Genomic DNA, 44,625 nt, shown 5'->3' on the forward strand with positions numbered 1-44,625 from the left:
GGGTGAAACGGTGGTGTAAGAGACCACCAGAGGCCAGGGTGACCTGGTCGGCTAGGTAAACCTCGTCCGGAGCAAGGTCAGACAGGAAACGCCAAGGCGGCTCGCCGAGTTTCCGGGTAGACCGCTGGAGGGCTGCGGCAACGTAGTCCCGAGATAGATGGCCGTCCAAGGTGCTTCGCGCACCGGGACAGAACCCGGCGTAACAGCCGGCCCATTCCTTCACTCACGACGGTTCGCGACGGTCAGGTGGCCATTGGTCCGTCCGGACCGGGCGGTTCTCCGCCGCGGCCGCGACCGCCTCCTCGACTCGTCTGGCACGCGTCGCCGGCCGTTTGGCGCTGGCAACCCAGTACAAGATCTGCTTGCGCGTCGGCGGAGCAAGAGCAGCGAGCGAGCTGCTGGCCTCCTCATTCGCGGCAAGTGCCTGTGCGAGGTCGGGCGGTACGATGAGCGCCTCCACCTCGTATAGGAGGGTCCACGACCCGTCTGCCTGCGCGGCCTCAACGGCTGCACGGCCGGCCGGGGCGACCCGTCCCTGCGCCACCAGGCGGCCCCACCGTTCCCTGTTGCTGGGCGCCCAGGCGCTTCCCCGCTTGCGGGGCGTCATTAGCTGTTTGTACCGGTCGCCACCGAGGCGATTGACCACACTGTCAATCCAGCCGAAGCACAGGGCCTCTTCCACCGCAGCCTCGTAGGAGAGCTCGGTGACGGAGTTTCCCTTCTTCCCGATGGCCAGCCACACGCCGCGGCTCTCTGCATGGTGGGTCTGGAGCCAGGCCCGCCATTCCTGGCGGTCGGCCGGCTCAAGGACCGGGAGGTCAGTGAGTGGCGGCGCCATGTGGACGGGTCAGTTCAGGTTCTTGACGGCGAGGGCAGCTGCCCCCAGGATTCCGGCATTGTTGCGGTGGACGGCCGGGATGATCGGGGTCTTCAGCTTCAGAAGCGGCAGGAAGTCCTGATGGTGCTTGGACACGCCGCCGCCGACGATGAACAGGTCGGGGGAGAACAGGGCCTCCAGGGTCGAGTAGTACTTCTGCAGGCGGGAGGCCCACTTATCCCAGCTCAGGTGTTCGCGCTCCTTGGCAGAGAATGCCGCGCGCGTCTCGTGGTCGACGCCGTCGATCTGGAGGTGACCGAGCTCGGTGTTCGGCACGAGCACGCCGTCGTTGATCAGGGCCGTTCCGATCCCGGTGCCGAGGGTGGTCATCAGGACCACTCCCCGCACGCCCTTGGCCGCGCCGAACTCGGATTCCGCGTACCCCGCGGCATCGGCGTCGTTGACGAAGTGGATCGGCTGCCCCAGGCTCTTCTGGAACAGCTTCTCGGCGGCGAGGCCGATCCACTTGTCCGAGACATTGGCGGCGGACATGGTGTGCCCGTTCTTCACGATGGCGGGGAAGCAGATCCCGACCGGCAGTGCGGAGGCGCCCGCCACGGAGGAGACCGTGGCGAGGAGGGCGCGCGTGGACTCGACGATGTCCACCGGGCGTCCCCCCTTGGGGGTGGGGAGTTTCACCCGATCGGACAGAAATTGACCGGTGACCAGGTCGACCACCGCTCCCTTGATTCCGGTGCCGCCAATATCAATGCCGATGGCCGTGGTTGAACTCATAGTCAAAACCTACCGTTTACGGGAGGGTGAGAATTTCGGCGCCGTGCTCGGTCACGACGAGGGTGTGTTCGAACTGGGCCGTGATGCTCTTGTCTTTCGTCGTCACGGTCCAGTCGTCGGCCCACATGTCCCAGTCGGATCCGCCGAGGGTGAGCATCGGTTCGATCGTGAAGACCATGCCGACCTCCATCACGGTGTCGTAAACGGGGGCGGAGTCGTAGTGCGGGATGATCAGCCCGGAGTGGAAGGACTCTCCGACCCCGTGGCCGGTGAAGTCGCGCACCACGCCATAGTTGAAACGCTTCGCATAGGACTCGATCGTGCGACCGATGACGTTGACCTGCCTGCCCGGTGCGACGGCCTTGATGCCCCGGGCGAGGGCCTCCCGGGTACGCTCGACCAGCAGCCTCACCTCGTCGCCGGCCTCGCCGACGATGAACGTGACGTTCGTGTCGCCGTGCACCCCGTTCTTGAAGGCAGTGATGTCGATGTTTACGATGTCCCCGTTCTCGAGAACGGTGTCGTCGGGGATGCCATGGCAGATCACCTCGTTCACCGAACTGCACAGCGACTTGGGGTAGCCGCGGTAGCCCAGGGTCGACGGGTAGGCGTCGTGTTGGATGATGAAGTCGTGGCCGATCCGGTCGAGTTCGTCCGTCGTGACGCCCGGGCGGACGGCCCGTCCCACGGCTTCGATCGCCTGCGCCGCGATCCGGCCCGATTCGCGGATCAGCTCGATCTTGTCCGGAGAGTACACGTCCGATCCGGTGAACGGCGCCGGCATCTCACGGCCGACGTACTCCGGTCGTGGGATGTGGCGCGGAACGGGGCGGAACGGGGAGACCGTTCCCGGCAACAGGTGACCGGCAGAATCCTTAGGCATAGGATCAGCTTATGTCCGAAGACACTGAACACCAGTTCTGGTACAACATGCGCACGGGAGCGGTCGAGGAGGGTATGCAGTCCACCTCCAAGGAGCGCGTCGGGCCGTTCGCAACACGTGACGAGGCCGCTCACGCGCTGGAGAAACTGCGCGCGAACAGCGCCAAATGGGCCGAGGAAGAAGCGGCAAACGACCGCTAGGACCGCTGACCGGCCCTACTCGTAGCTGTGCTCGGGGCCGGGATAGGCGCCGGAGTCGACGTCTTCCTTGAACTGGTGCACAGCATCCGTCAGCACGCTGCGCATGTTCGCGTACTGGCGCACGAACCGGGGCACGCGGCCCTCGGTAAGGCCCGCGAAATCAGTCCAGACCATCAATTGTCCGTCGACGTCCGGGCCCGCGCCGACCCCGATGGTGGGGATCTCGAGCCGGGCGGTCACCAGTGCGGCCACCGTAGCCGGCACCATTTCGAGCACAACGGCGAAGGCGCCGGCATCCTGCACCGCGAGAGCGTCCTCGATCAGCTGGTCGGCGGCCGCGCCCCGCCCCTGAATGATGTGGCCGCCCAGCCCGTGCTCGCTCTGCGGGGTGAAGCCGATGTGACCCATCACGGGAATCCCCGACGTCACGATGCGTTTGATCTGCTTGCGACTGCGCACGCCGCCCTCGAGCTTGACCGCATGGGCCTGCGCCTCTTTCATGAAGCGCACGGCCGTGTGCAGAGCCTCGGATTGGCCGGTCTCATACGATCCGAATGGCATGTCGGCGATGACGAGGGCTCGGGTGACCGCCCGCGAGACGGCCCGGGTGAGGGGGATCAGCTCGTCGACGGTGACGGGCAGGGTGCTCTCGTAGCCGAACACGTTGTTGCCGGCCGAGTCCCCGACGAGCAGGAAGTCGATCCCGGCCTGGTCGAAGATCTGGGCGGTGAGCATGTCATAGCTGGTCAGCCCGGTGATCGGGATGCCCTGCTGTTTGGCATTGTGAAAATGGCGGGTGCGCACCCGCTTGGGCCCGGGCGGCACGGGCGCGAACGGGTTCAGCTCGCGGGCGGCGGCGGGCACTTCGGGAACGGTCGACTCTGGCATGGGTCCAGTGTAGTCAGGGTGTAATCCGCCGACTGGCGCCCAGTTTCGCCCGAGTTTCGGCGCCAGCCAGTAGCCTAGGTAACAACAAGAAAGGGCGTGAATGGACAAGCAGCGCGACTTCGTTCTCCGGACCATCGAGGAGCGGGGCATCAAGTTCATCCGACTCTGGTTCACGGACGTTGTCGGCACACTCAAATCGGTGGCCATCGCGCCTGCCGAGGTGGAGGGTGCCTTCGCTGAGGGCCTCGGTTTTGACGGCTCCGCCATCGAAGGCCTCACCCGCTCGTTCGAGGCGGACGTGCTCGCTCATCCCGACCCCACCACCTTCCAGATCCTGCCCTGGCGTGGTGAGATCGATCCCACCGCCCGCATGTTCTGCGACATCATGACTCCCGACGGTCAGCCGGCGGTCGCCGACCCGCGAAACGTGCTCAAGCGGACCCTGGCGAAGGCCGCCGATCGCGGATTCACCTTCTACACGCATCCCGAGATCGAGTTCTACCTGCTCAAGTCGTCGAAGTACGGCAAGAACGGACCGGTCCCGGTGGATTCGGCCGGCTACTTCGACAACGTCCCCGGCGGCACAGCCCACGACTTCCGTCGCCGGTCGGTGCGGATGCTCGAAGACCTCGGCATCTCGGTGGAGTTCAGCCACCACGAGGCGGGTCCCGGTCAGAACGAGATCGACCTGCGCTACGCGGATGCCCTCACGACGGCCGACAACATCATGACCTTCCGCACCGTGATCAAGGAAGTCGCCATCGAGCAGGGCGTGTACGCCACGTTCATGCCCAAGCCCATGTCGGAGCACCCCGGATCGGGTATGCACACGCACCTGTCCCTGTTCGAGGGCGACACCAACGCGTTCTACGAGGCCGGTGCGCAGTACCAGCTCTCCAAGACCGGCCGTCAGTTCATTGCCGGACTGCTCAAGCACGCCCCGGAGATCACCGCGGTGACGAACCAGTTCGTCAATTCCTACAAACGGCTGTGGGGCGGCGACGAAGCTCCCAGTTTCGTCTGCTGGGGGCACAACAACCGTTCCGCCCTGATCAGGGTTCCGTTGTACAAGCCCAACAAGGGCCAGAGCGCCCGCGTCGAGTACCGCGCCATCGACTCGGCCGCGAACCCGTACCTGGCGTATTCGCTGATGCTGGCCGCCGGCCTCAAGGGTATCGAGGAGGGCTACGAGTTGCCTCCCGAGGCCGAGGACAACGTCTGGGGGCTCAGCGACACCGAGCGTCGCGCGCTGGGTTATCGTCAATTGCCCGCCAGCCTTGACCACGCGATCCAGTTCATGGAGGAGTCCGAGCTCGTCGCCGAAACGCTCGGAGAGCACGTCTTCAACTACGTGTTGCTCAACAAGCGCCAGGAGTGGAAGGAATACCGCTCCCAGGTGACCCCGTTCGAGCTCGACAAGAACCTCGAGATGCTCTAGCCGCCCCGGGAACGGAACTCATGGCGCGGGAAATACTCACTCTCACCGAGCTTGCTCGGGTGGGTTTCGTCGAGCTGAGCGAGGTGCGCCTGCGGCTCATGGAGGTAGGCGAACTGGGCGGTCCGGAGCCGACAGTGCTGCTGCCCCTTCTGACCAGGACAGCGAACCCGGACGCCGCCCTCGGTTCCCTGGTCGAGCTCCTGCGCCAGTCGCCGGACGAGTCGCATGCCATCCTCGGCCACGCCGACTCGGCGTTGAGGCTGGTGCGCGTCCTCGGGGCCTCGAGCGGCCTGGCTGAGTTCTTCCTGCGACGCCCGGAGGAGCTCGCGGTCCTCGCCAGGCCCCTGGCGAGGTTGCCGGGTGCGTCCGAACTGACCGCCGACCTGCTGGACTCCGTCGGCAGCCATGATGGCTTCGCCACCCTCGTCGACGACGACGGGTGGGTGGCGCTGCGGGTTCGCTACCGCCGCCGGCTGGCCGAGTTGGCCGCCTTCGACCTGGAGCAGGCCGATCCCGTCGCGGGGCTCGACGGGATCGCACGCACCCTCGCCGACCTCGCGGCTGCCGCCCTGGAAGCGTCCCTGGCCGTCGCGCGCAGCATGTCCAGCGGTCTCGCCCCCGCCCGCGGCGTGTTCCCGGCGGACGAGGTTCGGGCCACCCGGCTGGCCATCATCGGCATGGGCAAGGCCGGAGCCGGCGAACTGAACTACGTGAGCGATGTGGACGTGATCTTCGTCGCTGAGGGTGACCCCGAGGCGGGGCTGGAGTCGCCGCGGGCCGTCGACATCGCCACCCGGCTCGCCATCCTCGTGATGCGGGGCCTGAACCAGCCGTCGCTCGAGCCCGAACTCTGGGAGGTAGACCCGAACCTCCGTCCGGAAGGAAAATCCGGAGCACTCGTCCGCTCCCTCGAGTCTCACCTGGCGTACTACGACCGGTGGGCCAAGAGCTGGGAATTCCAGGCGCTGCTCAAGGCTCGCCCGCTGGCGGGCGATCTCGGCCTCGGCGGCCGTTACGTCGAGGCGGTGGCCCCGAAGGTGTGGACCAGCGCCAGCCGGGAGAACTTCGTCGATTCCGTGCAGCGGATGCGTGAACGGGTGACAAAGAACATCCCGGACGACGAAGTTGCCGTGCAACTCAAGCTCGGCCCCGGAGGACTGCGCGATATTGAGTTCACCGTGCAGTTGCTGCAGCTGGTGCACGGGCAGACCGACCCGGACGTGCGTCAGGCCGGAACCCTCCCCGCTCTGACGGCGCTGGTGGACAGCGGCTACGTGGGACGGGCTGAGGCGGCCGAGTTCGCGCAGGACTACCGGATCCTGCGCCTGATGGAACATCGGCTGCAGCTGGAGAAGTTGCGCCGCACCCATCTCGTGCCCCGCGATGAGGCGAGTCTGCGCGTGCTGGCCCGGGCCACGGGTCTCGCACCGAACGCCGCACAGCTCACCGACCGGTGGGCCCAGGTCAAGCATCGAGTCCGGGGACTGCACGAACGACTGTTCTACCGCCCATTGCTCTCCGCCGTGGCCGCGCTCCCGGCCGACGGTCTCAACCTGACCAGTGCGCAGGCTGAAGCCCGGCTGGCGGCCATCGGCTTCCGCAACACCGCGGGCGCCCTGGCCCACATCGCCGCTCTCACCGGCGGTGTGTCCCGCCGGGCGGCGATCCAGCGGCATCTGCTGCCCGTTCTGCTGCAGTGGTTCTCGGAGGGCGCCGACCCGGATTACGGTCTGCTGGCCTTCCGCCGCTTGAGCGACAGCCTCGGCACGACCTACTGGTTCCTGCGTATGCTGCGCGACTCGTCCGGGGCGGCCGAACGCCTGACCCGGGTGTTGTCCTCGTCACGGTTCGTCGGGGAGCTGCTCGAGACGATCCCCGAGTCGGTGGCCTGGCTGGAGGACGAAGACGACCTGCGCCCCCGTAGTGTGGCGACCCTCCACGAGGAGGCGCGCGCCGTGCTGGCCCGGCATGAGAGCCCCGATGCCGCCGCGTCCATCCTGCGCACGGCCCGGCGCCGGGAGATGTTGCGACTGGCTTCCTCGGCCGTCCTGGGCCAGATCAGTATCGAGGCCCTCGCGACCGGACTCACCGACGTGACCGCCACCATCATCCAGGGGGTTCTCGCCGCCATCCGGGGCACGCCCCTGGGGGGCGCGCCGGAGGGGTCGGCCGCTGACGGGATCGAATTCGCCGTGATCGGGATGGGACGATTCGGCGGGGCCGAACTGGGCTTCGGATCGGACGCCGACGTGATGTACGTCTTCCGGCCCGGGACCCTGACCGGCGAGGCCGCGCACGACCGGGCGAAGTTCATCGTGCGCGAATTGGCCCGGCTGACCGACGACAACCGGCTGCCCCTCGATCTCGACCTCGGGCTGCGCCCGGAGGGCAAGAACGGCTCCGTGGCCCGCTCCCTCGAATCCTACGAGGCGTACTACCGCCGTTGGTCGCTCACCTGGGAGGCGCAGGCTCTGCTCCGGGGCAGGGGAGTGGCGGGCGATTCGCGGCTGCTCGCCGACTTCGAGACGGTGGCCGACTCGGTCCGGTATCCCGCCGCGATCAGCGAACAGGCTGTCCGGGAAGTCAAGCGAATCAAGGCGCGGGTGGAGAGCGAGAGGCTGCCCCAGGGGGCGGACCCCAACCGGCACCTGAAACTCGGACGCGGCTCACTGAGCGACGTGGAGTGGTTCGTGCAGCTGCTGCAGCTGCAGCATGCGGCGGCCATCCCGGCGTTGCGCACGACATCGACGCTGGGTGCCCTTCGCGCCGCGGCCGACGCCGACCTGGTCAGCGACGCGGATGCCGAGACATTGACGGTGGCGTGGAAGTTCGCGTCCCGATGCAGGTCCGCCATCACCCTGTGGACCAACAAGACGTCCGATGTGCTGCCGACTGACCGGGCTCAGCTCGAGGGGGTCGCCCGGGTGATGCAGTACCCGCCGGGCTCCGCCAACCAGCTCGAAGAGGAGTATCTGTCCCTGACGCGGCGGGCCCGCGCCGTATTCGAGCGCAGGTTCTACGGGCCCGCGGAGCGGGCCGGCCCCTTCGGCGGCTGAGCGCCGGGCCCGGAACCTGAAAGGACCGCATCCCCGAGGGGGTGCGGTCCTTTCAGGTTGCGGGCGGTTCTGCGTTTTAGACGCCGTAGTAGAGCTCGAACTCGAACGGGTGCGGGCGCTGGGCGAGCGGCTTGATTTCCATCTCCCGCTTGTAGCCGATCCAGGTTTCAATCAGTTCGGGAGTGAACACGTTTCCGGCGAGCAGGAAGTCGTGGTCGTTCTCGAGGGCCACGAGGGCCTCTTCGAGGGAAGCGGGAACCTGCGGGATGTTCTTCGCTTCTTCGGGCGGCAGCTCGTAGAGGTCCTTGTCGACCGGCTCGTGCGGTTCGATCCGGTTCTTGATCCCGTCCAGGCCGGCCATCAGCTGGGCGGCGAAGGCGAGGTACGGGTTGCCCGAGGCATCCGGAGCGCGGAATTCGATGCGCTTGGCCTTCGGGTTGGTGCCGGTGATCGGGATCCGGATCGACGCGGAGCGGTTTCCGGCCGAGTAGACCAGGTTGACCGGAGCTTCGAAGCCCGGGACCAGGCGGTGGTAGGAATTCACGCTCGGGTTCGTGAAGGCGAGCACTGCCGGGGCGTGCTTGAGCAGGCCGCCGATGTACCAGCGGGCCACGTCGGACAGCCCGCCGTAGCCGGCCTCGTCGTAGAAGAGCGGCTTGCCGTCGGCCCAGAGGGACTGGTGGGTGTGCATGCCGGATCCGTTGTCGCCGAACAGCGGCTTCGGCATGAAGGTGGCGGTCTTGCCCCACTCGGCCGAGGTGTTCTTGACGATGTACTTGAACTTGAGCAAATCGTCGGCCGCGTGCACCATGGTGTCGAAGCGGTAGTTGATCTCGCCCTGGCCGCCGGTGCCCACCTCGTGGTGGCTGCGCTCGAGGATGAGGCCGGCGTCGATCAGCTTGAGGCAGATGTCGTCGCGGAGGTCGGCGTGCTGGTCGACGGGGCTGACCGGGAAATAGCCGCCCTTGAACGGCGTCTTGTTGGCGAGGTTTCCGCCCACTTCTTTCTTGCCCGAGTTCCAGGCGCCTTCACTGGAGTCGACGGAGTAGAAGCTGGAGTGCTGGTTCACTTCGTAACGCACGTCGTCGAAGATGTAGAACTCGGCTTCGGGAGCGAAGAAGGCGGTGTCGGCGATGCCGGTCGAGGCGAGGTACTTCTCGGCTTTCTTGGCGACCTGGCGGGGGTCCTTGGAGTAGATCTCACCGTTGCGCGGGTTGTAGATGTCGAACAGCATGATGAGCGTGCGCTCGGTGCGGAACGCGTCGATGTAGGCGGTGGTGACGTCGGGGATCAGCTGCATGTCGGATTCGTGGATCGACGCGAAACCGCGGATCGAGGAACCATCGAACATCTGGCCGACCGTGAAGAACTCCTCATCGACGGTCGACGCGGGGATGTTGAAGTGCTGCTGCACACCCGGCAAATCGGTGAAACGAATGTCAAGGAACTTGACGTCGGTATCCTTGATGAATTTGAGCACTTCTGACGAATCGCGGAACATGCGGTTTTACTCCAAACGACGTGGGCGTTGATCTCTGAACAGTTGATCTCTGAAAAAGTCGCGCACTGCGGCTCAATTGAGGCTAGTGGGATGGGATTACCCGGCAGTGACGCTTATGTTTCACACATGTTACAGCCGAGGCTGGTCGGTAGACTCATCGCGTGTCTGCAGCCTCCTCGAAATCGATCCCTTTCGGACAGCTTCCTCCCAGCAAATGGCCGGGGGAGCGCCTGGGCTTGCCCGACCAGGGCAGCCAGTCGGTCGGCCGGGTGGGACGAAGGATCGCAGCCCTCGCGATCGACCAGGTCCTGGCCATGGCCGCCGCGTTCGCGCTCTTCGACTACACGTTCCTGGACTACAACGGATTCGTCGTCACCGGAGTCTTCGTGGCCTTGCAGATCGTATTCATCCCGACCCTCGGCGGAAGCATCGGACACCGTCTCGTGGGGCTCCGGGTGGTTTCGCTGCGCGGAGGCTGGGTCGGGCTCTGGCGCCCGGTCGTTCGTGCCGTGCTGCTCGGCCTCGCCTTTCCTGCGCTGGTCTGGGACTCCGACCAACGCGGGTTTCACGACAAGGTGGCAGGCACCGTACTGATTCGCAGCTAGTTTCCGCGCTGCGGACGCGCCTTCATCGGGTCGACACCCTTGGGGATCGGCAGCTTCTTCGTCATCGAAGTGAGGCGGTTGTTCACGGCGAGGACTTCGGCCTTGGTCAGGGTCGGCTTGATTTTGGTCAGGCGACGGGCGAGCTTGTGCAGCGGCACGGCGTCGGCGTCAGGTCCAACCGAGATCACGGTGACGGCGATGCTGCCGCCCAGTCGCGTGACCATGCGGCGTTCTTCTTCGAGCATCCGGGCCGTGCGGGTGCGCGGTCCTTCGCTGATCAGGACGACTCCACCACGCCCGACGGCCCGGTAGACGGCATCCTGGGTCTTCCCGTTGACGGCGACGGGCATCTCGCTGCCCACCCAGCCGCGCTTCAGCGAGGAGCGCAGGACAGCGCCGACCGCGCCGGGCTGACCCTCGATCTGCGAGTACGCCGCCTTCTCGGCCCGGCGTCCCAGGATGATGAGCATTGCCAGGACTCCGGCCAGGATCCCCGCGATCACCCAGAGGATGATCGTCAGCACGTTGCCGGGCGACAGGAGGAATCCCAGGACGAGGCTGATCGCGACCGGGATCACGAACGAGGCGATCATGAGGAGCACGATTTTCGAGTCGTACCGTCGCGTCATCTGGAACACCTGCCACATTTGCTTCAAGCGGCCAGGCTGTTTGGGGGGTTTGGGAGTCTTGTCCTTGCTGCGTGCCATGGGTCAAGACTACCGAGTCACTCGCTCGGATCGTGACCGTTTCCAGGTCATGAGACGGCCTGCGCGAAGCCCAGGGACGCATCCGCCAGCTGACGAAGCTGCGGGGGGACTTCGCGCCCGGTCGCCACCATCGACTGGGCCCAGAGCCGTCCGGCGCGGTAGGAGGATCGGACCAGGGGGCCGGACAGAACTCCGAGAAAGCCGATGGCCTCCGCCTCCTGTTTCAGCTCAACGAATTCCTCCGGCTTCACCCAGCGCGCCACGGGGAGGTGGCGGGAAGTCGGCCGCAGGTACTGCGTGATCGTGACGATGTCTGTGCCTGCATCGTGCAGGTCCTGTAGTGCCTGGCTGATCTCCTGACGTTCCTCGCCCATGCCGAGGATGAGGTTGGATTTGGTGATCAGACCGGCGTTCCGGCCCTGGCTGAGAACGTCGAGCGACCGGTCGTAGCGGAAGGCCGGGCGGATGCGCTTGAAGATCCGGGGGACCGTTTCCACGTTGTGCCCGAAGACTTCGGGCCGGGCGGAGAAGACCTCACCGAGGAATTCGGGGTTCCCCGAGAAATCCGGGACGAGGATTTCCACCCCCGTGCCCGGGCTTTGGGCATGGATCTTCCGGATGGTCTCGGCGTAGAGCCAGGAGCCCTCGTCGGCAAGGTCGTCCCGGGCGACGCCGGTGACGGTCGCGTACCGGAGGTTCATCTTGACGACGGATTCCGCCACCCGGCGAGGCTCGTCGGTGTCGTAGTCCGCGGGTTTTCCGGTGTCGATCTGGCAGAAGTCGCAGCGCCGCGTGCACTGCGATCCGCCGATCAGGAACGTGGCCTCACGGTCTTCCCAGCACTCGAAGATGTTCGGGCAGCCCGCCTCCTGGCAGACGGTGTGCAGGTTCTCGCCTTTGACCAGGTCCTGGAGTTTGCGGTACTCGGGTCCCATCTTGGCGACCGTCTTGATCCAGGCGGGCTTGCGCTCGATCGGCGTTTCCATGTTACGGATCTCGAGGCGGAGCATCTTCCGCCCCTCAGGTGCCGCGGTCATGATGCCGCCGCCAGCTCCGCCTGGAACCGGGCAGTGAGGGGGGCGACCAGTTGCGAGGTCGACACCTCGCGGCCGAGGACTCGTGACATGGTGGTGATGCCGGCATCTTTGATGCCGCAGGCGATGATGCGGCTGTACGGCTCGAGCGAGTTGCTGCAGTTGAGGGCGAAGCCGTGCATGGTCACTCCTTCCGCGACTCGGATTCCGATGGCTGCGATCTTGTCTTCCTGCCCATCGGGGCCGACCCAGACGCCGGACCGTCCCGCCACCCGGCGGCCGTCGACGCCGAAGTCGGAGAGGACGTCGATCAGAATTCCCTCGAGTCGGCGCACGTAGCCGACGACGTCGACCGGCTCCGCAAGACGCATGATCGGATAGCCCACGAGTTGCCCGGGGCCGTGCCAGGTGATCTTCCCGCCGCGGTCAGCATCGATGACGGGGGTTCCGTTCGTGGGCCGTTCCTCCGGAGCGGTGCGTTTGCCGGCGGTGTACACGGAGGGATGTTCGAGGAAGATGACGGTGTCCGGCCTCACCCCGGAGACGACGGAACGATGGACTGCGCGTTGGAGCTCTAGGCCCTCAACATACGGCACGGAGTTGGCGCTTAGCCCCGCGACGACAAAGTCGAGCATGCGACCAGTCTAGGCCAGCTTGTCCTCCCCACACCGGCCGGGACCTGGTTGCGCTCCGGGGTCCGCCCGGTGCGCCGCCGGTGCCCGTTCGGGTGCAGCATTCGGCCATGACGAGCCATGAGGAACCGATTCGGGCGAACCCCCTGACCGCCGCCGGCAGCCGCCCAGACTCGAGCGACCGCCTCACCCTGATCGCCGGTTACCGGGTGCTCCGTCGCCTTGCCTCCAGCGAGCGAGCTGACATCTACGCCGGCGTTGCCCCCTCCTGGGCGGCTTCGGGGGAGCCGCCGGAGGGCGAGATGGCCGCCCCGACCAGGACTGTCGCGTTGAAAGTCTTTCGGCCGGAAGCGGACGACGCGTCGATCGAACGGGAGATCCGAGCCCTGACCGAGACCAGCCCGGGGCGCCTCGCGGGGCTCCTGGACGTGGCGACTCTCCCGGGCGGCCGAATGTGCCTCGTACTCGAATTACTGACCGGCGGCAGCCTCGGCCGTCACCTCGCCGACGGGCGCTGGGTGGAGCCGGGAGAGGCGGTCACGATCCTGGCTCCCGTCGTGGTCGCGCTGGCGGAGCTCCAGGCGATCGGCCTCGTGCATCTCGGGCTGACCCCGGCCGTGATCCTCTTCGACTCCCGCGGTCGCCCCGTGCTGGCGGGACTCGGCGGGCTTCGGGCGTTTCCGGAACCGGGTCCTGCCCGTAGAGCGCTGACCGAGGATGCCGCGGGCTGTCTCTCCCACCTGGTGCGAATCGTGCTGGACCGGGTGGGCCCTGACCCGGAGCAGACCCATGCTGCGCGGGAACTGGCCGAATGGTTCGCCGCCGCAGCTCCGCGGGTTCCGGGCGCGACCAGGCTGGCTGACCTGGAGCGGCGCCTCTTCGCGTGGAGCGACGCCGGACCGGTGTGTCTGGGGTCAGGGGCGGAACCCGGCCACGACCCGGACAGCGCGGTCACCGTCCTGCGCCTTCGAAGCGTCGCTCCGGTCACGGGGGCGTCGCCCGCCACGGCCGGTGGCGGTGGAACCGACCGGTCTTCGAGCGCGGGCTGGGGCGGTCCGTGGTTCGCCGGGCCCGTATCAGCGGTGCGGGCGGCAGCCGGCGTCGTTCTGGCGGTCCTGGGCAGGGGCGCCGGCCGTGACAACGGCGCAGGCGTCCGGCTCTGGGCCTGGCTGCGGCCCGCGCTTCGCGCCCGGCGGGGCCCGGCACTCGCCGGGGTGGTCGTCGCGGTTCTCGTGGCCGGAGTCGCCGTTTCCGGTCTCCGGCCCGCCACGGGTGCCCGTCCGGGCGAGTCGGCCCCGGGGCCCCCGGTCGTGCCCGCTGCGAGTGTGCCGGCTTCGGCGGCCGCTCTGACGCCCTCGGACCGGGTCGCGGTGAACGGAGACGACCCGGTGACCGCCGTCCAGGCGCTGCTGGGGCTGCGCGACCGGTGTCTCTCTGCGGCATCCGTTGCGTGCCTGGACGGCGCCGAACAGGCCCAGTCTTCGGCGCTGGCCGCCGACTCTCACACGGTTCACCTTGCGCAGCAGGGAGGGGCCGCGGCCGCGGCGATCGGTTTGGCATCGTGGACGCCAGTGCTCGCCTACCGAACCGGAGACGTCGCGCTGGTGACGCTGACAGCAACCGACGCACAACGAAAGCCGGCCTCGGTCCTTGTGGTCAAGGGCGAGGCCGGCTGGCGGATCAGGGAGATCTTCGACGACTAGTCAGAACCGTCGATGGGGACTAGATCCCGAGGTTGGCTTCGAAGGCTCCCGCTTCGAGACGCTGCTTCATGGTGACGAGGAAGCGTGACGCGTCAGCGCCGTCGATGATGCGGTGATCGTAGGACAGGGCCAGGAACACGGTGGAGCGGATCGCGATGGCGTCGAGCCCGTCGGTGGTGACGACGAGCGGCTTCTTGTAGACGACGCCGGTGCCCAGGATGGCGCTCTGCGGCAGGAAGACCACCGGAGTGTCGAAGAGGGCGCCGCGCGAACCGGTGTTGGTCAGGGTGAACGTACCGCCCGAGAGTTCGTCCGGCTTCAGCTTGTTGTCGCGGGTGCGCTGCGCCAGGTCGGCGATCTGGGCGGCGAATCCGGCGAGGTCCAGTTCGCCGGCGTTCCGAACGACCGGGGTAAGCAGGCCGCGCTCGGTGTCGACGGCGATGCTGATGTTCTCCTGGCTCGGGTACACAATCGTGTCGCCGTCGATCGTGGCGTTGATGATCGGGTTGGCCTGCAGCGCCTCGGCAGCAGCGAGAGCGAAGAACGGCAGGAAGGACAGCTTGTTGCCGGTCTTGGCGTGGAACTCGCCCTTGACCTTGTCCCGCAGAATCGCCACGCGGGTGACGTCGACCTCGACGACGGTGGTCAGCTGTGCCGACGACTGCATGGAGATGACGGCGCGCTCGGCGACGACCTTCCGCAGGCGGGACATCGGCTGCGTCGTGCCGCGCAGGGCGGATACTTCGACGGCCGGTGCGGCAGCGGGGACGGCGCCCGTGGTGGCACTGGCCTGAGCCAGAACGATGTCTTCCTTGCGGATGCGGCCGCCGACACCGGTGCCCTGAACGCTGGAGAGGTCGACGCCGGCCTCGTTCGCGAGCTTGCGGACGATGGGGGTGACGTAACCGGACGTTCCCGCGTGGGATCCGCGGGACGTGACGGGCTCAGCTGCCGGCGCGGCCGTCGGCGGAGCGGCAGGGGCCGCTGCCGGGGCGGCGACGGGCGACGGCGCGAACACGGGGGTCGGTGCGAACACCGGCGCTGCTGCGGGCGCTGGTACTGCTGCGGGTGCCGGTGCTTCCACGGGGGCTGGCGCTTCCACGGGTGCAGATGCTTCCACCGGTGCCGGGGCTTCGACCGGAGCAGGCTCTGCCGCGGGAGCCGGTTCTTCGACCAGGGCCGGCGCTTCGGCGACGGGGACCGCGGCAGGAGCAGCGGCGGCTGAGCCGTCTCCGATGGTGACCAGGGGCGTTCCGACCTCGACGGTCTCGTCTTCCTGGACCAGGATCGCTTCGATCACTCCGGCGATGGGGGACGGAATTTCCGTGTCCACCTTGTCGGTCGAAACTTCCAGCAGCGGCTCGTCGACTTCGACGCGGTCTCCCACGCTCTTCAGCCAGCGGGTGACCGTACCCTCTGTGACACTCTCACCGAGTGCCGGGAGGTTAACGGATTCGCTCATGCGATTGTCTCCTTCAAAGCCATTTGTCTGTAATTAGAGTTTGAGAGTCTGAATGCCGAGATTCGGCTGCTACGCGTGCAGTGGCTTGCCGGCCAGGGCCAGGAAGGCCTCGCCGAGTGCCTCGTTCTGGGTGGGGTGCGCGTGCAGGAACGGGGCGATGTCCTCCGGGTAAGCCTCCCAGTTCACTACCAGCTGACCCTCGCCGATGAGTTCGCCGACCCGGGCGCCGATCATGTGGACACCGATGATGGGGCCGTCCTTGGCCCGGACGAGCTTGATCGAACCGGCAGTGCCCAGAATCGAGCTCTTGCCGTTTCCACCCAGGTTGTACTCAACGGTGGAGATCTGGTCGGCGCCGAACTTCTCGGCCGCCTTGGCTTCCGAGTAGCCGATGGATGCAATCTCGGGGTCGCAGTAGGTGACCTTCGGGATGTTCAGGTCGTCGACGACGATCGGATTCAGTCCGGCGATTTCTTCCGCGACGAAGATGCCCTGCTGGAATCCACGGTGCGCGAGCTGCAGTCCGGGGACGATGTCGCCCACGGCGAAGACACCCGGGATGTTGGTTGCGAGGCGCTCATCGGTGAGGACGAAGCCACGATCCATGGCAACGCCGACCTCTTCGAAGCCGAGTCCGGCAGTCGCCGCGCCACGTCCGACGGCGACGAGGAGGATCTCCGCTTCGATGACGGTCCCGTTTTCCAGGGTGATGACGACGCCGTTCTCGTGCTGGGTGACGCTCTGGAACCGGACCCCGAGGGAGTACTCGATGCCGCGCTTGCGGAACGCGCGCTCCAACTGCTTGGAGATGGACTCTTCCTCGTTGGGAACCAGGTGGGGCAGCGCCTCGATGACCGTGACGTCCGCTCCGAAGGACTTCCACACACTGGCGAATTCGACGCCGATGACCCCGCCGCCGAGAATGGCGACCTTCTGGGGAACGAAGTCGAGTTCGAGCGCCTGCTCGCTGGTCATGACGCGGCCGCCGATGGCGAGTCCCGGCAGAGAGCGCGAGTAGGAGCCCGTTGCCAGGATGACGTTCTTGCCCACGATGGTGTCTGCGCCGACCTGCACGGTGTTCGGTGAGACCAGGCGGCCCTCGCCCTCGATCATGGTGATGCCGCGCGACTTGATCAGTCCCTGCAGCCCCTTGTACTTGGACGCCACGATGCCTTTGCGGAACGCGTTCACCGCGGGCATGTCGATGCCCTCGAACTGCGTCTTGACGCCGTATTTGGCGGCCTCGCGGCTGACGTCGGCCACCTCGGCCGAGTGCAGCAGCGCCTTCGTCGGGATGCAACCGACGTGCAGGCAGGTGCCCCCAAGCTTGTCCTTTTCGATCAGACCAACCGTGAGGCCCAGCTGAACGGCGCGCAATGCAGCCGCGTAACCGCCGCTTCCGCCGCCGAGAACGACAAGGTCAAAATTCTGTTCCGACACCCAGATACTCCCTTATGCATCACAACCCGATCCGCCCGACGCGAGATGACGCATCCGGGCAGGCGAAGAGTGGGCGAGCTTTCTCGCCCACTCGACTGTACTACGGGCGCGAAAAGTCCTCGGCCAGGCGCAGCAGTGTCCTGACCGAGATTCCGGTCGGGCCGGCATTCGTGAAGCCCCACGCGCTGCCGGTGTTGTGTGCCGGTCCCGCGATGTCCAGGTGCGCCCACGGGATCGTCTCCGCGGATTCGCCCACTCCGCGGGTGCCGATGAATTCCTGGAGGAAGACTCCGGCCAGGAGCATTCCGCCGTGGCTGCTGCCGATCTTGGCGTTGGCGATGTCTGCGACGTCGGAATTCAGAGTGGCGCGCAGCTCCTCGGGGAGCGGCATCGGCCATATCAGTTCGCCGACCGACTTGCCGGCGGCGAGCACGCGCTCGACGAGCGCGTCCTGCCCCATGGCGGCGTAGTACCGCGTGCCGAGGGCGACGAGGGCGGCGCCGGTCAGGGTCGCGACGTCCACGATCGCGTCCGGGCCTTCTTCTCCGGCCGCGACGAGGCCGTCGGCGAGGACCAGGCGGCCCTCGGCATCCGTGTTCAGTACCTCGACCGTGCGTCCACCGCGGATGCGCAGAACGTCGTTGGGGCGAATGGCCGACCCGGAAGGCATGTTCTCGGCGATGCAGAGCCAGGCGGTGATGCGCAGGCCCAGGCCGAGCCGGGCCGCAGCCAGAGTCACGGCGAGCACTGTGGCCGCGCCCGTCATGTCGTACTTCATGCCCACCATCGACGCCGGCGGCTTCAGGGAGAGTCCGCCGGTGTCGAACGTGATGCCCTTGCCGACGAGCGCCAGGTGCTGCGTGGCGCCTTCCGGTGAGTAGCTGACCTTGACGAGCCGGGGCGGTCGGGTTGATCCCTGGCCGACGCCGGCGATCCCGCCGAAACCGTCGGCGGCCAGTTGTTCCTCGTCCCACACGCGCACGGTGACCGGGAGGCCCGTTGCCGCCTCGACCGCGAGGCGAGCGAGCGAGTCCGGATACAGGTCTGACGGGGGCATGTTGACCAGGTCCTTGACCAGGCCGACGGCCTCGGTGATCGCGTCCACGCGGTCGACCGCGCCGTCCGCGCCGACGCCGGTGTGCACCGTGATCTCCTGAGCCGGCAGCTTCGTGGCCGCCAGCGAATTCTGACGGTAGGCGGTGAACGAATACGAACCGAGCGCTGCGCCCTCGAGTACAGCCTCGGCCCCCTCCGCCGTCAGGGTCGGGAAGGCGAATGCGACGGAGGCAACGCCGGTGAGCTGGCGAACCGCGGATCCCGCGGCATGGCGCAGGGCGTCCGCGGTGGCTTCCGTGCCGATGCCGACAATGGCGATGCTGCGGGCTTTGCCGATCGATGCAGGCAGGCGGACAACCTGGTCGCGGGCGCCGGTGATGTCGAGGCTGGAAAGAATCTCCGCGAGGCCGGCGAAGGCCGGGTCGGCGTAGAGCGTTGCGGTGTCGCCCGATTGGAGCGCCCCGACGATGAGGACGTCGGCATCCGACTCGATGGCGGGTGCTGGGGACAGGGTAAGACGGGGAGCAGTCATCTTCCGATGGTACGCGGATCGTCCGCCGCGGCCGTGTTCGCTCTGGGCATCACGGCCCGAGCGTCGATTCCTCCCCGCCTCCGTTTCTGACGTTTAGAGTTAACGACATGCGTGATCCTGGTGACCTCTACGAGCTGACCGCGGACGCCGAGAACGTCCCGGAGGGGCTCCACCTCGTCGCGGGTCTGACGGGGTTCGCGGATGCCGGGGGAGCGGTGTCCCAGTTCACGGAGTACCTGCTCGGAACGCTAGAGCACACCGTCATCGCCACCTTCCACCCTGACCTCCTTCTGGACTACCGGGCCCGCCGCCCGATCATCTACTTCGATCAGGACCACCTCACCGGCTACCAGCCGCCGGCTCTCCGGCTCTACCTGGCCCGCGACGAGATCGGCCAGCCCTTCCTGCTCCTTGCCGGGTACGAACCCGACTTCCGCTGGGACCAGTTCACCGCCGCGGTACTTAAGCTGGTGCGTCGATTCACGGTGGCCTCGACCACCTGGGTGCACGCCATCCCGATGCCCGTGCCGCACACGCGTCCGATCGGAGTCACGGTCAGCGGCAACCGCTCCGACCTGATCGAGAGCATGTCGGTGTGGCGCCCGCACACGCAGGTCCCCGCGAACGCCCTGCACCTGGTCGAGTTCCGGCTCCAGGAAAGTGGCACGACCGTCGTCGGTTTCGTTCTCCTGGTGCCCCACTATCTCGCGGACACCGAGTTCCCCGCGGCCGCACTGTCCGCACTCGAGAGCACGAGCGCGTCGACGGGTTTGATCTTCCCGACCGATCAGGTGCGCGAGCAGAATCGCGATTTCGTGGCCCGGATCGACGAGCAGGTTCACGACAACCCCGAGCTGGCCAAGCTGGTCGGCACACTCGAAGAACGCTATGACGCTTATATGGAGGGCAGCACGCTGCGTTCGCCCCTGACGGACGAGTCCGGCGAGCTCCCGAGCGCCGACGAAATCGCGGCGGAATTGGAGAATTTCCTCGCTACCCGCCGCGGCAGGGACGACGGCACACTCGCCTGACCCGACGGCGTAGGCTTCTGTCCGTCGGAGCTCGAGGAGGCCGGACCGTGCGGGAGCAGCCCCGAGCGCGGGTAAGTTAGGGGCAATGAACTCGCGTCGGTCTTGGTTGGTCTTCTCCGTCGGATCGTTCGCCTATCTCTCAGCTGTCCTCCAGCGATCGTCTCTCGGGATTGCCGGCGTCGCGGCGACCGACCGTTTCGGCGGTTCGGCTGCGCTCCTGTCCAGCCTCGCCGTGGTCCAGCTCGTGGTCTACGCGGCCGCCCAGATTCCGGTGGGTGTCCTGATCGACCGCTACGGGCCGCGGGTGCTCGTGCTGACGGGGACCTCTCTGATGGCCGCCGGACAGGTCACGCTCGCGCTCGCCCCGAGCATCTCGATCGCCGTGGTCGGCCGCATCCTTGTCGGCGCTGGGGACGCCATGATCTTCATCTCCATGATCCGGCTGATCTCATCCTGGTTCACCGGTCGCAGCGTTCCGCAGCTTTCCCAGTGGCTGGGAAACATCGGTCAGCTCGGACAGGTGCTCTCGGCAGTCCCGCTCGCCTGGGTGCTGCACACCTGGGGGTGGACACCCGCATTCCTCTCGGCCGCTTCCGTCGCTCTGGTTGCCCTGGTCGTCGGCATCGTGGTGATTCGGGACCAGCCGGCCGGCACGTCCGACCGGTTGAGGCCCACCAGCCTCGGTGAGGCACTGGCCCAGCTCAAACACAGCTTCAAGCGGCCGGGAACCCAACTGGGTTTCTGGTCGCACTACGTCACCCAGTCCGCCGGCACGGTCTTCACACTGCTCTGGGGCTTCCCATTCATGGTCTACGGGCTCGGTTACGACCCGTCCCTCGCCGCCGCGATGCTGATGGTCCTGGTCGGTACGGGAATGGTGTTCGGTCCGGTCCTCGGAATCCTCACGGCGCGGTACCCGCTGCGCCGTAGCAACATCGTGCTCGGCATCGTCACGGTCATGGCGGTTGCCTGGGCTGCCGTGCTGCTTTGGCCGGGGCAGCCGCCATTCTGGCTGATCGTGCTGTTGCTGGTGGCCCTGGGCGTCGGAGGGCCGGGTTCGCTGATCGGCTTCGACTTCGCCCGGACCTTCAATCCCCAGCGCAGCCACGGCTCGGCGAACGGGGTGGTCAACGTGGGCGGGTTCACGGCCAGCTTCGTCATGGTCTACCTGGTCGGGCTGCTGCTGGACCTTCAGGACTCCTGGCGCGTTTCCGGGGGAGCGGCGAGTGATCTCTACTCACTCGATTCCTTCCGTCTCGCTTTTTCCGTGCAGTTTCTGGTCGTGGGGATCGGGGTTGTCTTCCTCCTGCGGACCAGGACACGCACCCGTAGCCAGCTGTCGCGCGAAGAGGGGATCGAGGTGGCTCCGCTCTGGGTTGGACTGGCTCGTGCATGGCGCCGACGACGGCGACCTGAATAGGCGCGGCTGGCTTGCCGCATACACAAAGCATGCAATAATTGTCAATAGGGCCCTTTCTGGTCCGGGGAACAGCGACATGAGTGTCAATGTGAATCTCCCGGGACTTGACATGGGTCCAAGTACTGCCCAAAATCCACACTGCCCCCGGTGCCCGTTCTGCCCGATCGACCCGGCTGAACCAGACCAGGCAGCGCCGCAGGTGTCCGCGCCACGGCATGAGAGGTGTTCGAATGGCAATCCGCAAGAAAAACGAGCCAGGCGACGAGTCCCCCGTGAGCACGCCGGCAGAGGCCCAGGCTGAAGTCGGCCAGACCCCGGAAACCGGTGCCGCACAGGCTGTTGCGAAGAAGCCGCTGACCAAGGCTGCCGCCGCCAAGCTGGCAAAAGCTGAAGCAGCAGCGGCCGCCGGAGAAGAAAAGCCAGCTCCGCGCAAGCGGGCCGCCAGCACGAAGGCCAAGGCAAAGCCGGCGGCCGACGAGCACGACGAGCACGCCCCCGGCGATGACACGGATGCCGACGACGATTCAGACGACGCCGCGAAGAAGCGTGCCGCATCCGCCGAGGCCCTGCCCAGCGGCGCCCTCGTCCTTTCCCTCGTGGATGATGACGATGAGGTCCCGGTTTACTCCAGCGCGATCACCGGAGCCACCGCCGACCCCGTCAAGGACTACCTGAAGCAGATCGGCAAGGTCGCGCTCCTGAACGCGGCCGAGGAAGTCGAACTGGCCATGCGGATCGAAGCCGGCCTCTTCGCCGAGGACAAGATGGCGCAGATGACCGACGCGGAGAAGAAGAGTGCCCTCGGGCGTGAGCTGCTCTGGGTGGCCAAAGACGGTGCCCGGGCCAAGAGCCACCTGCTGGGCGCCAACCTCCGCCTCGTCGTGTCGCTGGCCAAGCGGTACACCGGTCGCGGTATGCAGTTCCTGGACCTGATCCAGGAGGGCAACCTGGGCCTCATCCGCGCGGTCGAGAAGTTCGACTACACCAAGGGCTTCAAGTTCTCCACCTACGCCACCTGGTGGATCCGCCAGGCGATCACTCGCGCCATGGCCGACCAGGCCCGTACCATCCGCATTCCCGTGCACATGGTCGAAGTCATCAACAAGCTCGCCCGGGTCCAGCGCCAGATGCTTCAGGACCTCGGTCGGGAGCCCACGCCGGAAGAGCTCAGCCGCGAGCTCGATATGACGCCGGAAAAGGTCGTCGAGGTGCAGAAGTACGGTCGCGAGCCGATCTCACTGCATACCCCGCTCGGCGAGGATGGCGACAGCGAATTCGGCGACCTGATCGAGGACACCGAAGCGGTCGTTCCGGCGGACGCCGTCGGGTTCACCATGCTGCAGAAGCAACTGGAAAGCCTGCTCGATTCCCTCTCCGAGCGTGAAGCCGGCGTCATCCGGATGCGCTTCGGGCTCGGCGACGGGATGCCGAAGACGCTCGACCAGATCGGCGACACGTTCGGCGTGACGCGTGAGCGCATCCGCCAGATCGAGTCCAAGACGATGGCGAAACTGCGCCACCCCTCGCGGTCCCAGTCGCTACGCGACTACCTCGAATAGGAACCCCGGTGCTCTATGCACCGGCGATCCTGCTCGGGCGGGTCGTGCGGATACTCGCCCGTTGGCGTAAACCCGGCGGGGGATCAGCGGTCCCCGGCCTCGTGGTCAACCGGGTCGCCCCCGGGTTCCTGCCGCGGACGCTGAACAGCTTTCCCGGTGGGCTGATCATCGTCACCGGGTCGAGTGGCAAGTCGACCACGACGAAAATGCTGGTCGCGGCCCTGCGCGCGCACGGCACCGACGTCTTCACGAACCAGTCCACCGCCAATATCAGCCAGGGGCTCACGTCCGCTCTCCTCGAGCGGGTGAATCTGAACGGTAGGATCGCCGCGGACATGGCCGTGCTCGAAATGGATGAGGGCCACGGCGCCCTGATCTCCGGGTCTCTCGCTCCGCGCGTGGTCGCCCTGACCAACGTGATGGTGGACCAGATCGACCGCTTCCACGATTCCGACATGGTCGCGGCGATGCTCGCGAAAATCGCGGCCCGCGCCACCGGGACGGTCGTTGTCAACGCCGACGACGGGTACCTCGCCGATCTCGCCGCGGGACTCGGCGCCGGAGTGTCGGTTGCCCGGTACGGAGTGTCCGCAGAGGTGCTGGCGGCCAACCCGCGCGGGCTTGGCTACAGCGCCACCGCTCACGACCGGCTCCCCGCGGAGTCCGGAATGCTCCTGACCCACATCGACGGCCGCAACGCCACCATCGCGATCGCCGGGCAGGACTACCCCGTCGGATTGCCCTCACGGGGGACGCACTACGCCGTGGATGCCCTGACTGCTCTCGCCACCGCCCGGGCAGCCCTGGGCGATCGATTCGACCCCCGGGTGGCCGCCGAGGCAATCTCGACGATTCCGCCCGTCTTCGGCCGCGGCGAGATTGTCACCGTTCGCGGCCAACAGGTGGAATTCGTCCTCGTGCAGAATCCGGCCAGCTTCCAGCTCAACGTGGACAGCCTGGAACCCGGGACAGAGCAGATCCTGATCGCCATCGGCTCCGACGTGCGCGATCCGTCCTACTTCTGGCCCGTGAACACATCGGTACTCGGCCGCGTCCTCATCGCCTCCGGATCCAAAGCGCCGGACATCGCACTGCAGCTCGCCTATGACGACGTGATCGTCGAGCGGGTCGAGCCGGACCTGGGCCAGGCGCTCGATGACTTCCTGGCGCTGCCGAAACCGGCTGCCGGACTGAAAACGATCATCTTCTCCGCGGACTCGATGCGCCGAACCCGGGCCCACCTCGGGCTCGCCAGCAACAAGGAGGGCCAGGAGTGACGACGGCACTGACGATCGTGTCCCTGTTGCCCGAGCTACTGGGCACGAACGGCGACGCGGCCAACGCCCGCGTTCTTGCCCAGCGCAGCCGGTGGGCCGGCATCGATGCGCACGTCGTGGACGTACGCACGGTCGACGACCTGCCCGAGCGGGCCGATGCCGTGGTGATCGGCTCCGGTTCGGATTCCGACCTCGTCACCGCCCGAGACATCCTGGCGACGATGACCGGGCACCTGCGCACCTGGACGACCGAGGGCGTTCCGGTTCTGGCTGTCGGCACCGGGTGGGAACTGCTGAGCTGGGGAATCGAGCTCGCGGACGGCTCAGTGATCGAAGGACTGGGCATCGTGGCCGGGCGCGCCGTGCCGTTGGCCGCCCGGGCCACGGATGACGTCATCGTCGCCACGAAGCACGGTCGGCTGGTGGGGTTCGAGAATCACGCTCGCGGGTATGTCGGCGCGGAGGCGTCGCCTCTGGGCCGGGTCGAGTCGGGCACCGGAAACGGTGGAGGACTCGAGGGGCTCGTCATGGGCAACCTGGTCGGGACCCACCTGCACGGTCCCGTGCTTGCACGCAATCCCGGCCTGGCCGATCACCTGCTGCGCTCCGCGCTGGCCCGCCTCGGCCGCGCCTATACGCCCGGCGCGCACACGGTGGCGGTAGACGAGATAGCGCGGGCCGCGCGCAACCCGATCGCGGTGCGCCTGGGGCTCACGGCGGAGTAAAAAGCTACGGCGCAGGAGCAACCGTGATGCTCCTGCGCCGTAGCTTTGTTTCGTCGTGCGTTCGCTCTAGGAGCGTTGGTCCTCTAGGAGCCGACTCGACTCGTCGTGCCAACTCTCGGCAATGGCTGCGAGCTTCTCCTGGTGCTTACGGCCGTGGTGAGCGCAGAACAACAATTCGCTGTTGTTGACTACGACCCGGATGTAGGCCTGGGCTCCACAAGCGTCGCAGCGGTCCGCTGCGGTGAGCTGGTGGGGAGCCTTCTCTTGGCCGACTGCACCATTTTCGGTGGCGATCTGAGACATGGTTTCCTCCTCCAGACTGATACCAAGCGATACCAATGTTTGCTGTTCTTAATGTAAACACGCTCCTGCCCGGTAATCGAGCCCGGAGGACGCTATTTCGCTCACCGCGTAGCCCGCCTCCGAGGAGTGTTGATGAAAGGCCGAGGGGCCACAGTCGGTATTCTTGGAAGTTGTGAGCTCTTCTGACTATTCCGCGCGCCATCTGTCTGTCCTCGAGGGGCTGGAAGCGGTCCGCAAGCGTCCCGGCATGTACATCGGTTCCACCGACTCGCGGGGGCTCATGCACTGCCTCTGGGAGATCATCGACAACTCCGTCGATGAGGCCCTCGGCGGCTACGGCAGCGGGATCGACATCGTTCTGCACGCCGACGAGAGCGTGGAGGTCCGCGACACGGCACGAGGAATCCCCGTGGACATCGAACCCAAAACGGGTCTGACCGGGGTCGAGGTCGTTTTCACGAAATTGCATGCCGGTGGCAAATTCGGCAGCGGATCCTACGCCGCGTCCGGCGGGTTGCACGGCGTGGGCGCATCCGTTGTGAACGCCCTGTCGGAGCGCCTCGACGTCGAGGTCGACCGTGACGGGAAGACATGGGCCATGTCCTTCCACCGCGGCGAACCGGGCATCTTCGCCGACACGGGGGAGAAGAGTCCGGATGCTCCGTTCACCCCATTCGAGAACCAGAGCGAACTCCGAGTCATCGGCAAGGTCAAACGCGGCGTGACCGGCACCCGGGTCCGGTACTGGGCCGACCGGCAGATCTTCACGAAGGGTGCGGCCTTCCAAACCGAGGAGCTGCTCGAACGGGCCAGGCAGACGGCGTTCCTCGTGCCCGGGCTGGGCATCGACATCGCCGACCAGCGCACCGCAGACCACGTGTTCGAATCATTCAAATTCGACGGCGGCATTTCCGAGTTCGTCGACCACCTCGCGACGGATTCCCCGATCACCGACACCTGGCGCCTGACCGGACAGGGCAGCTTCTCCGAGACCGTCCCCGTTCTGACGGACAAGGGAGCGATGGTTCCCACGGAGCTGGTGCGGGACTGCACCGTGGACATCGCCCTCCGGTGGGGGACCGGGTACGACACCGTCGTGCGCAGTTTCGTGAACATCATCGCCACCCCGAAGGGTGGGACGCACCTGGCCGGCTTCGACGCCGGCCTGCTAAAGTTCCTGCGCGCCCAGGTCGAATTGAATGCGCGCCGCCTCAAGATGGGCTCGGACAAGCTCGAGAAAGACGACGTGATGGCCGGCCTCACCGCGGTTCTGACGGTGCGACTGCCGGAGCCGCAGTTCGAAGGCCAGACGAAAGAAGTGCTCGGCACCCCAGCCGTGCGGGCCATCGTGGCGAACGTCGTCGCCAAGGCAATGAACGAGCGTTTCGTGTCCACCAAACGCGACGACAAGACCCAGGCTGCGGTCGTGCTCGACAAGATCGTGGCCGAGATGAAGTCACGCATCTCCGCGCGGGCGCACAAGGAGACCCAGCGGCGCAAGAACGCGCTGGAGAGTTCTTCGCTTCCGGCGAAGCTGGTTGATTGTCGCAGCAACGACGTGTCCACCAGCGAACTGTTCATCGTTGAAGGTGATTCCGCGCTGGGCACGGCGAAGCTGGCCAGGGACAGTGAGCACCAGGCCCTCCTGCCCATCCGCGGCAAAATCCTGAACGTGCAAAAGGCCTCCGTGTCCGACATGCTCTCCAACGTGGAGTGCGCATCCATCATCCAGGTGATCGGAGCCGGCTCCGGCCGGAGCTTCGACCTGTCTGCTGCCCGGTACGGCAAGGTCATCATCATGAGCGATGCGGATGTCGATGGCGCTCACATTCGAACGCTGCTGCTCACCCTGTTCTTCCGCTACATGCGGCCCATGATCACCGAGGGTCGGGTGTTCGCGGCGGTTCCTCCGCTGCACCGGGTCGTGGTCATGAACCCGGGCACCAAGCCCAACGAGACCATCTACACCTACTCGGAGCAGGAGCTCCAGGGTGTCCTTGCCGGCCTGAAGAAGAGCGGCAAGCGGTATCAGGACCCGATCCAGCGCTATAAGGGACTGGGCGAGATGGACGCCGACCAGCTTGCCACGACGACCATGGAGCGCTCGCACCGCACGCTGCGCCGGGTGAGGGTCGCGGATGCCGAAATGGCCGGGAACGTCTTCGAGCTGCTGATGGGCAACGACGTGGCCCCACGCAAGGAGTTCATCATTGAGAGCTCCGACAAGCTCAGTCGCGACCGCATCGACGTCTGACCCGGTCGGCTGACGGCTGGCGGGCAACGCCGAGCGGGGGGTCAGGCGTCCTTCAGCTGGAAGGCCGTGCTCGGCAGATCTCGTTCGCCGCCGATGATGGCGTCGACCAGACGCTGCGCGACGGCGGCCGGCGGGTAGCCGGAGGGAAGGCGGGGTGCCGTCCCGGAAATCGGGTGCGTGGACAGGGCCGTCTCGGTATGGCCCGGTCGGGCATCAACGATCCGGATGCCGCTGCGCCGCAGTTCCCGGGCGGCGGCCTGGCCGAAGGCGGCCAAGCCGGCCTTCGAGGCGGAGTACGCGGCCAGGTTGGCGGTCGGGCTCTCGCTCACGACCCCGCTGAGGGTGAGCACGAACGGTTCGCGGCCCTGCTCGGCCGAATCGGTCAACGCCGCGCGCGCCGCTCGAAGCAGGCGGATCGGCGCCAGGGTGTTGACGGCGAACAGCTCCGCCAGCGTTTCATCGCTCACCTCCGTGGCCGGGCCGAACGCGACCACGCCGGACGCGTTCACGATACCGTCAAGGCGACCGTGCACGCCGACGGCGTCGGCGACGAGGCCGACGATCGCCGCCGGATCGGAGAGATCGGCCTCGAGCACGGTTCCGTGGATGCCGAGCGCCGCCAGTTTCGTGCGGTCGCGACCGGTCAGGATGAGACGGGCTCCGCCCGCGTTGAGCAGCCGGGCGATCTCCCGGCCGAGTCCGCCGGAGGCACCGACAACGAGAATGGCCGAATCCGAGATGAGAGTCATTCCGTCACCCTAACCCAGCATCTTCTGCGCCAGAACGGCGCGGGAGAGACCGGGGCAGGGCCGGCGCCGACAACGACCACGGCGACGACGACTCTCAGGCGATCCGGGCCCCGATCGCGCCGATCACCGAATCGAGCATGGCCCCCGACGCGTCGCGTCGTGATCCGGAATCGGGGAGGACGCGCGGAGAACCGTCGGGCCCGACCGCCCGGGCCGGGAGCGGCCCGACCCAGGCGACGGAGATCGTGTCTTCGCCCTTCAGGAACCTTTGGGAGCGCACCCCGCTCGTCGCACGCCCCTTAGCGGGGTACTCGGAGAAGTCCGAGACCTTGGCGCTTCCGGGATCCGTGCCCGGGAGAGTGTGGCTTCCGGTGGCGACCGTGGCGACGACGGCCGTGGCAATGGTCTGCGGGGACAGGCTGGTGAAGAAGACAACGTGGACATCCGCGGCCAGTTTGATGCCGGCCATTCCGCCCGCGGTTCGTCCCTGGGGCCGCACGGTGCTTGCAGGGAAGCGCAGTAGCTGTGAATCGGAGGCGATGAAGACCAGTTCGTCATCCTCCGAGCCCTGCACGGCGCCGACGACCACGTCTGTGGGCTTCAGGGCGATGATCTCGAAGTCGGGCTTGTTCGCCCAGTCATTCACCGTGACCCGCTTGACGGTTCCGAGCCGGGTTCCGAGGGCGATAGATCGATCGGAGTCGAGGGAGACCAGCGCCAGAACCGACTCGCCGCGGTTGGGCAGGGCCAGGTAGTCGCTGACCTTGACCCCGGCCGCGAGCTGGATGGACGACGCGGGCATGACGGGCAGGTCGACGGGGGAGAAGCGGATCAGCCGCCCACGACTGGTGACCGCGCCGATCTCGGTTCTGCTGGTTGTGTCCAACGTGGACAGCACGGCATCGTGTTTGCTGCGGCGCTGGGCGGGCGTGATCCGATCCGGCAGCGCTGCGTCGTCGAGCGGACGATCCACCCGGGCAATCCGGCCGGTGGCGCTCAGGTACACGCGGGTCGGGCTGTCCGTGACCTCGAGGATGGCGGCCTGGCGCTTGGCGGCGGCCCCGGCGATGCTCGGTTTCGCCTCCGTGAGCAGCGTGCGGCGCGGGGTGCCGAACCGCTCCGCCACCGAGGCCAGTTCGTCGGAGACCAGTGAGCGGATGGCCGGTTTGCTGCCCAGCAGTTTCTCCAGGGCCGTGATCTCGGCCAGCAACTGGTCGCGCTCGGCTTCCAGTTCGATCAACGAGAACCGGGTCAGCCGCCGCAGGCGCAGCTCGAGGATGTACTCGGCCTGCACCTGGCTCAGATCGAAGACGTCGATCAGCCGGGTGCGAGCCTGTTCACTGTCCTCGCTGGCGCGGATGACCTGAATGACCTCGTCGATGTCGAGAATGGCGACGAGGAGCCCCTCCACGAGGTGCAAGCGCTCTTTCCTCCGCGCCAGCCGGTAGGCGGAGCGCCGGGTGACGACCTCGATCCGGTGCCCGATGTAGACGAGCAGCAGTTCACGCAGGCCCAGGGTCTGCGGCCCGCCGTCGACGAGCGCCACGGCGTTGATGTTGAAGGAGTCCTCGAGCGGGGTGACCCGGTACAGCTGCTCGAGCACAGCCTCGGGGCTGAACCCGGTCTTGATCCCGATCACCAGGCGCAGGCCCTTGGTGCGGTCGGTGAGGTCCGTGACATCGGAGATGCCGCTCAGCTTCTTGGAGTTGACCCCGTCTTTGATCTTCTCGATCACTCGCTCGGGACCGACCAGGTAGGGGAGCTCCGTGACGACGAGCCCAGCCTTCCGTGCCGTGATGGCTTCAACGGATACGCGCGCCCGGGTCTTGAAGCTGCCGCGGCCGGTCGCGTAGGCATCCTTGATGCCGGCGAGGCCGACAATGGTTCCGCCGGTGGGGAGGTCGGGGCCGGGGACGAACTCCATCAGGTCCTCGAGGGTGGCATTGGGGTGGGCCAGCAGGTGGCGGGCGGCTCCGACGACCTCGATCAGGTTGTGCGGGGCCATGTTCGTGGCCATGCCCACGGCGATGCCGCTCGCACCGTTCACCAGCAAGTTCGGGTACGCCGCCGGCAGCACATCGGGCTGGGTGAGCTGGTTGTCGTAGTTGGGCACGAAGTCAACGACGTCCTCGTCGAGGTTCTCAGTCATGGCCAGCGCCGGCGCGGCGAGGCGGGCTTCCGTGTAGCGGGGCGCGGCCGGGCCGTCGTCCAGGGAGCCGAAGTTGCCGTGGCCGTCGATGAGCGGAACCCGCAGGGTGAATGCCTGCGCCATCCGCACCAGGGCGTCATAGATGGCCGTGTCGCCGTGCGGGTGAAGCTTTCCCATCACCTCGCCGACGACGCGGGCGGATTTGACGTGTCCGCGGTCGGGACGCAGCCCCATCTCGCTCATCTGGTACAGGATGCGGCGCTGGACGGGCTTCAGTCCGTCCCTGGCATCGGGGAGCGCCCGCGAATAGATGACCGAGTACGCGTACTCGAGGAAGGATCCCTGCATCTCGGTGGAGACATCGACGTCCTCGATGCGCTCGGTGAAGGCGGCGGGTGTGGTGCTGTCTGAGCGGCTCATTCGTGGATTCTGCTGAGGCGCGCGTTGCGGGACACGCGCTGGCGGGTAGGCGCTGGATCGATCCGGCCACGTCTATGTCAGACTTGGCGCGATGCCATCCATGCTACCGGCCCGCCAATTCAGCCCTCTGCGCCTTGCCGACGTTCTCGCAAGTTCGCTGTCATCCGTTCTGGGCCGGCCGAACCCGCTGGGCCTCGGCCCGGCCTCGAAAGCGGTCGTGGTGCTCGCTGACGGGCTCGGTGTCAGCTCGCTGCGCGCCCGGGCCGGCCATGCCCGGTTCCTGAACTCGCTGCTGACGAAGACCAGCGTGGTCGACGGTGTCTTCCCGTCGACCACCGCCGCGGGGATTGCGACCCTCACCACCGGGGTTCCGCCCGGTCAGCACGGCCTCGTGGGCTACCGGGTGTTCGACGCCGAGCGCGACCGCGTCGTCAATCAGCTCACGGGCTGGGACGCGGGAATGCAGCCCGAAATCTGGCAACGTCAACGAACCGTCTTCCAGCAGGCCACGGATGCCGGCGTGCCCGGCTTCGCAATCGGCCCCAGGCGCTACGCCGCATCGGGGTTCACCCAGGCCGTGCTGCGCGGGGCCCGCTACGTCTCCGCGGAGAGCCTTGCTGACCGATTCGCAGCGGCCCGGCACCTGCTCGACACGGAGCCGCGCGCCCTGGTCTACCTGTATGTTCCCGAGCTCGATGTGGCGGCCCATGCCCAGGGCTGGGAGTCGGCCAGGTGGCTGGCCGAGCTCGAAACGCTCGATGGCGCCCTCGCGCGCTTCGCCGGGGGGCTCCGCGCCGACGAAGGCCTTCTGGTCACGGCCGACCACGGCATCGTCGACGTCCCCTCCACCCGGCAGGTGCTCTTCGACACCGTGCCGGAGCTGGTCGCGAACGTTCGTCATATCGGGGGCGACCCGCGCTGTGTCCAGCTCTATCTCGAACCGGGGCTCGGCGGCGATTCCGCGCAGGCTCTCGCCGACGCCTGGTCCGACGTGGAGGGGGCGCGAGCGTGGGTGTTCACGAGAGAGGACGCCATCCGGGCCGGACTGTTCGGGGAGATCGCGGCGGAGGTGCGCCCCCGCATCGGGGATGTGATCGTGGCCGCGCGCAAACTCGTGGCCTACTACGATTCCCGCGAATCGAATCAGTCCGCGCGCTCGATGGTCGGCCAGCACGGATCGCTGACCGACGAGGAACTCCGCGTGCCCCTGATCAGGTCAGGGGCCTTCTCGAACTGACCGAGCGGTCAGGACGGGTACTGGCCGCGCTTGACCTGGGGCTTGGGCAGACGCATGGGGCGCAGCTGCAACGCCCGCATCGCGGCATACCAGCGGATGCGCTCCGCCTTGGCTTCGCCGAACTTGGCCTTCACCTTGCGGGTGAGTGTGAAGCCGAGGATGACCGAGTCGACCACGGCGACCAGGAAGAAGGCCCAGAGCGCGAGAATGCCATAGGTCTGCACCGACGGGTCAGGGAAGAAGGTCAGGAGGATCACGAGGAACATCACCGGGATCATGAATTCGCCCACGTTGAAGCGGGCGTCAACATAATCGCGCGCGAAGCGCTTCTGCGGGCCGCGTTCGCGAACCGGGAGGTACTTCTCGTCGCCGGCAGCCATGCCGACCCTGGCCCGGTCCCGTGTCTCGGCCGCCTTGCCCCTGGCCTGCTTGGCGGCGAGCTTACGGTCGTCCGGAACCAGCGGGCGTCGGTTCAACGCCTCTTGCTGCTTCCGGCTGGGCGTCGCCTGCCCCTTGCCGGCGGACTGGCCGGCAGCGAGGCGGGCTCGCGTCTCGTCCGGGGTCTCCATGGATGGTTGTGCGTCTGGGTTCACAGGCTTAGCCACATCAGTTCCTTGCAATCGATTGGCTTAAGATTACCTGATGACCGATATTCGAGAAACAGAGCCCGCGGCAACCTCCCCGGGCGCCTCGGCGCTTCGCACCGCCGTTGAGCGTGGCCTGCCCACGACCATCGCTGACCTGTGTGCCCTCGTCCGGATCCCCTCGGTATCCTGGGACGCTTTCGACGCCGCGCAGGTTACTGCCAGCGCGAACGCCGTCGCCGCCCTCGTCCGTGACACCGGGGTCTTCGAGTCGGTCCAGGTCAAGAGGGCCGGCATCCCCGGGGGATCCGGCCTGGGACATCCGGCTGTTCTGGCCACCCGCGCAGCCCGCAACGGGCGCCCGACCGTTCTTCTGTATGCCCACCACGACGTGCAGCCTCCCGGGCAGGACGCCGACTGGGAGTCGAACCCGTTCGAGCCGACGGTGCGCGGGGACCGCCTGTACGGCCGCGGCGCCGCGGACGACAAGGCGGGCGTGCTGGCACACATCGCCGCGATTCGCGCGCTGGTTGAAGCAGAGGGGTCGGAGTTCGATCTCGGACTCGCTGTCTTCATCGAGGGCGAGGAGGAGTTCGGCAGCCGTTCGTTCGCCACCTTCCTCGAGGAGAATCGCGACTCCCTGCGCGCGGACGCGATCGTCGTCGCCGACTCGAGCAACTGGGACATCAACACGCCGGCGCTGACCACCGCGCTGCGCGGCAACGTCACCTTCCGGCTGACCGTGCGCACCCTCGACCACGCCTCCCATTCCGGCATGTTCGGGGGAGCGGTGCCGGATGCCATGATGGCCACCGTCCGCCTTCTCTCCACCCTCTACGCCGACGACGGGTCCGTGGCTGTCGCCGGACTCACCAGCCACGATGCACCCACCCCGGACTACCCGGTCGAGCAATTGCGACGGGAAACCGGTCTCAGCGCGGGCGTCGAGCCGATCGGCCACGGATCCGTGCTCAGCCGGATCTGGTCGCAGCCGGCGATCACCATCACCGGGATCGATGCTCCCTCGGTGGCCAACGCCTCAAATACGCTCTCTCCCGCCGTCTCCGTCCGGATCAGCACCCGGGTCGCCCCCGGACAGCCGGCCCAGGAGGCCCTGGTGGCGTTGGAAGCGCACCTCAGAGCCCACGCGCCGTTCGGTGCCCGTGTCGACATCGATGATGTCGACACGGGGGAGGCCTTCCTGGTCGACACCGGCGGCTGGGCCGTCACCGAGACCCGGAGCGCCATGGCCGAAGCCTGGGGAGTCGAACCGGTGGACATCGGAGTGGGCGGATCCATCCCGTTCATCGCCGATCTCGTGCGAGTCTTCCCCGAGGCCCAAATTCTCGTGACCGGCGTCGAGGACCCCGATTCACGGGCGCACAGCCCGAACGAGTCCCTTCATCTGGGCGTGCTCAAGCGGGCGATCCTCAGTGAGGCCTTCCTGCTCGGACGGCTGAATGACCGTTCAGTCGACTGAACCTGCCCGGCCGCGGAAATTTCGGGAATGCCGGGGAAGACTTATCGGTTTCCCTCGGTAGAATCTCGGTGAGAAACAACGGGAATCTGGCCCGCTGACCAGCAGCGAGAAAGCAACGAGGAGCACCATGACCGACACACTCAGCACCAGTACGGCGGCCCACGGCGTGGGTCTCAGCGCGACCGCGGCCGCGAAGGTGAGGAGCCTCCTGGCCCAGGAAGGCCGTGAGGATCTACGCCTGCGCGTTGCGGTGCAGCCCGGCGGCTGCTCGGGACTCATCTACCAGCTCTACTTCGACGAACGGGTCCTCGAAGGCGACGCCCTCGTCGACTTCGACGGCGTCGAGGTCGTCGTCGACAAGATGAGCGTGCCGTACCTGGATGGCGCGTCCATCGATTTCGAGGACACGATTCAGAAACAGGGTTTCACGATCGACAACCCGAACGCCGGTGGAAGCTGCGCCTGCGGGGACTCCTTCAGCTGATCCCCGGCCGCGGGACGGGCTCGCAAATCGTGTGACTAGAGGCGAATTTGTTACCTCTGCGGGCGCGTTCCTGCACAACCCACGCCCTCCCTCCCAGTAGGCTGGGAACCTATAAAACACTTCCAATGGAGTGTCGTCGAGTCCCACCGAAAGGTAACTGGTGCGCAAAAACCATCGTCTCCGATGGGCTGCAATTCCGATCGCAGCGTCGTTGGCCGTAGTTCTCGCGGGGTGCACTCAAGCCCAGCTTCACGGCTTCCTCCCCGGCTTCGAAGAAGGTCAGCCGGCGGTGACAAACCAGACCGAACGGATCAGTGGCCTGTGGACCACGTCCTGGATTGTGCTCATGATCGTCGGCCTCATCACCTGGGGCTTGACCATCTGGGCAGTGGTCGTCTACCGCCGCCGCAAGGGCCAGACCGGTCTCCCCGTGCAGCTGCGCTACAACATGCCGATCGAGATCTTCTACACGGTCGTTCCCTTGATCCTGGTGGTCGGTTTCTTCGCCTTCACCGCGCGGGACCAGGCTGCGATCGAGGCTCGCTTCGATGCCCCGGACATCAAGGTTGAGGTCATCGGTAAGCAGTGGGCATGGGACTTCAACTACGTGAATGAAGACGTCTTCACGACCGGTGTGCAGGGACAGCCTGACCTCGAGGGGGCCAAGGGGGCCCTGGTCGAATCGGAGATCCCCACGCTCGTCCTTCCCGTCGGCCAGAAGATCGAACTCGCGCTCGAATCCCGCGACGTCATCCACTCCTTCTGGGTCGTTGACTTCCTGTACAAGAAGGACATGATCCCAGGCAAGACCAACTACATGTCGGTCATCCCGGAACGAATCGGTACCTACTCGGGCAAGTGCGCCGAACTCTGCGGAGAGTACCACTCGTTGATGCTGTTCAAGGTCGAAGTCGTCTCCAAGGCCGACTACGCCACCTACATCGACTCTCTCCGTGCTGCAGGAAACGAGGGCCAGGTCGATAATGACTACAAGCGCAACTCGAATCTTCCGGGCACATCCGCCCCGACGGCTCAGGAGGGCAACTAAGCCATGAGTACAACCACTGCTCCCACAACGCCGGCCGCCACTCGTCGCCCCACGGGAGTCGAGCGCAAGGGCAACGTCCTGGTCAGATGGATCACGTCCACCGACCACAAGGTCATCGGGTACATGTACCTGATCACCTCCTTCGTCTACTTTTGTCTGGCCGGCGTCATGGCCCTCGTCATCCGCGCGCAGCTCTTCGCGCCCGGTCTCGAGGTCGTTCAGACCAAGGAACAGTACAACCAGCTCTTCACCATGCACGGCACGATCATGTTGCTCATGTTCGCGACACCGCTCTTCTTCGGCTTCGCGAACTCGCTGATGCCGCTTCAGATCGGCGCTCCGGACGTGGCGTTCCCTCGTTTGAACGCATTCTCCTTCTGGGCGTTCTTCTTCGGCAGCCTCGTTGCCGTCGGCGGATTCCTCACCCCGCAGGGGGCGGCGTCCTTCGGCTGGTTCGCGTACCAGCCGCTCGCCAGCACGACCTTCTCACCGGGTGTCGGCGGAAACCTCTGGATGGTCGGTCTCGGCCTCAGCGGGTTCGGAACCATCCTCGGCGCCGTGAACTTCATCACCACGATCATCACCATGCGTGCGCCCGGAATGACCATGTTCCGAATGCCCATCTTCACCTGGAACACGCTGGTCACCTCGATCCTGGTCCTGATGGCGTTCCCGGTTCTCGCTGCCGCCCTTCTGGCTGCCGCGTCCGACCGCATCTTCCTGTCGCACATCTACGACCCGGCCAACGGCGGTGCCATCCTGTGGCAGCACCTGTTCTGGTTCTTCGGGCACCCCGAGGTGTACATCATCGCGCTGCCGTTCTTCGGCATCGTTTCGGAGGTCTTCCCGGTCTTCAGCCGCAAACCGATCTTCGGGTACAAGACGTTGATCTACGCGACCATTTCCATCGCCGCGCTGTCCGTCGCCGTCTGGGCCCACCACATGTACGTCACAGGCTCTGTGCTGCTGCCGTTCTTCTCTCTGATGACGATGCTGATCGCCGTCCCGACCGGGGTGAAGATCTTCAACTGGATCGGCACGATGTGGCGCGGATCACTGACCTTCGAGACCCCGATGCTCTGGGCGCTCGGCTTCCTGGTCACCTTCACCTTCGGTGGCCTCACCGGAGTGATCCTGGCATCGCCCCCGCTCGACTTCCACGTCTCGGACACCTACTTCGTCGTCGCCCACTTCCACTACGTCATCTTCGGCACCGTGGTCTTCGCGATGTTCAGCGGGTTCTACTTCTGGTGGCCCAAATGGACCGGCAAGATGCTCAACGAGAGCCTCGGCAAGTGGCACTTCTGGTTCCTGTTCATCGGTTTCCACACCACGTTCCTGGTGCAGCACTGGCTCGGAGTCGTCGGAATGCCGCGTCGCTACGCGTCGTACTCGCCTGAGGACGGTTTCACCTGGATGAACCAGGTGTCGACGATCGGGTCGGTCATTCTCGCCGTGTCGATGATTCCGTTCTTCCTGAACGTGTACATCACCGCTCGCAAGGCGCCGCTCGTCACGGTCAACGACCCGTGGGGCTACGGTGCGTCGCTCGAGTGGGCCACGTCCTGCCCGCCGCCGCGTCACAACTTCACCTCGATTCCGCGCATCCGTTCCGAGCGTCCGGCGTTCGACCTGAACCACCCTGAGGTCGCGATGCCCGTCGGAATCGGCCCCGGCAAGGATGCTCCGGACTCGCCCACGTATGACGCGATATCGAAGAAGGTCAAGTAATGAGAGCCAACGTCAACCTGCTGTGGATTCTCACGGGGTTCTTCGTCGTCGTTGCGACCGCGTACACGGTCTGGGGTCTCATTGACCCGAGTCAAGGGCGAGTGGAGTGGGCCGGAACCTTCGTCCTGAGCCTCTGCGCAGTGTTCGTCGCGTTCGTCGCGTTCTATCTCAGCCGAGTGCATGGCGCCCAGGGCGGCGAGCTTCCCGAGGACCGTCTCGACGCGAACATCGATGACGGCGACCCAGAGGTTGGTTTCTACAGCCCCTGGAGCTGGTGGCCGATCCTGCTCGCAGGTAGCGCCGCGCTGCTTTTCATGGGACTCGCCGTCGGGGTCTGGATCTCGATCATCGCCCTCGGCATCGGCATCATCTGCCTGGTCGGTTGGGTCTACGAGTACTACCGCGGGAACTTCGCGCGTTGATCTGATTCACGGGTTCCCACACGGGGATTCGGCGGCGTCCGGGACACTGTCCCGGACGCCGTTTTTGCGTTTTCCCGAGACGGCATCCGCGCCGGGTTCGCCACTTCCGGTCGACTTCGCCCCGCACACCTGCCGAACTCGACCGGAACAGGCGAGCTCGGTGGTGGCGCGCCAGCAACATTCGGGCCTCGGCGCCTGGCGCTGACTGCGGCAGACCGGTGGGCGCTGCACGCGCGGCGCTCATCGCGACGGGTAAGCCAGCCGCCGGAAGCTCAACAGGTGGAACGCGGCGGTCACCGTCTGCACGGCGCTGAGCTGGTCCGTTAGAGCGCCTGCATCGGTGTGGTGGGCAGAGGGCCCCATGCCGATTAGAGCTGCGATCTGGATCGGCTCCAGGCTGAGCGTCGAGCACAGGTCTTCTGCGGCCTCCAGTCGGAAGAAGGGAGCCAGAGTCTCGACGAGGTGGGCGACCTTGTTGGACGGCACGTCCAGGGCCAGCCCGGCCTGCCGGAGCTCACGCAGGTGGCGCTCCTGCGGCACGACGACGGCCAACAGGCCGTCATCCGTGAGGATTCGATGGAACTCGGGAGGATTACGGGGGGCAAAGACGTTGAGGAGCACGTCGGCTGCCCCGTCCCGCACCGGCAGGGGAGACCAGACATCCGCTACCAACCCGTCAACGCCGCTCTGACCGGCGACCGTGCGCCCCACGGCGGAGGGGGAGAGATCCATGCCCAGGACACGTATGCCGGGAACCCGGTCCAGAATGCCCCTCAGGTAGTAGCCGGTGCCGCAACCGATGTCGAGGAGACGGCCGGGGTGCTCTGCCGCGACCCGGTCCGCGATTCGGTCACGGAGTGGGTCGTACCATCCCGTGCCCAGGAACAGGTCCCGGGCATCGACCATCGCGATGCTGTCGCCGATCAATCGTCGTGCCTGGCCGGCGAGGGAAACGAATCCGCGCTTGTTCACGTCGAAGGAATGGCCGGCGTCACACTTCAGGACGAGGGCACCGCCCGGATGAAGGGGGAGAGAACAGTTCGGGCACCGAAGCCACTCCGACAGGGTCTGGAGGGACATCGATGCCCGTTCTGTTGTTGTGATGGATGGCCTAGTGGTGATCCCCGTGTGCCTGCTCGAGTTCTGTATTGTTCACCGGTGCAATCCGGTCCTCGAAGAACCAGCGAGACAGTCCGGCGCGCGCCTTCTGCCCAACGGTGATCTTGCCATCGGCGTTCGGGCGGATCATCAGGGGCTTGTAGTCGTTGTAGCTGACCAGTTTCCAGCGATCGTACTCGTCGACGGGCTGGTGCACCTCGATGTACTCGCCGCCGGGTAGGCGTACGATGCGACCCGACTCGTAGCCGTGCAGGACGATCTCCCGGTCCTTCTTCTGCAGGGCAAGGCAGATGCGCTTGGCCACGAAGAAGGCGATGAACGGTCCGACCAGGACGAGGAACTGCATCGTGTGGATGACACCCTCCATCGTCACCGAGAAGTGCGTGGCGATGATGTCGGAGGATGCGGTTGCCCACAGGGCGGCGTAGAAGGTCACGCCGGCCGCGCCGATGGCGGTGCGGGTCGGGGCATTCCGAGGGCGGTCCAGGATGTGGTGCTCACGCTTGTCGCCGGTCACCCACGCTTCGATGAAGGGGTAGATCAGTACGACGAGGATGAACAGGCCGAGGCTGATCAGCGGGATCAGGATGTTGAACGACCAGGTGCGGTCGAGCCAGACGAACTCGAGTCCCGGCGGAATCAGGCGCAGGGCGCCGTCAGCGAATCCGATGTACCAGTCAGGCTGCGTTCCGGCGGAGACGGGGGAGGGGTCGTACGGGCCGTAGTTCCAGATCGGGTTGATCGTGAACAGCGACGCCATCAGCATGACCACGCCGAAGACGATGAAGAAGAATCCGCCGGCCTTCGCTGCGTAGACCGGAAGTACCGGGTAACCGACCACGTTCTGGTTGGTGCGGCCCGCTCCGGGGTACTGCGTGTGCTTGTGGACGACCACGAACAGGAGGTGCATCGCGATCAAGGCAACGATGATGGCCGGCAGTAGCAGAATATGCAGCGAGTAGAGACGCCCGACAATCTGTTCGCCGGGGAACTCGCCACCGAAGAGAAGGAACGAGATCCAGGTGCCGATCAGGGGGATTCCCTTGACCATTCCGTCGATGATGCGCAGACCGTTGCCGGAGAGAAGGTCGTCGGGGAGGGAATAGCCCGTGAATCCTTCCGCCATGGCCAGGATGAACAGGATGAACCCGATGATCCAGTTCAGCTCACGGGGCTTGCGGAAGGCACCCGTGAAGTAGATGCGCAGCATGTGCAGGCCAATAGCCGCCACGAAGAGCAGGGCCGCCCAGTGGTGGACCTGGCGCATGAGCAGTCCGCCACGGATGTCGAAGGAGATGTCGAGCGACGAAGCCATCGCCGCGGACATCTCAACACCCTTGAGCGGCATGAACGAACCGTCGTACTCGACCGGCGTCATGGAGGCGTGGAAGAAGAAGGTCAGGAAGGACCCGGACAACAGGATGATGACGAAGCTGTAGAGGGCCACCTCACCGAGCAGGAAGGACCAGTGGTCCGGGAAGATCTTCCGACCCAATTCCTTGACCGCCGTCGAGATGCTGGTGCGCTCGTCGATGTAGTTTGCGGCGGCGCCGGTCAGGCCGCCGGACTTCTTGGTCTCGACCAATTCAGTGGTCGTCGTTGCAGTACTCAATGCCGCTCCCAGAAGCTCGGTCCGACGGGTTCAGTGAAATCGCTCTGTGCGATGAGGTAGCCCTCTGAGTCTACCGCGATGGGCAGCTGCGGAAGCGGGCGTTTGGCCGGCCCGAAGATGACCTCACAGTGGTTGGTGACGTCGAACTGCGACTGGTGGCACGGACACAACAGGTTGTGCGTCTGCTGCTCGTACAGCGCGACGGGGCATCCGACGTGCGTGCAGATCTTGGAGTAGGCCACGATTCCGTCATACGACCAGCCCTTGCGTTCGGGCAGCTCGTTCAGGTCTTCGGGCTTGAGGCGCATCAGGAGAACGGCTGCTTTGCCCTTCTCTTCCAGTTTGCCGTGCTCGAGGTCCTGGAGGCCCTCGGGAATCACATGGAATGCGGAGCCCAGGGTGACGTCGGAAGCCTTGATCGGCGTACCGGTCGGGTCGATCGCGAGGCGGGTGCCCGCCTTCCACATGGTGTGGCTGAGAAGTGCGGACGGGTTGGTGTCCATCGGGCCGAGGCCGCGGAAGAGCACAACAGCGGGCAGCGGGAAGGCGATCAGCGCGCCGATGAGGCTGTTGCGAATGAGGCTGCGGCGTCCGATCCCGGACTCCACATTGGCCTCGTGGAAGATCTCGACGGCTCGCGTGCGGGTCTCGTCCGTTCCTCGGACGGGATGACGCTCGTCAATGCCCTCATGGTCGAACATCAGCGCCTTGCCCCAGTGCACCGCCCCGATGCCGATGGCCATCAGCGCCAGGGTGAGGCCCAGCCCGATGAACAGGTTGTTCAGGCGAACGGAACCAGGGTCTTCCGGGATGATCGGGAACACCATGTACGCCACGATGGCGAACACGCTTCCAACGATCGACAGGTAGAAGAGCGTGTAGACAGTGCGCTCGGCCTGACGTTCTGCGCTCGGGTCGAGGTCGGTGACACGTGGGCGGTGCGGAGGAAAGCCCGGGTTGGCCACGGCGTCGCGAACGACTACGGCGGTGCCTGCGGGAGCCCCCTCATGCCCGACTGTCGACGAGTCAGCAGCGGTCAGGTCCTTCCCGCTGTTATCGTCCTTGGCCATTATTCTCCTTCATCGGAAGTTCTGTGTGAGACATGTTGTATGCGTGAGCGTCGACGGTCAGTTCGACTTCGCTGTGATCCACACCGTTAGGGCGACGATCGAGCCGAGGCCGAAGATCCAGAGGAACAGGCCCTCTGATACCGGTCCGAGAGAGCCGAGTGCGAGGCCGCCGGGAGAGGGGGTCTTCTCCAGGTACTTGAGGTACGTGATGATGTCCCGCTTGCTCTCCGGGGAGATGTTCATGTCGTTGAACACGGGCATGCTCTGCGGACCGGTGACCATGGCCTCGTAGATGTGGGCCTCGGTGACACCCTTGAGGTTCGGGGCGTATTTTCCGGCCGTCAGGGCCCCACCGGCGCCGGCGACGTTGTGGCACATGGCGCAGTTGATGCGGAAGAGCTCGGCGCCGTTGGCAGCGTTACCCTCGGCGTCGAGGAGACTCGCGTCCGGCTTACCCGGTCCCGGGGCCAGGGACGCGACGTAGGCGGCGAGCGAGGCGATCTGCTCCTCCGTGAACTGCACCTTCTTCTTCTGGGCCTGCGGTCCGTTCATCTGCATGGGCATGCGACCGGTGCCGACCTGGAAGTCGACGGCTGCCGCGCCGACGCCGATCAGGCTGGGTCCGCTGCCGGAGCCCTGTGCGGCAAGTCCGTGGCAGGTTGCGCAGTTGGCGGCGAAGAGCTTCTGGCCCTCGCCGACCGTCTGCTGTGACGTGGCGTTGGTCTCGGCGCTAGCGGTGCTCGTGCTGAACGCTGCGTACGCACCGCCGGTGAAGAGGAGGCCGATCGCGATGAGAGCGACACTGGCCAGTGGACTGCGGCGCCCGGCCTTGCGGCCTCGGGGCTGCTTGGGGGTGTTAAACGTGGTCATACGTGTTGTCCACTCCGAGTTTCTATTTAAGTACGTAAATGACGAGGAAGAGACCGATCCACACAACGTCGACGAAGTGCCAGTAGTAGGACACCACGATCGCGCTGGTCGCCTCTTTGTGGCCGAAGTTCTTGACGGCAAATGCACGTCCGATGACGAGCAGGAACGCGAGGAGACCTGCGGTCACGTGGATGCCGTGGAACCCGGTGGTGAGGTAGAACGCGGAACCGTAGGCGTTGCTGGCCAGCGTCACGCCCTCGGAAACGAGGGTCGCGTACTCGAACACCTGGCCGGAAACGAAGATCGCACCCAGGGCGTAGGTGAGGAAGAACCACTCGACCATGCCCCACTGGCTCGGCTTCCAGCCCGTCGACCTGGACTGAAGACGCTCCGCCGCGAAAACACCGAACTGGCAGGTCACGGAGGACGACACCAGAATGAGCGTGTTGATCAGCGCGAACGTGAAGCCGTGCTTCGCGGTCTCGGCCTGCCACAACTCCGGCGAGGTCGATCGCAGAGTGAAGTAGATGGCAAAGAGCCCGGCGAAGAACATGACTTCGCTGCCCAACCAGACAATGGTGCCAACAGCCACGCTGTTTGGCCGGTTAACAACGGGCGCATTGACCGTATAAGAAATTGAGGGGCTCGTCACCGTTCCATTATGGCCGATTTCCGCCCCGGATATTCTCAACCGGGCATGCCTGTCGCGCTTTTGTTCGAATGACTACCGGATCGAAACAAACCGGCCCTCATCGCCGAATTCTGCATGGGGGATCCTTCTCGCTAAAATTGATTCATGCTTGAAATTCAGTCTTGGCCGAACGTCATCAGCGCGCTGCTCTCCGGTGAGGATCTAAGCGTGTCAGACGCGGCGTGGAGCATGGAACAGGTCATGCTCGGGGAGGCGACGCCGGCGCAGTTGGCCGGCTTTCTGGTGGCCTTGCGGGCCAAGGGAGAAACGGTCGATGAAATCGTCGGTTTCCGGGACGCGATCCTCGACTATGCCGTGCCCTTACCGGTGAACCCCATGGCACTGGACATCGTCGGCACGGGCGGTGACCGGTTCGGCACCGTCAACATCTCCACCATGGCGTCGATCGTGTGCGCAGGGGCGGGAGTGCCGGTGATCAAGCACGGGAATCGAGCCGCAAGCTCGGCTTCGGGCGCCTCGGACGTCTTGTCGGCGCTCGGCATCGATCTGACCATGTCCGCGGAGAAGGTGGCCGAGACGCTGGAAACGGCCGGGATCACGTTCGCATATGCGGCAGGCTTTCACCCAGGTTTCCGTCACGCTGCGGTTGCCCGCCGAGAACTGGGCATTCCGACCGTGTTCAACTATCTCGGTCCGCTCTGCAATCCGGCTCGACCGGAAGCGTCTGCGGTCGGCGTCGCCGCCCTCGACCGGGTTCCGCTCATCGTCGGCGTGTTTCAAACTCGAGGCGCGACGGCGCTCGTCTTCCGCGGGGACGACGGTCTCGATGAGCTCACCACGACGGGTCACAGCCACGTGTGGGAAGTATCGAGGGGCCTCGTGACGGAGCACGACATCGATCCGCGCGATTTGGGCCTTCGTCGGGCCAGGATGAGTGAGCTCGTGGGCGGTGATGCGGAGCACAACGCCGCCGTCGTGCACTCGATGCTGGCCGGCCAGGACGATGCGGTGCGGGAAATCGTCTTGCTGAACGCGGCAGCCGGCCTGGTGGCCTTCGATCTCGCGAACGATCCCGCACAGGCGCAGGTCAATATCCTCGACCGGTTCCGCACGAAAATGGCCGTGGCCGCGGAGTCTGTCGACTCCGGGGCGGCCACGGCCAAACTCGCCGCCTGGGTCGCGTCCAGCCAGGCCTGAACCGGGCTCTAGACGACGTCCTCGTCGACCCAGCCGAAGGTCTTGGTGACCGCCTTCTTCCAGTTGCGGAGCTGACGGCCGCGCTCTTCTTCGGACATGCTCGGCGTCCAGCGGCTGTCTTCCTGCCAGTGGGACCGGAGCTCGTCGAGGTCGCTCCAGAAGCCGACCGCCAGCCCGGCCGCGTAAGCGGCGCCGAGGGCAGTCGTCTCGGCAACGACCGGGCGCACCACCGGCACTCCGATGATATCGGCCTGGAACTGCATCAGGAGGTTGTTCGCGATCATCCCGCCGTCGACCTTCAGCTCAGCCAGGGGCACGCCGGAGTCGGCATTGACCGCATCGAGGACTTCCCTGGTCTGGAAGGCCGTGGCTTCCAGGGCCGCGCGCGCGATGTGGCCCTTGTTCACGTACCGGGTCAGTCCGACCAGTGCGCCGCGGGCATCCGCACGCCAGTACGGCGCGAACAGGCCGGAGAAGGCGGGA

At 66.1% G+C, this 44,625-nt stretch carries 39 protein-coding genes and 1 other RNA gene (1 of these 40 running past the window's edge); 19 read left to right on the forward strand and 21 right to left on the reverse strand.

Annotation, left to right across the window (positions count from 1 at the left end; all coding sequences use genetic code 11):
• Positions 1 to 218: RNase P RNA component class A (rnpB, locus tag E3O49_RS01220), an RNA gene on the forward strand (it extends 161 nt beyond the left edge of the window).
• Between the two features lie 5 nt (positions 219 to 223).
• Here rnpB and E3O49_RS01225 read toward each other — a convergent pair.
• From E3O49_RS01225 to map, 3 genes are read right to left on the reverse strand one after another with little or no spacing between them, the layout of a single operon-like run.
• Entirely contained in the window at positions 224 to 838 is a 615-nt protein-coding gene (locus E3O49_RS01225; protein ID WP_134450874.1) for a YdeI/OmpD-associated family protein, read from the reverse strand.
• 9 nt (positions 839 to 847) lie between these two features.
• Positions 848 to 1,612: a polyphosphate--glucose phosphotransferase gene (gene ppgK, locus E3O49_RS01230; RefSeq protein ID WP_134402741.1), complete on the reverse strand. Its 765-nt coding sequence runs from the start codon at positions 1,610 to 1,612 to the stop codon at positions 848 to 850.
• Between the two features lie 16 nt (positions 1,613 to 1,628).
• Positions 1,629 to 2,495, reverse strand: coding sequence for a type I methionyl aminopeptidase (gene map / locus E3O49_RS01235; protein ID WP_134364897.1), 867 nt, complete (start codon positions 2,493 to 2,495; stop codon positions 1,629 to 1,631).
• Positions 2,496 to 2,506: 11 nt separating this feature from the next.
• On the opposite strand from map, the gene E3O49_RS01240 reads away from it, so the two are divergent.
• Complete coding sequence (locus E3O49_RS01240) at positions 2,507 to 2,695, forward strand: SPOR domain-containing protein (protein ID WP_134364896.1); 189 nt, start codon at positions 2,507 to 2,509, stop codon at positions 2,693 to 2,695.
• A 15-nt stretch (positions 2,696 to 2,710) separates the two neighbouring features.
• Here the strand turns inward: E3O49_RS01240 and panB are convergent, their stop codons facing one another.
• On the reverse strand, positions 2,711 to 3,583 hold the full coding sequence (panB, locus tag E3O49_RS01245; protein WP_134364895.1) for a 3-methyl-2-oxobutanoate hydroxymethyltransferase: 873 nt from the start codon (positions 3,581 to 3,583) through the stop codon (positions 2,711 to 2,713).
• A 100-nt stretch (positions 3,584 to 3,683) separates the two neighbouring features.
• Here panB and E3O49_RS01250 point away from each other — a divergent pair, with 100 nt between their 5' ends.
• Positions 3,684 to 5,021, forward strand: a complete 1,338-nt coding sequence (locus E3O49_RS01250) for a glutamine synthetase family protein (protein WP_134364894.1) — start codon at positions 3,684 to 3,686, stop codon at positions 5,019 to 5,021.
• 20 nt (positions 5,022 to 5,041) lie between these two features.
• Positions 5,042 to 8,077, forward strand: coding sequence for a bifunctional [glutamine synthetase] adenylyltransferase/[glutamine synthetase]-adenylyl-L-tyrosine phosphorylase (locus E3O49_RS01255; RefSeq protein WP_134364893.1), 3,036 nt, complete (start codon positions 5,042 to 5,044; stop codon positions 8,075 to 8,077).
• 76 nt (positions 8,078 to 8,153) lie between these two features.
• On the opposite strand, the gene glnA is transcribed toward E3O49_RS01255, so the two are convergent.
• Positions 8,154 to 9,578: a type I glutamate--ammonia ligase gene (gene glnA / locus E3O49_RS01260; RefSeq protein ID WP_134364892.1), complete on the reverse strand. Its 1,425-nt coding sequence runs from the start codon at positions 9,576 to 9,578 to the stop codon at positions 8,154 to 8,156.
• Positions 9,579 to 9,739: 161 nt separating this feature from the next.
• Between glnA and E3O49_RS01265 the strand changes: the two genes are divergently transcribed.
• Positions 9,740 to 10,183: an RDD family protein gene (locus E3O49_RS01265; protein ID WP_241975902.1), complete on the forward strand. Its 444-nt coding sequence runs from the start codon at positions 9,740 to 9,742 to the stop codon at positions 10,181 to 10,183.
• On the opposite strand, the gene E3O49_RS01270 is transcribed toward E3O49_RS01265, so the two are convergent.
• Genes E3O49_RS01270 through lipB form a run of 3 tightly spaced genes read right to left on the reverse strand, consistent with a single transcriptional unit; the run spans position 10,180 to position 12,559 of the window.
• On the reverse strand, positions 10,180 to 10,890 hold the full coding sequence (locus E3O49_RS01270; RefSeq protein ID WP_134364891.1) for a DUF4191 domain-containing protein: 711 nt from the start codon (positions 10,888 to 10,890) through the stop codon (positions 10,180 to 10,182). The genes E3O49_RS01265 and E3O49_RS01270 overlap by 4 nt on opposite strands.
• 47 nt (positions 10,891 to 10,937) lie before the next feature.
• A complete protein-coding gene (gene lipA / locus E3O49_RS01275; protein ID WP_134364890.1) occupies positions 10,938 to 11,927 on the reverse strand; it encodes a lipoyl synthase in 990 nt (329 codons plus the stop codon).
• Positions 11,924 to 12,559: a lipoyl(octanoyl) transferase LipB gene (lipB, locus tag E3O49_RS01280; RefSeq protein WP_134364889.1), complete on the reverse strand. Its 636-nt coding sequence runs from the start codon at positions 12,557 to 12,559 to the stop codon at positions 11,924 to 11,926. The genes lipA and lipB overlap by 4 nt, the downstream gene beginning before the upstream one ends.
• Positions 12,560 to 12,666: 107 nt before the next feature.
• Here lipB and E3O49_RS01285 point away from each other — a divergent pair, with 107 nt between their 5' ends.
• Positions 12,667 to 14,259, forward strand: coding sequence for a serine/threonine-protein kinase (locus tag E3O49_RS01285; RefSeq protein ID WP_134450875.1), 1,593 nt, complete (start codon positions 12,667 to 12,669; stop codon positions 14,257 to 14,259).
• Between the two features lie 19 nt (positions 14,260 to 14,278).
• Here E3O49_RS01285 and E3O49_RS01290 read toward each other — a convergent pair whose 3' ends face one another.
• The 3 genes from E3O49_RS01290 to E3O49_RS01300 form a co-directional block, all read right to left on the reverse strand.
• A complete protein-coding gene (locus tag E3O49_RS01290) occupies positions 14,279 to 15,721 on the reverse strand; it encodes a 2-oxo acid dehydrogenase subunit E2 (protein WP_134364887.1) in 1,443 nt (480 codons plus the stop codon).
• Positions 15,722 to 15,790: 69 nt separating this feature from the next.
• Entirely contained in the window at positions 15,791 to 17,161 is a 1,371-nt protein-coding gene (gene lpdA, locus E3O49_RS01295; protein ID WP_134402743.1) for a dihydrolipoyl dehydrogenase, read from the reverse strand.
• Positions 17,162 to 17,261: 100 nt separating this feature from the next.
• Positions 17,262 to 18,749, reverse strand: a complete 1,488-nt coding sequence (locus tag E3O49_RS01300) for a leucyl aminopeptidase (RefSeq protein ID WP_134364885.1) — start codon at positions 18,747 to 18,749, stop codon at positions 17,262 to 17,264.
• 107 nt (positions 18,750 to 18,856) lie between these two features.
• Between E3O49_RS01300 and E3O49_RS01305 the strand changes: the two genes are divergently transcribed.
• From E3O49_RS01305 to E3O49_RS01325, 5 genes are all read left to right on the forward strand, one after another.
• Positions 18,857 to 19,780 carry a proteasome assembly chaperone family protein gene (locus E3O49_RS01305; RefSeq protein WP_134450877.1) on the forward strand — a complete coding sequence of 308 codons (924 nt, stop codon included), beginning with the start codon at positions 18,857 to 18,859 and terminating at the stop codon, positions 19,778 to 19,780.
• 85 nt (positions 19,781 to 19,865) lie between these two features.
• The gene (locus E3O49_RS01310; protein WP_134450879.1) at positions 19,866 to 21,200 is read left to right on the forward strand and encodes an MFS transporter; all 1,335 of its coding nucleotides are present in this window, start codon (positions 19,866 to 19,868) and stop codon (positions 21,198 to 21,200) included.
• A gap of 230 nt (positions 21,201 to 21,430) precedes the next feature.
• The gene (locus E3O49_RS01315) at positions 21,431 to 22,759 is read left to right on the forward strand and encodes an RNA polymerase sigma factor (RefSeq protein WP_174235659.1); all 1,329 of its coding nucleotides are present in this window, start codon (positions 21,431 to 21,433) and stop codon (positions 22,757 to 22,759) included.
• An 8-nt stretch (positions 22,760 to 22,767) separates the two neighbouring features.
• Entirely contained in the window at positions 22,768 to 24,036 is a 1,269-nt protein-coding gene (locus E3O49_RS01320; protein WP_134450881.1) for a MurT ligase domain-containing protein, read from the forward strand.
• Positions 24,033 to 24,761 (forward strand): type 1 glutamine amidotransferase, encoded by a 729-nt coding sequence (locus tag E3O49_RS01325; protein ID WP_134364880.1) that lies wholly within the window; start codon positions 24,033 to 24,035, stop codon positions 24,759 to 24,761. The genes E3O49_RS01320 and E3O49_RS01325 overlap by 4 nt, the downstream gene beginning before the upstream one ends.
• A 66-nt stretch (positions 24,762 to 24,827) precedes the next feature.
• Here the strand turns inward: E3O49_RS01325 and E3O49_RS01330 are convergent, their stop codons facing one another.
• Positions 24,828 to 25,064, reverse strand: coding sequence for a DUF7455 domain-containing protein (locus tag E3O49_RS01330; protein WP_134364879.1), 237 nt, complete (start codon positions 25,062 to 25,064; stop codon positions 24,828 to 24,830).
• A 172-nt stretch (positions 25,065 to 25,236) separates the two neighbouring features.
• Between E3O49_RS01330 and E3O49_RS01335 the strand changes: the two genes are divergently transcribed.
• Complete coding sequence (locus E3O49_RS01335) at positions 25,237 to 27,318, forward strand: DNA gyrase/topoisomerase IV subunit B (RefSeq protein WP_134364878.1); 2,082 nt, start codon at positions 25,237 to 25,239, stop codon at positions 27,316 to 27,318.
• Between the two features lie 41 nt (positions 27,319 to 27,359).
• Here the strand turns inward: E3O49_RS01335 and E3O49_RS01340 are convergent, their stop codons facing one another.
• Positions 27,360 to 28,067 carry an SDR family NAD(P)-dependent oxidoreductase gene (locus E3O49_RS01340; RefSeq protein ID WP_134364877.1) on the reverse strand — a complete coding sequence of 236 codons (708 nt, stop codon included), beginning with the start codon at positions 28,065 to 28,067 and terminating at the stop codon, positions 27,360 to 27,362.
• A 94-nt stretch (positions 28,068 to 28,161) separates the two neighbouring features.
• Positions 28,162 to 30,636: a DNA gyrase/topoisomerase IV subunit A gene (locus E3O49_RS01345; protein WP_134364876.1), complete on the reverse strand. Its 2,475-nt coding sequence runs from the start codon at positions 30,634 to 30,636 to the stop codon at positions 28,162 to 28,164.
• Between the two features lie 91 nt (positions 30,637 to 30,727).
• Between E3O49_RS01345 and E3O49_RS01350 the strand changes: the two genes are divergently transcribed.
• Entirely contained in the window at positions 30,728 to 31,873 is a 1,146-nt protein-coding gene (locus tag E3O49_RS01350) for an alkaline phosphatase family protein (RefSeq protein WP_134364875.1), read from the forward strand.
• 8 nt (positions 31,874 to 31,881) lie between these two features.
• On the opposite strand, the gene E3O49_RS01355 is transcribed toward E3O49_RS01350, so the two are convergent.
• Positions 31,882 to 32,442, reverse strand: a complete 561-nt coding sequence (locus E3O49_RS01355) for a DUF3043 domain-containing protein (RefSeq protein ID WP_134364928.1) — start codon at positions 32,440 to 32,442, stop codon at positions 31,882 to 31,884.
• A gap of 73 nt (positions 32,443 to 32,515) precedes the next feature.
• Between E3O49_RS01355 and E3O49_RS01360 the strand changes: the two genes are divergently transcribed.
• The 5 genes from E3O49_RS01360 to E3O49_RS01380 all read left to right on the forward strand — a co-directional run bounded on the left by E3O49_RS01360 (position 32,516) and on the right by E3O49_RS01380 (position 37,622).
• Entirely contained in the window at positions 32,516 to 33,937 is a 1,422-nt protein-coding gene (locus E3O49_RS01360; RefSeq protein ID WP_134450883.1) for a dipeptidase, read from the forward strand.
• 127 nt (positions 33,938 to 34,064) lie between these two features.
• On the forward strand, positions 34,065 to 34,421 hold the full coding sequence (gene erpA, locus E3O49_RS01365; RefSeq protein WP_134364873.1) for an iron-sulfur cluster insertion protein ErpA: 357 nt from the start codon (positions 34,065 to 34,067) through the stop codon (positions 34,419 to 34,421).
• Between the two features lie 160 nt (positions 34,422 to 34,581).
• A complete protein-coding gene (gene ctaC, locus E3O49_RS01370; protein ID WP_134450884.1) occupies positions 34,582 to 35,469 on the forward strand; it encodes an aa3-type cytochrome oxidase subunit II in 888 nt (295 codons plus the stop codon).
• A 3-nt stretch (positions 35,470 to 35,472) separates the two neighbouring features.
• The gene (gene ctaD / locus E3O49_RS01375) at positions 35,473 to 37,200 is read left to right on the forward strand and encodes an aa3-type cytochrome oxidase subunit I (protein ID WP_134364871.1); all 1,728 of its coding nucleotides are present in this window, start codon (positions 35,473 to 35,475) and stop codon (positions 37,198 to 37,200) included.
• Positions 37,200 to 37,622, forward strand: coding sequence for a cytochrome c oxidase subunit 4 (locus E3O49_RS01380; RefSeq protein WP_134364870.1), 423 nt, complete (start codon positions 37,200 to 37,202; stop codon positions 37,620 to 37,622). The genes ctaD and E3O49_RS01380 overlap by 1 nt, the downstream gene beginning before the upstream one ends.
• A gap of 240 nt (positions 37,623 to 37,862) precedes the next feature.
• Here the strand turns inward: E3O49_RS01380 and E3O49_RS01385 are convergent, their stop codons facing one another.
• From E3O49_RS01385 to ctaE, 5 genes are all read right to left on the reverse strand, one after another.
• A complete protein-coding gene (locus tag E3O49_RS01385; protein ID WP_160140998.1) occupies positions 37,863 to 38,594 on the reverse strand; it encodes a methyltransferase domain-containing protein in 732 nt (243 codons plus the stop codon).
• Positions 38,595 to 38,733: 139 nt separating this feature from the next.
• A complete protein-coding gene (gene qcrB, locus E3O49_RS01390) occupies positions 38,734 to 40,353 on the reverse strand; it encodes a cytochrome bc1 complex cytochrome b subunit (protein ID WP_174235660.1) in 1,620 nt (539 codons plus the stop codon).
• Positions 40,350 to 41,423 (reverse strand): cytochrome bc1 complex Rieske iron-sulfur subunit, encoded by a 1,074-nt coding sequence (gene qcrA, locus E3O49_RS01395; RefSeq protein ID WP_134364868.1) that lies wholly within the window; start codon positions 41,421 to 41,423, stop codon positions 40,350 to 40,352. The genes qcrB and qcrA overlap by 4 nt, the downstream gene beginning before the upstream one ends.
• A 57-nt stretch (positions 41,424 to 41,480) precedes the next feature.
• Complete coding sequence (gene qcrC, locus E3O49_RS01400; RefSeq protein WP_134364867.1) at positions 41,481 to 42,293, reverse strand: cytochrome bc1 complex diheme cytochrome c subunit; 813 nt, start codon at positions 42,291 to 42,293, stop codon at positions 41,481 to 41,483.
• 22 nt (positions 42,294 to 42,315) lie between these two features.
• A complete protein-coding gene (ctaE, locus tag E3O49_RS01405; protein ID WP_174235661.1) occupies positions 42,316 to 42,945 on the reverse strand; it encodes an aa3-type cytochrome oxidase subunit III in 630 nt (209 codons plus the stop codon).
• A 144-nt stretch (positions 42,946 to 43,089) separates the two neighbouring features.
• Here ctaE and trpD point away from each other — a divergent pair, with 144 nt between their 5' ends.
• On the forward strand, positions 43,090 to 44,142 hold the full coding sequence (gene trpD / locus E3O49_RS01410; RefSeq protein WP_134364865.1) for an anthranilate phosphoribosyltransferase: 1,053 nt from the start codon (positions 43,090 to 43,092) through the stop codon (positions 44,140 to 44,142).
• Positions 44,143 to 44,150: 8 nt separating this feature from the next.
• Here trpD and E3O49_RS01415 read toward each other — a convergent pair.
• Positions 44,151 to 44,625: FGGY-family carbohydrate kinase (locus E3O49_RS01415; protein WP_241975903.1), on the reverse strand; the 475-nt coding region annotated here is incomplete at its 5' end.

The organism is Cryobacterium shii, assembly GCF_004402595.1.
Taxonomy (GTDB): Bacteria; Actinomycetota; Actinomycetes; order Actinomycetales; family Microbacteriaceae; genus Cryobacterium; species Cryobacterium shii.

Excerpts from the sequence above, each read along its gene's own strand:
- E3O49_RS01225 (WP_134450874.1), bottom strand. The coding sequence starts at position 838 with ATGGCGCCGCCACTCACTGACCTCCCGGTCCTTGAGCCGGCCGACCGC.
- ppgK (WP_134402741.1), bottom strand. The coding sequence starts at position 1,612 with ATGAGTTCAACCACGGCCATCGGCATTGATATTGGCGGCACCGGAATC.
- map (WP_134364897.1), bottom strand. The coding sequence starts at position 2,495 with ATGCCTAAGGATTCTGCCGGTCACCTGTTGCCGGGAACGGTCTCCCCG.
- E3O49_RS01240 (WP_134364896.1), top strand. The coding sequence starts at position 2,507 with ATGTCCGAAGACACTGAACACCAGTTCTGGTACAACATGCGCACGGGA.
- panB (WP_134364895.1), bottom strand. The coding sequence starts at position 3,583 with ATGCCAGAGTCGACCGTTCCCGAAGTGCCCGCCGCCGCCCGCGAGCTG.
- E3O49_RS01250 (WP_134364894.1), top strand. The coding sequence starts at position 3,684 with ATGGACAAGCAGCGCGACTTCGTTCTCCGGACCATCGAGGAGCGGGGC.
- E3O49_RS01255 (WP_134364893.1), top strand. The coding sequence starts at position 5,042 with ATGGCGCGGGAAATACTCACTCTCACCGAGCTTGCTCGGGTGGGTTTC.
- glnA (WP_134364892.1), bottom strand. The coding sequence starts at position 9,578 with ATGTTCCGCGATTCGTCAGAAGTGCTCAAATTCATCAAGGATACCGAC.
- E3O49_RS01270 (WP_134364891.1), bottom strand. The coding sequence starts at position 10,890 with ATGGCACGCAGCAAGGACAAGACTCCCAAACCCCCCAAACAGCCTGGC.
- lipA (WP_134364890.1), bottom strand. The coding sequence starts at position 11,927 with ATGACCGCGGCACCTGAGGGGCGGAAGATGCTCCGCCTCGAGATCCGT.
- lipB (WP_134364889.1), bottom strand. The coding sequence starts at position 12,559 with ATGCTCGACTTTGTCGTCGCGGGGCTAAGCGCCAACTCCGTGCCGTAT.
- E3O49_RS01285 (WP_134450875.1), top strand. The coding sequence starts at position 12,667 with ATGACGAGCCATGAGGAACCGATTCGGGCGAACCCCCTGACCGCCGCC.
- E3O49_RS01290 (WP_134364887.1), bottom strand. The coding sequence starts at position 15,721 with ATGAGCGAATCCGTTAACCTCCCGGCACTCGGTGAGAGTGTCACAGAG.
- E3O49_RS01300 (WP_134364885.1), bottom strand. The coding sequence starts at position 18,749 with ATGACTGCTCCCCGTCTTACCCTGTCCCCAGCACCCGCCATCGAGTCG.
- E3O49_RS01305 (WP_134450877.1), top strand. The coding sequence starts at position 18,857 with ATGCGTGATCCTGGTGACCTCTACGAGCTGACCGCGGACGCCGAGAAC.
- E3O49_RS01310 (WP_134450879.1), top strand. The coding sequence starts at position 19,866 with ATGAACTCGCGTCGGTCTTGGTTGGTCTTCTCCGTCGGATCGTTCGCC.
- E3O49_RS01315 (WP_174235659.1), top strand. The coding sequence starts at position 21,431 with ATGGCAATCCGCAAGAAAAACGAGCCAGGCGACGAGTCCCCCGTGAGC.
- E3O49_RS01330 (WP_134364879.1), bottom strand. The coding sequence starts at position 25,064 with ATGTCTCAGATCGCCACCGAAAATGGTGCAGTCGGCCAAGAGAAGGCT.
- E3O49_RS01340 (WP_134364877.1), bottom strand. The coding sequence starts at position 28,067 with ATGACTCTCATCTCGGATTCGGCCATTCTCGTTGTCGGTGCCTCCGGC.
- E3O49_RS01345 (WP_134364876.1), bottom strand. The coding sequence starts at position 30,636 with ATGAGCCGCTCAGACAGCACCACACCCGCCGCCTTCACCGAGCGCATC.
- E3O49_RS01350 (WP_134364875.1), top strand. The coding sequence starts at position 30,728 with ATGCCATCCATGCTACCGGCCCGCCAATTCAGCCCTCTGCGCCTTGCC.
- E3O49_RS01355 (WP_134364928.1), bottom strand. The coding sequence starts at position 32,442 with ATGGAGACCCCGGACGAGACGCGAGCCCGCCTCGCTGCCGGCCAGTCC.
- E3O49_RS01360 (WP_134450883.1), top strand. The coding sequence starts at position 32,516 with ATGACCGATATTCGAGAAACAGAGCCCGCGGCAACCTCCCCGGGCGCC.
- erpA (WP_134364873.1), top strand. The coding sequence starts at position 34,065 with ATGACCGACACACTCAGCACCAGTACGGCGGCCCACGGCGTGGGTCTC.
- ctaD (WP_134364871.1), top strand. The coding sequence starts at position 35,473 with ATGAGTACAACCACTGCTCCCACAACGCCGGCCGCCACTCGTCGCCCC.
- E3O49_RS01380 (WP_134364870.1), top strand. The coding sequence starts at position 37,200 with ATGAGAGCCAACGTCAACCTGCTGTGGATTCTCACGGGGTTCTTCGTC.
- qcrA (WP_134364868.1), bottom strand. The coding sequence starts at position 41,423 with ATGGCCAAGGACGATAACAGCGGGAAGGACCTGACCGCTGCTGACTCG.
- qcrC (WP_134364867.1), bottom strand. The coding sequence starts at position 42,293 with ATGACCACGTTTAACACCCCCAAGCAGCCCCGAGGCCGCAAGGCCGGG.
- trpD (WP_134364865.1), top strand. The coding sequence starts at position 43,090 with ATGCTTGAAATTCAGTCTTGGCCGAACGTCATCAGCGCGCTGCTCTCC.